Annotated in this window: 56 protein-coding genes, 1 other RNA gene and 1 pseudogene (2 of these 58 cut by a window edge); 34 read left to right on the forward strand and 24 right to left on the reverse strand. The window is 60.0% G+C overall.

Annotated features, from left to right (window positions below):
• Both KGB18_RS01870 and KGB18_RS01875 read right to left on the reverse strand, forming a co-directional pair.
• A protein-coding gene (locus KGB18_RS01870; RefSeq protein ID WP_007894898.1) for a TIGR02647 family protein crosses the window boundary here: on the reverse strand, positions 1–20 show its start. It extends 226 nt beyond the left edge of the window; the window shows 20 of its 246 coding nt (coding positions 1–20); it begins with the start codon at positions 18–20; its stop codon lies beyond the left edge, outside the window.
• Between the two features lie 293 nt (positions 21–313).
• Positions 314–598: a hypothetical protein gene (locus tag KGB18_RS01875; RefSeq protein ID WP_038980785.1), complete on the reverse strand. Its 285-nt coding sequence runs from the start codon at positions 596–598 to the stop codon at positions 314–316.
• 125 nt (positions 599–723) lie between these two features.
• Between KGB18_RS01875 and KGB18_RS01880 the strand changes: the two genes are divergently transcribed.
• The gene (locus tag KGB18_RS01880; RefSeq protein WP_123720257.1) at positions 724–1383 is read left to right on the forward strand and encodes a glutathione S-transferase family protein; all 660 of its coding nucleotides are present in this window, start codon (positions 724–726) and stop codon (positions 1381–1383) included.
• Between the two features lie 111 nt (positions 1384–1494).
• Here the strand turns inward: KGB18_RS01880 and argH are convergent, their stop codons facing one another.
• On the reverse strand, positions 1495–2889 hold the full coding sequence (argH, locus tag KGB18_RS01885; RefSeq protein WP_223569315.1) for an argininosuccinate lyase: 1395 nt from the start codon (positions 2887–2889) through the stop codon (positions 1495–1497).
• 461 nt (positions 2890–3350) lie between these two features.
• Here argH and KGB18_RS01890 point away from each other — a divergent pair, with 461 nt between their 5' ends.
• The 7 genes from KGB18_RS01890 (at position 3351) to KGB18_RS01920 (ending at position 9887) form a co-directional block, all read left to right on the forward strand.
• Positions 3351–4097, forward strand: coding sequence for a LytR/AlgR family response regulator transcription factor (locus tag KGB18_RS01890; protein ID WP_007899317.1), 747 nt, complete (start codon positions 3351–3353; stop codon positions 4095–4097).
• 136 nt (positions 4098–4233) lie between these two features.
• Positions 4234–5175: a hydroxymethylbilane synthase gene (hemC, locus tag KGB18_RS01895; RefSeq protein ID WP_201061291.1), complete on the forward strand. Its 942-nt coding sequence runs from the start codon at positions 4234–4236 to the stop codon at positions 5173–5175.
• Entirely contained in the window at positions 5172–5939 is a 768-nt protein-coding gene (locus KGB18_RS01900) for a uroporphyrinogen-III synthase (RefSeq protein WP_123720260.1), read from the forward strand. The genes hemC and KGB18_RS01900 overlap by 4 nt, the downstream gene beginning before the upstream one ends.
• Before the next feature lie 16 nt (positions 5940–5955).
• A complete protein-coding gene (locus KGB18_RS01905; RefSeq protein ID WP_123720261.1) occupies positions 5956–7110 on the forward strand; it encodes a uroporphyrinogen-III C-methyltransferase in 1155 nt (384 codons plus the stop codon).
• Positions 7107–8345 carry a heme biosynthesis protein HemY gene (locus KGB18_RS01910; RefSeq protein ID WP_223569316.1) on the forward strand — a complete coding sequence of 413 codons (1239 nt, stop codon included), beginning with the start codon at positions 7107–7109 and terminating at the stop codon, positions 8343–8345. The genes KGB18_RS01905 and KGB18_RS01910 overlap by 4 nt, the downstream gene beginning before the upstream one ends.
• 352 nt (positions 8346–8697) lie before the next feature.
• A complete protein-coding gene (locus tag KGB18_RS01915; RefSeq protein ID WP_052964532.1) occupies positions 8698–9249 on the forward strand; it encodes a disulfide bond formation protein B in 552 nt (183 codons plus the stop codon).
• 179 nt (positions 9250–9428) lie between these two features.
• Positions 9429–9887, forward strand: coding sequence for an Rsd/AlgQ family anti-sigma factor (locus KGB18_RS01920; protein ID WP_007899333.1), 459 nt, complete (start codon positions 9429–9431; stop codon positions 9885–9887).
• Positions 9888–9951: 64 nt separating this feature from the next.
• Here the strand turns inward: KGB18_RS01920 and KGB18_RS01925 are convergent, their stop codons facing one another.
• Positions 9952–10617, reverse strand: coding sequence for an FKBP-type peptidyl-prolyl cis-trans isomerase (locus KGB18_RS01925; protein WP_223569317.1), 666 nt, complete (start codon positions 10615–10617; stop codon positions 9952–9954).
• A 192-nt stretch (positions 10618–10809) separates the two neighbouring features.
• Here KGB18_RS01925 and KGB18_RS01930 point away from each other — a divergent pair, with 192 nt between their 5' ends.
• Positions 10810–11955 (forward strand): AlgP family protein, encoded by a 1146-nt coding sequence (locus tag KGB18_RS01930; RefSeq protein WP_223569318.1) that lies wholly within the window; start codon positions 10810–10812, stop codon positions 11953–11955.
• Here the strand turns inward: KGB18_RS01930 and KGB18_RS01935 are convergent.
• Positions 11952–12416 (reverse strand): TIGR02444 family protein, encoded by a 465-nt coding sequence (locus tag KGB18_RS01935; protein ID WP_123720266.1) that lies wholly within the window; start codon positions 12414–12416, stop codon positions 11952–11954. The two genes, KGB18_RS01930 and KGB18_RS01935, sit on opposite strands and share 4 nt — an antisense overlap.
• A gap of 50 nt (positions 12417–12466) precedes the next feature.
• Between KGB18_RS01935 and KGB18_RS01940 the strand changes: the two genes are divergently transcribed.
• The 3 genes from KGB18_RS01940 (at position 12467) to KGB18_RS01950 (ending at position 15817) form a co-directional block, all read left to right on the forward strand.
• The gene (locus KGB18_RS01940; RefSeq protein WP_030129098.1) at positions 12467–14377 is read left to right on the forward strand and encodes an ATP-binding cassette domain-containing protein; all 1911 of its coding nucleotides are present in this window, start codon (positions 12467–12469) and stop codon (positions 14375–14377) included.
• Positions 14377–14958: a mechanosensitive ion channel family protein gene (locus tag KGB18_RS01945; protein ID WP_123720267.1), complete on the forward strand. Its 582-nt coding sequence runs from the start codon at positions 14377–14379 to the stop codon at positions 14956–14958. Before KGB18_RS01940 ends, KGB18_RS01945 begins: the two co-directional genes overlap by 1 nt.
• A gap of 226 nt (positions 14959–15184) precedes the next feature.
• Positions 15185–15817 carry a LysE family transporter gene (locus tag KGB18_RS01950; protein ID WP_123720268.1) on the forward strand — a complete coding sequence of 211 codons (633 nt, stop codon included), beginning with the start codon at positions 15185–15187 and terminating at the stop codon, positions 15815–15817.
• 199 nt (positions 15818–16016) lie between these two features.
• On the opposite strand, the gene KGB18_RS01955 is transcribed toward KGB18_RS01950, so the two are convergent.
• The 5 genes from KGB18_RS01955 to KGB18_RS01975 form a co-directional block, all read right to left on the reverse strand.
• Positions 16017–16760: a penicillin-binding protein activator LpoB gene (locus tag KGB18_RS01955; protein WP_123720269.1), complete on the reverse strand. Its 744-nt coding sequence runs from the start codon at positions 16758–16760 to the stop codon at positions 16017–16019.
• Between the two features lie 3 nt (positions 16761–16763).
• Entirely contained in the window at positions 16764–17351 is a 588-nt protein-coding gene (lpoB, locus tag KGB18_RS01960; RefSeq protein WP_008012492.1) for a penicillin-binding protein activator LpoB, read from the reverse strand.
• A 37-nt stretch (positions 17352–17388) separates the two neighbouring features.
• Positions 17389–17760 (reverse strand): YcfL family protein, encoded by a 372-nt coding sequence (locus KGB18_RS01965; protein ID WP_007899347.1) that lies wholly within the window; start codon positions 17758–17760, stop codon positions 17389–17391.
• A gap of 15 nt (positions 17761–17775) precedes the next feature.
• Positions 17776–19170, reverse strand: coding sequence for a COG3014 family protein (locus KGB18_RS01970; protein ID WP_123720270.1), 1395 nt, complete (start codon positions 19168–19170; stop codon positions 17776–17778).
• Between the two features lie 204 nt (positions 19171–19374).
• Complete coding sequence (locus KGB18_RS01975) at positions 19375–20775, reverse strand: COG3014 family protein (RefSeq protein ID WP_123720271.1); 1401 nt, start codon at positions 20773–20775, stop codon at positions 19375–19377.
• Between the two features lie 152 nt (positions 20776–20927).
• Here KGB18_RS01975 and KGB18_RS01980 point away from each other — a divergent pair, with 152 nt between their 5' ends.
• Entirely contained in the window at positions 20928–22826 is a 1899-nt protein-coding gene (locus KGB18_RS01980; RefSeq protein ID WP_123720272.1) for an FTR1 family protein, read from the forward strand.
• Between the two features lie 107 nt (positions 22827–22933).
• Positions 22934–23389, forward strand: coding sequence for a YaiI/YqxD family protein (locus KGB18_RS01985; RefSeq protein WP_123720273.1), 456 nt, complete (start codon positions 22934–22936; stop codon positions 23387–23389).
• 115 nt (positions 23390–23504) lie between these two features.
• Here KGB18_RS01985 and elbB read toward each other — a convergent pair whose 3' ends face one another.
• On the reverse strand, positions 23505–24173 hold the full coding sequence (gene elbB, locus KGB18_RS01990; RefSeq protein WP_123720274.1) for an isoprenoid biosynthesis glyoxalase ElbB: 669 nt from the start codon (positions 24171–24173) through the stop codon (positions 23505–23507).
• 114 nt (positions 24174–24287) lie between these two features.
• Here elbB and KGB18_RS01995 point away from each other — a divergent pair, with 114 nt between their 5' ends.
• Complete coding sequence (locus KGB18_RS01995) at positions 24288–25523, forward strand: sterol desaturase family protein (protein WP_223569319.1); 1236 nt, start codon at positions 24288–24290, stop codon at positions 25521–25523.
• Here KGB18_RS01995 and KGB18_RS02000 read toward each other — a convergent pair.
• On the reverse strand, positions 25504–26136 hold the full coding sequence (locus KGB18_RS02000; protein WP_123720276.1) for a DedA family protein: 633 nt from the start codon (positions 26134–26136) through the stop codon (positions 25504–25506). The two genes, KGB18_RS01995 and KGB18_RS02000, sit on opposite strands and share 20 nt — an antisense overlap.
• Before the next feature lie 207 nt (positions 26137–26343).
• Between KGB18_RS02000 and hemB the strand changes: the two genes are divergently transcribed.
• A complete protein-coding gene (gene hemB, locus KGB18_RS02005; RefSeq protein ID WP_007899362.1) occupies positions 26344–27357 on the forward strand; it encodes a porphobilinogen synthase in 1014 nt (337 codons plus the stop codon).
• An 18-nt stretch (positions 27358–27375) separates the two neighbouring features.
• Positions 27376–29598 carry a polyphosphate kinase 1 gene (gene ppk1, locus KGB18_RS02010; protein ID WP_038980823.1) on the forward strand — a complete coding sequence of 741 codons (2223 nt, stop codon included), beginning with the start codon at positions 27376–27378 and terminating at the stop codon, positions 29596–29598.
• Between the two features lie 192 nt (positions 29599–29790).
• Here ppk1 and ppx read toward each other — a convergent pair whose 3' ends face one another.
• The 5 genes from ppx to KGB18_RS02035 all read right to left on the reverse strand — a co-directional run bounded on the left by ppx (position 29791) and on the right by KGB18_RS02035 (position 34388).
• The gene (gene ppx, locus KGB18_RS02015) at positions 29791–31293 is read right to left on the reverse strand and encodes an exopolyphosphatase (protein ID WP_123720277.1); all 1503 of its coding nucleotides are present in this window, start codon (positions 31291–31293) and stop codon (positions 29791–29793) included.
• Positions 31294–31537: 244 nt separating this feature from the next.
• Entirely contained in the window at positions 31538–32275 is a 738-nt protein-coding gene (locus tag KGB18_RS02020) for an amino acid ABC transporter ATP-binding protein (RefSeq protein ID WP_008076079.1), read from the reverse strand.
• Positions 32262–32912, reverse strand: a complete 651-nt coding sequence (locus tag KGB18_RS02025) for an amino acid ABC transporter permease (protein WP_008012514.1) — start codon at positions 32910–32912, stop codon at positions 32262–32264. The genes KGB18_RS02020 and KGB18_RS02025 overlap by 14 nt, the downstream gene beginning before the upstream one ends.
• Positions 32909–33580, reverse strand: a complete 672-nt coding sequence (locus KGB18_RS02030; RefSeq protein WP_008076077.1) for an amino acid ABC transporter permease — start codon at positions 33578–33580, stop codon at positions 32909–32911. Before KGB18_RS02030 ends, KGB18_RS02025 begins: the two co-directional genes overlap by 4 nt.
• Before the next feature lie 22 nt (positions 33581–33602).
• Positions 33603–34388, reverse strand: a complete 786-nt coding sequence (locus tag KGB18_RS02035; RefSeq protein ID WP_223569320.1) for a transporter substrate-binding domain-containing protein — start codon at positions 34386–34388, stop codon at positions 33603–33605.
• Between the two features lie 257 nt (positions 34389–34645).
• Between KGB18_RS02035 and KGB18_RS02040 the strand changes: the two genes are divergently transcribed.
• The 6 genes from KGB18_RS02040 (at position 34646) to KGB18_RS02065 (ending at position 40758) form a co-directional block, all read left to right on the forward strand.
• Positions 34646–35353 carry a FadR/GntR family transcriptional regulator gene (locus tag KGB18_RS02040; protein ID WP_201061322.1) on the forward strand — a complete coding sequence of 236 codons (708 nt, stop codon included), beginning with the start codon at positions 34646–34648 and terminating at the stop codon, positions 35351–35353.
• 122 nt (positions 35354–35475) lie between these two features.
• On the forward strand, positions 35476–35805 hold the full coding sequence (gene trxA, locus KGB18_RS02045) for a thioredoxin TrxA (RefSeq protein WP_007899382.1): 330 nt from the start codon (positions 35476–35478) through the stop codon (positions 35803–35805).
• A 247-nt stretch (positions 35806–36052) separates the two neighbouring features.
• Positions 36053–37312, forward strand: a complete 1260-nt coding sequence (gene rho, locus KGB18_RS02050) for a transcription termination factor Rho (RefSeq protein WP_007899384.1) — start codon at positions 36053–36055, stop codon at positions 37310–37312.
• A gap of 133 nt (positions 37313–37445) precedes the next feature.
• Entirely contained in the window at positions 37446–38912 is a 1467-nt protein-coding gene (ubiD, locus tag KGB18_RS02055) for a 4-hydroxy-3-polyprenylbenzoate decarboxylase (RefSeq protein WP_007899385.1), read from the forward strand.
• Positions 38912–39880, forward strand: a complete 969-nt coding sequence (locus KGB18_RS02060; RefSeq protein ID WP_223569321.1) for a CDP-6-deoxy-delta-3,4-glucoseen reductase — start codon at positions 38912–38914, stop codon at positions 39878–39880. The genes ubiD and KGB18_RS02060 overlap by 1 nt, the downstream gene beginning before the upstream one ends.
• A 209-nt stretch (positions 39881–40089) precedes the next feature.
• Positions 40090–40758 (forward strand): gamma-glutamylcyclotransferase, encoded by a 669-nt coding sequence (locus tag KGB18_RS02065; RefSeq protein WP_038980835.1) that lies wholly within the window; start codon positions 40090–40092, stop codon positions 40756–40758.
• Here KGB18_RS02065 and glpT read toward each other — a convergent pair.
• Positions 40734–42083 (reverse strand): glycerol-3-phosphate transporter, encoded by a 1350-nt coding sequence (gene glpT, locus KGB18_RS02070; protein ID WP_052964553.1) that lies wholly within the window; start codon positions 42081–42083, stop codon positions 40734–40736. The genes KGB18_RS02065 and glpT overlap by 25 nt on opposite strands.
• A 219-nt stretch (positions 42084–42302) precedes the next feature.
• Positions 42303–43280: an NADPH:quinone oxidoreductase family protein gene (locus KGB18_RS02075; RefSeq protein WP_007899393.1), complete on the reverse strand. Its 978-nt coding sequence runs from the start codon at positions 43278–43280 to the stop codon at positions 42303–42305.
• A 150-nt stretch (positions 43281–43430) separates the two neighbouring features.
• Here KGB18_RS02075 and KGB18_RS02080 point away from each other — a divergent pair, with 150 nt between their 5' ends.
• Entirely contained in the window at positions 43431–43838 is a 408-nt protein-coding gene (locus KGB18_RS02080) for a flagellar basal body-associated protein FliL (protein ID WP_123720281.1), read from the forward strand.
• A 141-nt stretch (positions 43839–43979) separates the two neighbouring features.
• Here the strand turns inward: KGB18_RS02080 and KGB18_RS02085 are convergent, their stop codons facing one another.
• Positions 43980–44432 carry an EVE domain-containing protein gene (locus KGB18_RS02085; RefSeq protein ID WP_123720282.1) on the reverse strand — a complete coding sequence of 151 codons (453 nt, stop codon included), beginning with the start codon at positions 44430–44432 and terminating at the stop codon, positions 43980–43982.
• Positions 44433–44632: 200 nt separating this feature from the next.
• On the opposite strand from KGB18_RS02085, the gene KGB18_RS02090 reads away from it, so the two are divergent.
• On the forward strand, positions 44633–44782 hold the full coding sequence (locus tag KGB18_RS02090; RefSeq protein WP_018927582.1) for a hypothetical protein: 150 nt from the start codon (positions 44633–44635) through the stop codon (positions 44780–44782).
• Positions 44783–44817: 35 nt separating this feature from the next.
• Here the strand turns inward: KGB18_RS02090 and KGB18_RS02095 are convergent, their stop codons facing one another.
• From KGB18_RS02095 to KGB18_RS02110, 4 genes are all read right to left on the reverse strand, one after another.
• Positions 44818–45423 (reverse strand): 5-formyltetrahydrofolate cyclo-ligase, encoded by a 606-nt coding sequence (locus KGB18_RS02095; RefSeq protein ID WP_123720283.1) that lies wholly within the window; start codon positions 45421–45423, stop codon positions 44818–44820.
• Between the two features lie 85 nt (positions 45424–45508).
• Positions 45509–45687: non-coding RNA, 6S RNA (ssrS, locus tag KGB18_RS02100), on the reverse strand.
• Between the two features lie 30 nt (positions 45688–45717).
• Positions 45718–46035, reverse strand: a complete 318-nt coding sequence (locus KGB18_RS02105; RefSeq protein ID WP_007942435.1) for a cell division protein ZapA — start codon at positions 46033–46035, stop codon at positions 45718–45720.
• Positions 46032–46241, reverse strand: a complete 210-nt coding sequence (locus KGB18_RS02110; RefSeq protein ID WP_007899405.1) for a TIGR02449 family protein — start codon at positions 46239–46241, stop codon at positions 46032–46034. The genes KGB18_RS02105 and KGB18_RS02110 overlap by 4 nt, the downstream gene beginning before the upstream one ends.
• A 218-nt stretch (positions 46242–46459) precedes the next feature.
• Between KGB18_RS02110 and KGB18_RS02115 the strand changes: the two genes are divergently transcribed.
• The 9 genes and pseudogenes from KGB18_RS02115 to gcvH all read left to right on the forward strand — a co-directional run.
• Positions 46460–47014 carry a YecA family protein gene (locus tag KGB18_RS02115; RefSeq protein WP_008012538.1) on the forward strand — a complete coding sequence of 185 codons (555 nt, stop codon included), beginning with the start codon at positions 46460–46462 and terminating at the stop codon, positions 47012–47014.
• A gap of 27 nt (positions 47015–47041) precedes the next feature.
• Positions 47042–48376: a Xaa-Pro aminopeptidase gene (gene pepP / locus KGB18_RS02120; RefSeq protein WP_123720284.1), complete on the forward strand. Its 1335-nt coding sequence runs from the start codon at positions 47042–47044 to the stop codon at positions 48374–48376.
• Positions 48373–49560, forward strand: a complete 1188-nt coding sequence (ubiH, locus tag KGB18_RS02125; protein WP_201061332.1) for a 2-octaprenyl-6-methoxyphenyl hydroxylase — start codon at positions 48373–48375, stop codon at positions 49558–49560. Before pepP ends, ubiH begins: the two co-directional genes overlap by 4 nt.
• A 22-nt stretch (positions 49561–49582) precedes the next feature.
• A pseudogene (locus tag KGB18_RS02130) lies at positions 49583–49678 on the forward strand (tetrameric acyl-CoA thioesterase); the annotation flags it as partial.
• Between the two features lie 9 nt (positions 49679–49687).
• Entirely contained in the window at positions 49688–50905 is a 1218-nt protein-coding gene (locus KGB18_RS02135; protein ID WP_223569331.1) for a 2-octaprenyl-3-methyl-6-methoxy-1,4-benzoquinol hydroxylase, read from the forward strand.
• A 267-nt stretch (positions 50906–51172) separates the two neighbouring features.
• Entirely contained in the window at positions 51173–52177 is a 1005-nt protein-coding gene (locus KGB18_RS02140; protein ID WP_123360961.1) for an extracellular solute-binding protein, read from the forward strand.
• Positions 52178–52356: 179 nt separating this feature from the next.
• A complete protein-coding gene (locus KGB18_RS02145) occupies positions 52357–53973 on the forward strand; it encodes an ABC transporter permease (protein WP_123720287.1) in 1617 nt (538 codons plus the stop codon).
• A 156-nt stretch (positions 53974–54129) separates the two neighbouring features.
• Positions 54130–55212 carry a glycine cleavage system aminomethyltransferase GcvT gene (gcvT, locus tag KGB18_RS02150; RefSeq protein ID WP_223569322.1) on the forward strand — a complete coding sequence of 361 codons (1083 nt, stop codon included), beginning with the start codon at positions 54130–54132 and terminating at the stop codon, positions 55210–55212.
• Positions 55213–55262: 50 nt separating this feature from the next.
• Positions 55263–55518, forward strand: the 5' portion of a protein-coding gene (gene gcvH / locus KGB18_RS02155; protein ID WP_038980852.1) for a glycine cleavage system protein GcvH. The gene runs 128 nt beyond the window's last position; only the first 256 of its 384 coding nucleotides appear in the window; it begins with the start codon at positions 55263–55265; its stop codon lies beyond the right edge, outside the window.

A 55518-nucleotide genomic window follows, 5' to 3' on the forward strand; every position in this document is an offset into this window, starting at 1 on the left:
AACTCAGGGGTAAGCGACATAAGGACTCCAGACTTTCTAGGAATTGGACGATAGCGCTCCTAAGGTGATCCCACTCGCGCAGCATGTCCAGTGCTCGTAACAGGGTTTTTTCGCCTCGGGGTGGTTTCCAGTTTAGTCAGCGTCTGGGGCAAGGCGGTACTGATTGGTGACAATCTATGTAGAGGCGGGCTTGTGTGGCGAGGGGGCTTGCCCCCGTTCGGCTGCGAAGCAGTCGCAAAGCTTTTGGGGCCGCTTCGCGACCCAACGGGGGCAAGCCCCCTCGCCACAGTCCCGCGCCCGAAACAGGGCTGGCTTATTTCTTTTCCGGCGGCAACTCTGGCAGAGCGCGCAGCGCAGTTTCGTACCATTCGGTGTTGAACGCGCGGTCTTCTTCGAGGATTGCGTCGATTTCCACCGCCAGCACGTGAGCCATCAGGTTGAGGATTTCTTCACGCTCGTAACCCACCAGGGTCAGCTTGTTGAAGGTCGCCTTGGCTGCTGGCGGGTTATCGCTTTCGATCTGGTTCTCGATCGCTTCGATCAGCGTCGTTTCAGTGAACTCTTCTTCATCGTTGTCGATATCGTTTGGCTCGCTCATGGCAGGCTCCTCAAGGAAAGGCAGCCAGTTTACCTGCATTCAGCGCTGTGATGCTGCTGGCAAGAAGTGCCCCGGCGTTCTATAACTGGCGCTGCCAACCCCCTGCACGGCCTGGAGGCTAAGTAATGCTCAAGCTTTATGGATTTTGCGTCAGCAACTACTACAACATGGTCAAGCTGGCGTTGCTGGAGAAGGGACTGCCATTTGAAGAAGTGCCGTTTTACCCAGGCACTACTCCCGAGTCGCTAGCCATCAGCCCACGTGGAAAGGTTCCGGTGCTGGGTGTCGAACAAGGTTTCATCAACGAAACCAGCGTGATTCTCGAGTACCTCGAACAGAGCCAGAAAGGCACGCCGCTGCTGCCGAGCGATCCTTACGAGCGAGCGCAGGCCCTGGCTTTGGCCAAGGAAATCGAGCTGTACATCGAACTGCCCGGACGCGCCTGTTATGCCGCGGCGTTTTTCGGCATGACGGTACCGGACGCTATCCAGGAAAAGACCAAGGCTGAGTTGCTGCTGGGGTTTGCCTCGCTGGGCAGGCACGGCAAGTTCGCCCCTTATGTGGCGGGTGACAGCCTGAGCGTGGCCGATCTGTATTTCCTCTACAGCGTGCCGTTGGCGCGTGCCGTGGCGCAGAAGCTGTTTGATATTGATCTGTTGGCCGAGATGCCGGCGGCCAGGGCGCTGCTGGAGCGTCTGGAGCAGAATCCGCATGTGCAGCAGATCGCAAAGGACAAGGACGCGGCGATGCCGGCGTTTCTGGAGATGATCGCGTCCAAAAAGTAGACGTGTAACGATCTTGAGAATGCCTTCGCGGGCAAGCCCCGCTCCTACAGGGGACTGTGTTTGTCCCTGTAGGAGCGAGCGGTGCGGCGATCCGACTTGCCCGCGAAGCTTTTAACGGCTGGCGAGCAGTGCCTGACCGAGAGCAACAGCCTTCTTCACCTGCGCCGGCGCAGTCCCGCCGATGTGGTCACGGGCATTCACCGAGCCTTCCAGGGTCAGCACGGCAAATACGTCCTGTTCGATCTGATCGCTGAACTTGCGCAGTTCTTCCAGGCTCATTTCCGCCAGGTCCTTGCCGCTTTCCACGCCGTACTTCACGGCATGGCCAACGATTTCGTGGCAGTCACGGAACGGCAGGCCACGGCGCACCAGATAGTCAGCCAGGTCGGTGGCGGTGGAGAAACCGCGCAGAGCCGCTTCGCGCATCATCGCGTGCTTGGGCTTGATCGCCGGGATCATATCGGCAAAGGCCCGCAGCGAATCGCGCAGGGTGTCGGCGGCGTCGAACAGCGGCTCCTTGTCTTCCTGGTTGTCCTTGTTGTAGGCCAGTGGCTGGCCTTTCATCAGGGTCAGCAGGCCCATCAGCGCGCCGAATACCCGGCCAGTCTTGCCGCGAACCAGCTCCGGCACGTCCGGGTTTTTCTTTTGCGGCATGATCGAGCTGCCGGTGCAGAAACGATCCGGCAGATCGATGAACTGGAACTGCGCGCTGGTCCACAACACCAGTTCTTCGGAGAAACGCGACAAGTGCATCATCGCGATGCTCGCGGCCGAGCAGAACTCGATGGCGAAGTCGCGATCGGACACGTTGTCCAGGGAGTTACCGCCGACCGCGTCGAAGCTCAGCAGTTGAGCGGTGTATTCGCGGTCGATCGGGTAAGTGGTGCCGGCCAGCGCGGCGCTGCCCAGCGGCATGCGGTTGGTGCGCTTGCGGCAGTCGACCAGACGCTCGTAGTCGCGGCTGAGCATTTCGAACCAGGCCAGCATGTGGTGCCCGAAGGTCACCGGCTGCGCGGTTTGCAGGTGAGTGAAGCCCGGCATGATGCTGGCGGCTTCGCGCTCGGCCTGCTCCAGCAAGCCTTGTTGCAGGCGGGTGATTTCGCTGAGGATCAGGTCGATCTCGTCACGCAGCCACAGGCGGATGTCGGTGGCGACCTGGTCGTTACGGCTGCGGCCGGTGTGCAGCTTTTTACCGGTGACGCCGATGCGGTCGGTCAGACGCGCCTCGATGTTCATGTGCACATCTTCAAGGTCGATGCGCCAGTCGAACTGGCCGGCCTCGATTTCACCCTGGATGGTGTTCAGGCCATCGATGATGCTGTCGCGCTCGGCATCGGTCAGCACGCCGACCTTGGCCAGCATGCTGGCGTGGGCGATCGAGCCCATGATGTCGTGGCGATACAGGCGCTGGTCGAAGGTGACGGAGGCGGTGAAGCGGGCGACGAAGGCGTCGACGGGTTCACTGAAGCGGCCGCCCCAGGACTGATTGGTCTTGTCAGTGCTCATGAATTCGCTCGTATCGGCTTGAAGAAAGATGGCGTGAAACGCTGACGCGGATAATAACAGGGTTGCCAATCCTGTCGCTGACACTGGTCGACAGGTTTTTTTCTCATCGTGCGACCCCTGCTCGAAGCAAACGATACGGAAATTGCGCAACGATATTTTTCAATTGAGCAATATCGTCCCGGCAACCGTCTACAGTTGGACAGAGGATCAGCGCACTTCTCGATGCTGCAGCTGACTATAGAGAGAAGAGGGGTGTTCATATTGTGTATCAGCAAACCCTACGGCGATGCCTCGCCAGTGCGGGCCTGGGCCGCCAGTCACGCGGCAGATAAAAATTTAGCCGCCGGTCTCGCGGCACTTTTTGGCCCTCGCGCTAGTCTTAGCGTGGATCGCGGTGACGGACGTCACTTCACCTGTCTACGCTATCCTTGTGCGAGACTCACGCAGGAATCCAGCGCAATATGAATGTCCTGATCGTTGATGACGAACCCCTGGCCCGCGAGCGCCTGAGCCGAATGGTCGGCGAACTCGAGGGATACAATGTCCTGGAGCCCAGCGCCACGAACGGCGAAGAGGCGTTGGCACTGATCGACAGTCACAAACCGGATATCGTGCTACTCGATATTCGCATGCCGGGCCTCGATGGCCTGCAAGTGGCTGCACGATTGTGCGAACGCGAAACCCCGCCCGCCGTGGTGTTTTGCACCGGGCCCGATGAATTTGCCGTGGAAGCCCTACAGGCTAGCGCCGTGGGTTATCTGGTGAAGCCAGTGCGCACAGAACAGTTACACGAAGCATTAAAGAAAGCCGAGCGACCCAATCGCGTCCAACTCGCGGCCTTGACTCGCCCGGCGGCCGAAACCGGTAGCGGCCCGCGCAGCCACATCAGCGCCCGCACCCGTAAAGGCATCGAGCTGATTCCGTTGGGTCAGGTGGTCTACTTCATTGCCGACCACAAGTACGTCACCTTGCGTCATGAAGGCGGTGAAGTGCTGCTCGACGAACCACTCAAGGCCCTCGAAGACGAATTTGGCGACCGTTTCGTGCGGATCCACCGCAACGCACTGGTGGCTCGCGAACGCATCGAACGGCTGCAACGCACGCCCCTGGGGCATTTCCAGCTGTTTCTCAAAGGCCTGAACGGCGATGCCCTGATCGTCAGTCGACGCCATGTGGCCGGCGTGCGCAAAATGATGCAACAGCTTTAATCCGTCATTCAGGGCGGATTTCTATCCTGTTACCGGACATTGAGGGCCAGGGAGGCCACGCAGTTTCTGATACAAGTCAAAGTGGATTTGGCTGAGCTGTTATTATCTGCCGTATCTATTCAGTACGGATTGATCCATGTCCTCTCGCGAAATCCGCATCGCCACCCGCAAAAGTGCTCTCGCCCTGTGGCAGGCCGAATACGTCAAGGCTCGTCTGGAACAGGCCCATCCGGGCCTGCTCGTGACGCTGGTTCCCATGGTCAGTCGAGGCGACAAGCTGCTCGATTCGCCGCTGTCGAAAATCGGCGGCAAGGGCCTGTTCGTCAAGGAACTGGAAACCGCGCTGCTGGAAAACGCAGCCGACATCGCCGTGCATTCCATGAAAGACGTGCCGATGGACTTCCCCGAAGGTCTCGGCCTGTTCTGCATCTGCGAGCGCGAAGACCCGCGTGATGCATTTGTCTCCAATACCTATGCCAGCCTGGATGAGTTGCCGCCAGGCAGCGTTGTCGGTACTTCCAGCCTGCGTCGTCAGGCGCAGTTGCTGACCCGCCGCCCGGACCTGGAAATCCGCTTCCTGCGCGGCAACGTCAACACTCGCCTGGCCAAGCTCGATGCCGGCGAATACGACGCCGTCATCCTCGCCGCAGCGGGTTTGATTCGCCTGGGCTTCGAAGACCGCATCACTTCGGCCATCAGTGTCGAAGACAGTCTGCCGGCCGGTGGCCAGGGCGCGGTCGGTATCGAATGCCGTAGCGCCGACACTGAAATCCACGCGCTGCTGGCGCCGCTGCATCATCAGGACACGGCTATTCGTGTTACTGCCGAACGTGCTCTCAACAAACATTTGAATGGCGGCTGCCAGGTGCCGATCGCTTGCTACGCCGTGCTTGAAGGCGAGCAGATCTGGTTGCGTGGGTTGGTGGGTGATCCGAGCGGCGGCCTGTTGCTCAGCGCCGAGGCCCGTGCGCCAAGGGCTGATGCCGAGGCATTGGGTGTGCAAGTGGCCGAAGACCTGCTGAGCCAGGGCGCCGCCGACATTCTGAAAGCAGTCTATGGCGAGGCAGGTCACGAGTGACTGGCTGGCGCCTGTTGCTGACGCGTCCTGCGGATGAATCGGCGGCGCTTGCCCGTGTGCTGGCTGACGCGGGGGTTTTCAGCAGCAGCTTGCCGCTTTTGGATATCGAGCCGATTCCCGCCTCTGACACAATGCGTGAAGTGATTCAGAACCTGGATAGCTATTGCGCGGTGATCGTGGTCAGCAAACCGGCCGCCAGAATCGCTGTCGATCTGCTCAACCAGTACTGGTCGCAGCCACCGTGCCTGAAGTGGTTCAGCGTGGGCGCGGCGACGGCGCAGATTCTCGAGGATAACGGGTTGGATGTGAGCTTCCCGGTCGACGGCGACGACAGCGAAGCCTTGCTTGAGCTTGCGCCGTTGCGCGAGTCTGTCGCCGGCCCCGATCCGCGAGTGTTGATCATGCGCGGGGAGGGTGGGCGCGAGCTGCTGGCTGAGCGTTTACGCGAGCTTGGTGCTAGTGTCGAGTATCTGGAGTTGTACCGACGCGGTTTGCCGCAGTACCCGTCGGCAACGCTGTCTGACCGGATCAAGGCGGAACGCTTGAACGGGCTGGTGGTCAGCAGTGGACAGGGTTTTGAGCACCTGCACCGATTGGCTGGCGATGCCTGGCCGAGCATGGTGCGGCTGCCGTTGTTTGTTCCAAGCCCCAGGGTCGCCGAGCTGGCACGCGCCGCCGGGGCCCAAACAGTTGTGGATTGTCGTGGCGCCAGTGCCGCGGCATTGCTGGCGGCGTTACGGGAACACCCCGTGCCCGTTTTCTAATGCAAAGGATGGATACGTGAGCGAAACAGCCTTGCCTAAAGATGACGTCCGGCCCGTGCTTGATGCACCGGCTGATGCACCGGTTGAAACTGCGCCACCTGCTGTTGAGCAGCGCCGAGGCAATGGGTTGGCAATCGTCGCGCTGCTGTTGGGCGCTGCCGGTGTTGCCGTGGGCGGTTGGGGAGTCTGGCAGGTGCGTCACCTGCAAGCCAATAACCAGCAACAGTTGAGTCAGGTTCAGGCGCTGAACGATCAGGCCCAGAGCTTGAAGCTCAACGAGCAACGCCTGACGGCTCGCCTTGAGCAAATGCCGGCCGCCGAGGAACTCGACGCGCGCAGTCGCTTGGTCACCCAACTTCAAGGCGATCAGCAACGCTTGAATCAACGCCTGGAAACCGTCCTCGGCGCGAGCCGCAAGGACTGGCGTCTGGCTGAAGCCGAGCACTTGCTGCGTCTGGCCAGCCTGCGTCTGTCGGCGTTGCAGGACATCAGCAGTGCCCAGGCCCTGGTGCAGGGTGCCGATGAAATTCTCCGTGAACAGAACGACCCGGGGGCTTTTGCCGCTCGCGAGCAAGTGGCCAAAACCCTGGTAGCCCTGCGCAGTACCGAACAGCCGGATCGCACCGGATTGTTCCTGCGACTGGGTGCCTTGCGCGACCAGGTGATCAGCCTCACCGAGCTGGCGCCTGAGTACAAGGACCGTGGCGAATCCCTGCTGGGCCTGACCGCCGATGGCGACGGCGCCAGTCGCTGGGCGCAATGGTGGGATCAGATCTCGCGTTATATCCGCATCGATTTCAACGCCGACAAGAATGTCCGGCCGTTGCTGGCAGGGCAGAGCCTGAGCCAGGTGCGTCTGGCCCTGAGCCTGGCGCTGGAGCAGGCGCAGTGGGCCGCGCTCAATGGCCAGGCCGCGGTTTACACCCAGGCGCTGGCCGAGGCGCGGGACGTGCTCAAGGGCAACTTCAACCCGGACAACCCTCAGAGCAAAATCATGCTCGAGCAGGTGGTCGAGTTGAGCAAGCAGCCGGTCACGGTGGTCACGCCAGATCTGACGGGCACGTTGAGTTCGGTGCAGGCCTACCTTGAGCGGCGCAACGTCAACGCCGAGGAGTCGGTGAAACCTCTGGCCAAACCTGCCGCGAGCACTATGCAGGAGGCCACGCCATGAAGCGCCTCTATGTGATCGTGTTCGTGGTTATCGCCGCTGCCGCTGCGCTGGGATTGGCGATTGCCGAGCATTCCGGCTACGTGCTGATCGCCTACAAGAGCTTCCGTTACGAATCTAGCTTGTGGGCAACCCTGGCCCTGATGGTGGTGCTGTGGCTGGTGTTCTGGGGCATCAAGGCGTTGATCGAGCTGGTGACGACTTCCGGTGGAGTGGTCAATCCATGGTCACGGCGCAATCGCAGTCGACGGGTGCAAGTAGCGATCGAGCACGGTCAGCTGGATTTGGCCGAGGGCCGTTGGGCCAGTGCGCAGCGTCATCTGTATCGCGCAGCGGAAGCCGAGCGCCAGCCGTTGCTCTACTACCTCGGTGCCGCCCGCGCCGCGAACGAACAAGGTCACTACGAGGAAAGCGACAACCTGCTGGAGCGCGCCCTCGAGCGGCAGCCCCAGGCCGAACTGGCGATTGCCTTGAACCATGCCCAATTGCAGACTGATCGCGGCGACACTGAAGGCGCGCTGGTGACCCTGCAAGCCATGCACGAGCGTCATCCTCATAACGTCCAGACCTTGCGCCAGTTGCAGCGCCTGCTTCAGCAGCGGGGCGACTGGTCGGCAGTGATTCGCTTGTTGCCGGAGTTACGCAAGGACAAGGTGTTGCCACCGGCCGAACTGGCTGAGCTGGAGCGCCGGGCCTGGGGTGAAAATCTTTCGTTGGCGGCGCACCGGGAAGAGGACGGAACGGTCGGTTTGCAATCGCTCAATCGCGCCTGGCAGCAACTCACCGCTGCTCAGCGCCAGGAACCGCAACTGGTGCTGGCCTATGCCGATCAATTGCGGCAACTGGGCGCACAGGTGGAGGCCGAGGAGGTCCTGCGTGCAGCCCTCAAGCGCAAATACGACAGCCATCTGGCACGCCTTTACGGGCTGGTTCGCGGCAGCGATCCGGCCAGGCAACTGCACACCGCCGAGGGCTGGCTCAAGGATCATCCCGCCGACCCGAGCCTGTTGCTGACGTTGGGCCGTTTGTGTCTGCAAAGCAGTCTGTGGGGCAAGGCCAGGGATTATCTGGAGAGCAGCCTGCGTGTACAGCGCAACCCTGAAGCCTGCGCCGAGCTGGCGCGGTTGCTGGCGCAACTGGGTGACACCGAACGCAGTAATCAGCTGTTCCAGGAGGGCTTGGGTCTGCTGGATGAGCGCTTGCTGGCGGCACCGCTGCCGGTGCCGGCTCACGCCTGATTTCCTGAGCCAGACCTATGTAGCAGCTGCCGAAGGCGGCGTTCGGCTGCGCAGCAGTCGTAAATCAGGCGCCACGGTTTGATCAGGTGGATCGCATAAATCTGGACGACTGCTGCGCAGCCGAACGCAGGCTGCGCCAGCTGCTACAAGGGGCAGGAATCGATTCGAATCCGCCACTGTTTCAGCGTTGTAATCCTTCGCCGGCAAAGTCCTACAGAGGACTACATCAAATCCTCTCGACCCTGTCGGGAATTCCCTACACTTCTGGTGAAGTGTCCGTGGTGGTCTGCCTTGAAAGGCTGCCGCGCTTTCCTCTACCGTAACCGCCTGTCTCTACTGTTACGGAAAAGCCATGTCTTTGGCCTGCTCACGCTCCTTGTTTTTCATGGTTTTCATTGCAGGTGCCCTGGCCTTGGGCGTTTCCTATTACCTGGAATATGCGGTCGGCCTCAAGCCTTGCGGGTTGTGCCTGTTGCAACGGGTTTGCCTGGCACTGCTCACGGGTGTCTGCCTGGTGGCTTCAGTGCAGGGGCCTGGCCGCTTCGGGTCGTTCCTGTATTGGCTGTTGGGTCTGCTCTGCAGTCTGGCGGGGACCATCACTGCATGGCGGCAGGTGGTGTTGCAGAGCGATCCGGTGCATCAGCTATCGGCATGCTCGACTGATCTGGCCGATCTGTTCGCCAGTACGCCCTGGCTGTGTGTCGTGCAGCGAATGTTCAAAGGAACCGCCGATTGCGCGGAAATTTCCTGGACACTGTTCGACCTGAGCATTCCGGAGTGGAGTCTGCTGTTCTTCGTTGCGATGATGATTCTGGGCGGGCATCAGTTGCTGCGCCTTGTCTGGATCGCGTGTCAGCGACCGCTCAGCGGCGAGTCGTCGCACCGGGTACTGGCGGGCGATTAAACACTTGTATGAACTTTATCTCCTGCGTACCTTGAAGCCATAGGCGCGCGGGCATAATCTGGCCCGCACGTGTCATTGGATTTATGTTGCTCGAATGACGCTCTGCCTGGTCGATTCTTGATCTTCAAGTGTGCGACAGGTGTAGAGCAGCATGACCCACAAGGGAAGAGAGAATCACCATGCTCGAAAGTTGTCAGAATGCTCAGGAACGCTGGGGTGGAGTGCATCTGCTGATCGATCGCTGGTTGCAGGAGCGTCACGAACTGGTTCGGGCCTATGATGCTCTCGGCGCCAAGCCCGAAGCTTTGGGCGAGAACCGAAAACCGTTGCAGGAATTCTGCGGTGTGCTGGTCGACTACGTGTCTGCCGGGCATTTCGAGATCTACGAACAGCTGACTGGCGAAGCCAAGGCGTTCGGTGATACTCGCGGTCTGGAGTTGGCCGAGACGATCTACCCGCGCATCGACGTCATTACCGAGAAGCTGCTGGCATTCAACGACCTGTGTGATGCCGGTAAGTGTGTCGCGGAGAAATTCAAGGAGCTGGGTGGCTTGTTGCACGAACGCTTCGAACTGGAAGACTGCCTGATCGAAGTGCTGCACACCGCTCACAAGGAAGAGGATTCGGTTCAGGCCTGAACCTTATCCAGCAACACCCTCAAAAAACGGTGCGCCAATGCGCGCCGTTTTTCGTTTCCGGCTTTCAGCTTGTAGCACCACGCAATTCGACCTCGAATACCAGCGGCGTGAATGGCGCGATCAGGTCGCCGGCACCGTCGGCACCGTAGGCTTGGGCCGATGGAATCACCAGGCGCCATTTCGCACCGACCGGCATGTTTTGCAGCGCACTGCGCCATCCGCTGATTACGCTATCAAGACTGAACCACTGCGGCTGGCTGTTCTGGTCGAACACCGAGCCGTCAGGCAGGCGTCCGACATACAGCACCTGGACCTTGCCATTTGGACCGGCCTTGGCACCGGTGCCCGGCGCCAACTCTGTCAGCAATATTCCATCTGTCAGTTCGCGAACGCCGGGTTTGGCTTTTTCCTCGGCGAGAAAACGTCTCTCGTTTTCCAAAGCCAATTCGCTTTGCGGCACAGGCGATTGCATGGCAACCCGGGCTTCATGCTCAGCCAGAATCTGTTCGATCCGTTCATCTTTCAGTGCCAGCGGCTTGCCCTGATAGGCTTGTTGCAAACCTTCGAGCAGGGCCTGGAGTTGCAGGTCCGGAACTTCCTGGCGCAAGCGTTCGCCAAGGCTTGCACCCAAGCTGTAAGCGAGATCGTGAGCGTCATTTGCGGCGTTTTTTTCGGCGGCCTGGGCCACGGAAAAAAACACGCACAGCGATAAAAAAAGGTAGCGCGACATGGGCACTCTCCGACCTGAGATGCGCAGGATTATGCCAGTGCGAATGCGCTCGAAGGTGAACTGGTTTTACCTAAGCGCAGAACTTTTTTGATTCGTTGCAACGGAGTGCTTTCGATACTGTCAACATGCCCTAGCGGCGGTTGCAGCAGAGGTCTAGTATGAGCCGCATTCACGTCAGCCAGGAGGTAAACCATGTCGGCCACCAAGAAGCCTGTAAATACTCCGTTGCACTTACTCCAACAACTCTCGGGCAGCTTGCTCGAGCATTTGGAAAACGCTTGTTCCCAAGCTATGGCTGATGCTGAAAAACTGCTCGCCAAGTTGGAAAAGCAGCGCGGAAAAGCGCAGGAAAAACTGCACAAATCCCGGACCAAATTGCAGGACGCTGCGGCGGCCGGCAAAGCCAAGGCGCAAGCCAAGGCTAAAGAGGCGGTGAAAGAACTTGAGGACTTGCTCGATGCCCTCAAGGATCGCCAGTCCGAAACGCGCAGCTACATCCTGCAACTCAAACGCGACGCTCAAGAAAGCCTGAAACTGGCCCAGGGTGTCGGTCGTGTCCAAGAGGCTGTCGGCAAGGCGTTGTCCCTGCGTTCGGCCAAGCCAGCTGCGGCACCTGCGAAGAAAGCCGCCGCCAAACCAGCTGCTGCAAAAGCACCGGCCAAGCCTGCTGCCAAAGCCCCGGTGAAAGCCGCAGCCAAGCCAGCCGCAAAACCGGCGGTGAAAAAACCAGTCGCTGCCAGTGCTGCAAAACCAGCGGCTAAAACGACGGCTGCCAAACCTGCCGCCAAGCCAGCTGCTGCCAAAACAGCTGCCGCTAAACCAGCTGCAAGAACCACGGCTGCCAAACCCGCCGTGGCAAAAACCGCAGCGGCAAAACCAGCGGCAAAACCAGCGGCTAAATCTGCTGCCAAGCCAGCCGCTAGAACTGCCGCCGCTAAACCGGCTGCCAAGCCAGCCGCCAAACCTGTCGCGGCTAAAACCGCCGCAGCCAAGCCAGCTGCAAAACCAGCTGCTAAACCCGCTGCAAAAGCTGCGGCCAAACCCGCCGCTAAACCGGCTGCCAGAACTGCTGCTGCGAAACCTGCTGCCGCTGCCAAGCCAGCCACTGCTGCAAAACCAGCCGCTGCAAAACCGGCTGCAAAACCAGCAGCAAAACCGGCCGTGAAAAAGCCAGTCGCCGTTGCCAAACCGGCTGCTGCGCCAGCGATCAAGCCAGCAACTCCGGCCCCGGCTTCTTCGGCTTCGCCCGCGCCTGCAGCAACCACCTCGACCACCACGTCTGCGCCAACGCCAGCCGCGTCGTCGAGCACCAGCACTACCCCAACCAGCGCTTCCTAAGTGCCGGTTACCGCGACGCGCAGCTGATGCAGCGCGTCGCGGTCCAGGTTGGCGGCGCTCGCCGCCACACCTTCCAGCCAGGCCGAGAGATCGGTCGCCTCATCCTGCGGCCAGCTCTTTGCCGACCGCTCCAGTCGCAACAACAACTGTCGCTCGGCTTGCAGTTCCAGGGTTTTGACTTGTTCGCGCAACGTATTCAGTTCGGCATCCTCGGCCGCGCCGGCTTTCCATTGCCTGCGCAGCGCCCGTAGCGGTCGCACGACCTCCGCGTCCCAGGGCGCGGCCACGTAGCGAAGTTGCTGTAATCGTTGCCCGTTGCAGGCGACACCTCGCTGTCCAAGCCACAATCCACAGAGCAGCAGGCACACGTTCACCCCTGCCGACTGTAATTGCAGGCAGGCATCTTCAACGCCGGGACGGGCGTAAGTGCCAAGGGAAAAGCTCCACAGGTCAGAGGACATAGTGCTACTCGCGCCAGTTGCGAGCGAAGCTGGTAGACTCCGCCGCCATTATGATTCGACTTCAGAACCTGACTTTACAGCGTGGCCCGCAACGTCTGCTAGAAGACGCCGAGCTGACCCTGCACGCCGGCCACAAAGCCGGCCTCATCGGTGCCAACGGCGCCGGCAAATCGAGCCTGTTCGCCTTGATTCGTGGCGAACTGCACCCGGACTCGGGTGACTGCTTCTTGCCGGCCGACTGGCGCATCGCCCACATGCGCCAGGAAATCGAGACGCTCGAACGCATTGCGGTCGACTACGTGCTCGATGGTGACCTGCGCCTGCGCGAGGTGCAACGCGACCTCGCCGCAGCCGAAGCGGCCCATGACGGTGCCGCTCAGGCCCGCCTGCACTCGGAACTCGACAGCGCCGACGGCTACACCGCCGATGCCCGGGCTCGAAAGCTGCTGGCCGGCCTTGGGTTCACCAATGAGCAGATGGATCGGCAAGTAGGAGATTTCTCCGGTGGCTGGCGGATGCGTCTGAACCTGGCGCAGGCTTTGATGTGCCCTTCGGACCTGTTGCTGCTCGACGAACCGACCAACCACTTGGACCTCGACGCCATCATCTGGCTCGAAGAGTGGCTTAAAAGCTACCCCGGCACTTTGATGCTGATTTCCCACGACCGGGACTTCCTCGATGCCGTGGTCGATCACGTAGCCCATGTCGATCAACGCAAGATCACCCTGTATCGCGGTGGTTATAGCGCCTTCGAACGCGCCCGTGCCGAACGTCTGGCCCAGCAACAACAGGCCTACGAGAAGCAACAGGCGCAACGTGCGCACATGGAAAGCTATATCGCCCGCTTCAAGGCCCAGGCCACCAAGGCCCGTCAGGCCCAGAGCCGGATCAAGGCGCTGGAGCGGATGGAAGAGCTGTCCGCCGCGCACGTCGATTCTCCGTTTGATTTCGTCTTCCGCGAATCGACGAAAATTTCCAGCCCGTTGATCGATCTGTCGGATGCTCGACTGGGTTACGGCGACAAAGCCGTGCTGGAGAAGGTCAAGCTGCAACTGACCCCAGGCGCGCGGATCGGCTTGCTCGGTCCGAACGGCGCGGGTAAATCGACCCTGATCAAAAACCTCGCCGGTGAGCTTGAGCCGTTGGCCGGTCGCCTGACGCGCGGTGAAAACACCGTCGTTGGCTACTTCGCCCAGCATCAGCTCGATTCCCTCGACTCCAAGGCCAGCCCGTTGCTGCACTTGCAGCGCCTGGCGCCGACCGAGCGTGAGCAGACCCTGCGCGACTTCCTCGGCGGGTTCGACTTCCGCGGCGCGCGTATCGATGAGCCGGTACTGAATTTTTCCGGCGGTGAGAAGGCGCGTCTGGCCTTGGCATTGATCGCTTGGGATCGACCGAACTTGTTGCTGCTCGACGAACCGACCAACCACCTGGATCTGGAAATGCGCCTGGCGCTGACCATGGCCCTGCAGGAATTCAGTGGCGCGGTACTGGTGGTCTCACACGATCGCCATCTGCTCAAAAGCACCACTGACAATTTCTATCTGGTGGCAGACGGCAAGGTCGAGGAATTCGACGGCGACCTGGAAGACTACGCCCGTTGGCTGGTCGAATACCGTCAACGCAATGCCCCGGTCAGCAATACCCCGGTCAATCCGGACAAGACCGACAAGAAGGCCCAGCGCCAGGCCGCTGCTGCATTGCGTCAGCAGTTGGCACCGCACAAGCGCGAGGCCGACAAGCTTGAAGCCGAGCTGGGCAAGCTGCACGAGAAGCTGGCGAAGATCGATACCAGCCTTGGCGACAGCGACATTTACGAGCCGATGCGCAAGAACGATTTGCGTGATCTGCTGGCTGAACAAGCCAAGCTGAAGGTGCGTGAAGCCGAACTGGAAGAAGCCTGGATGGAAGCGCTGGAACTGCTGGAAAGCATGCAGGCGGAGCTGGAGGCACTGTCCTGATGGAAGCCTTCAAGCTGCCTTTGCCGGCTGGGTGGGGTGAGCCGCTCTGGCTGGTCGTGCAAATCCTGCTAATCCTGCTGGCCGGCTATATCGCCCAGCGTGTCGTCGCTAAATGCCTGACTCGATTGGGTGAGCGCTACCCGTTTCCGCCGCAGTTTTTCATGCCGCTGCGCGGCGGTTTGCGCTGGCTGATCATGGGCAGCGCGCTGATCTTCGTGTTGGAACGCCTTGGCGTGTCGGCCACGGTGCTCTGGACGGCGTTGTCCGGTTTCGTCGCGGTAGCCGCCGTGGCGTTTTTCGCCATGTGGAGCGTGCTGTCCAACCTGCTGTGCGCGATCCTGATCTTCACCGTCGGCCCATTCCGTATCGGCGATGTGGTCGAGTTGGTGGATACCACCGACAAGCCCGGCGTCAAAGGCCGGGTGGTGGCGATCAATCTGCTCTACACCACGCTGATCGAAGCCGAAGAACTCGGCACCGACAGCGCCATGGTGCAAGTGCCCAATAGCCTGTTCTTCCAGCGTTCGGTTCGACGCTGGCGTGGCACTGATGTGTTCTCTTCGAACGGGTTTGAAAAATAGACGCTCTGTAGCCCGACACACCGCAATCGCGAGCAGGCTCGCTCCCACATTGATCCTCAGCGAACCTGTTTTCTGTGATCAACCGAGCACCACAGCCTGCTGGCGATGAGGCTTTACAGCCGTAAACGCTGGTCGGCAGTGGCTCTGTCCTACAAAAAAACGGTAGTCATTGGCCCAAAGGCGCATTAGCTTAGACGTCTGTCACGAGTCTGAGTCGAGGTGTGCGATGGTGCTTCAAACATGGCTGGCGTTTTTTGCCGCTTGCTGGGTGATCAGTCTTTCTCCCGGAGCCGGCGCCATTGCGTCGATGTCCAGCGGTTTGCGTTATGGTTTCTGGCGCGGTTACTGGAACGCCCTGGGGCTGCAACTGGGCCTGGCGTTGCAGATTGCGATTGTTGCTGCCGGTGTCGGTGCGATCCTCGCGGCCTCCGCTACGGCTTTCTATGCGATCAAATGGTTTGGCGTGGCCTACCTGGTCTACCTCGCGGTCAAGCAATGGCGCGCGCTGCCCAATGATATGAACGACGACGCGGCCATTCGGCAGATCGGCAAGCCGATGGCGCTGATGTTCCGTGGTTTTCTGGTGAACGTCAGCAATCCCAAGGCCTTGGTGTTCATGCTCGCGGTGCTGCCGCAATTCATCGACCCCCACGCGCCGCTGGTAGCCCAGTACCTGATCCTCGGCGTGACCATGATCTGTGTCGACCTGATCGTCATGGCCGGTTACACCGGGCTGGCGGCCAAAGTGCTGCGATTGTTGCGCACACCCAAGCAGCAGATACGCATGAACCGCACCTTTGCCGGGCTGTTCATCGGCGCGGCGGCGTTCATGGCGACCCTGCGCAAAGCCGCGGTGTAAAACCTTCAGGCACAAAAAAGGCGACCTCTTCAGGTCGCCTTTTTCATCTGTGGCGAGGGGGCTTGCCCCCGTTGGGTCGCGAAGCGGCCCCAAAACCAGTCACCTCAATTTCCCGGATATACCGCGTACACAGGACTTACGACTGCTTCGCAGCCGAACGGGGGCAAGCCCCCTCGCCACAAGGTGGCCGACCTGAATCTCAGTGCAGAATGACCGGCGCGGTGTCTGCTGGCAGGTTATTGCGCAGCGGCGCCTGCCCCGGCTGCTCATAGCCACCGCCACCGAGCTGTTGGCTCAGTTGCGCAGCCACATCCTCACCCAGCGCCTTGGACACATCACGTACCACCCGTGGGCGGTTCAGCGAAATCTTGATATCCCGGCCATTCACCAGTTTGGTGTCCTGACCTTCGCCCATCGCGGTGAAGGCCGAGGTGATCTCATAGGTCTTGGTGTTGATCAGACTGAAATCCGCCACCAGCGTCAGCCCCAGCACTGCCGAATAGCTGTCGGTGTTGGCCAGCTCGTTCATGTCGCGGGTGAAGTCGATGTCTGACACGGTGCCGAACAGCACGTAGTCGGCACCCTTGAAGCTACCGGCCTTGATGCGCTTGATCACGTCATACACGTCACCTTTGGACGATGCTGTGTACGGCGTGCCTTGCACCAGTTGGAACATGCCGGTGCGCAGAATCTCGCCCTTGATGTCGCCGGTGAATTTACGCAGCTCGCCTTGCTCGATGTAGCTGCTGGTTGCTTCGTACTCTTCATAACTGGACGAACCACTGGCGCCGTAATAGCTCTGGCTGTGGTTGCTCTGGGCCGAAACAGTGTGGACGTATTGTTCCACCCGTTCCTGATACGCCAGGTCCGCTACTGCGACTTTCGGGGCCGCTTGCACGCTGAACGCGCAAGCCAGGGCCATCATGCCAATCCATGTGCGCATCGATTAACGCTCCGTGGTTTTGCGAATCTCTTTTTCGTCCATCCACTCGGCCAGACCGCTTTCAACGTCGATCAACTGCAGGCTGAATTTGTAGAAGACGTCCTTGTAATCGCTGCTGCGCTTGACGATCGAGCTGATCGAGCCTTCGATGCGATACTTGGCTGCGATCATGTTGCCAGTCTTGGCGACGGTGCTCTTCTTGTACAGGCCGCTCTGGTTTTGCAGCTTGAGCTGGTCAACCTGGCTTTGCATGGCAGTGTTGTCGCTGGCGAAGCGGGCGACGCCGGTCTTCATCAGCTGGGTCTTGATGCTGGTGGTGATTTCGCGGGTATCGATGTACTCGCTGGTCTTGTTCTTCACGTCGTAAACCTGAACCACCGGACGGCCTTGCAGGATGCCGGACTGGGCCAGGGAGCGGGTCATGGATTCGGCGATCATCTGCAGGTCGGTGGAGCCGAACTCGTTGGTCACGGTTTCCACGGCCTTGGTGTCACCGTAGCTGATGTTTTTACTGCCCAGGGTCGGCGAAGTGTTGGCGCAACCGCTGGCCAGGAGGGCGATGACGGCGATGAACGAAAAGCGTGCAAACATGGGAATGCTCTCTAGAACTGAACGAATGGTGTAGGGCTTAAGGCGTTTTGATTTCGAGACGGAAATCCACGGCTTTGGCGGTTGGCGCAATGGCCTGAATGAAACTGGTCTGCTCGCCATACATCATCTGGCTTTTCCAGGTTTCTTCTTCGGCAACCGGGAAACCTTCAGGGCCGAGCCAGGCAAAACGGTAGTAGAAGGTCTTGTTGTTGTAGCTGGTGTTGCTCAGCTGCGCATTGACCGTCATGAAGCCGTTTTCCCGGGCCACGCGCATGGCGCCGACAACGATGTTCTTGAGCTTGCCCATGGCCACGACCTTGCTGGCAGCGCTGCCTGGCTCCGGCGGTGGCGGGGTGGCGCAGCCGGCCAATAAGGCGAGGGCGACGACAGCGATGAATTTGAAGCGCATGCAAAGACTCCGTTCTTAAGGTTGTTTGAGGCTGGCCACGGCGGTCGGGTTGGCGCTCGGGATCACGTGCGCAGCCACGCCGCTGGCGAATACTTGATTGCCCACGGCGCGCAGGGTGATGACCTGAAAGCGTTGTTCGACAGTGATCTTGACCACCGAGCCGCCCACGGCGCTCGGCAGCGTGACGCTATGCTCGCCTTTCTTCAGACGCAGACGCACCACCTGAGTGTTGTCCGGCAGCGTGCGCCACGTACGGGTATCGGCACCTTCGAGTACGGCTGAAGTGATGCCGACTGCAAGCCCCGCCAGTGGGTTGGTTTCGTTGATCTGTTTCTGTGCCACACCACGAGTGATCGCCCGCACGGTGGTGCGCAGGATGATGCCCGGCATGTCATCACGCAGCGCGCGACGGGACATGGCAGTGGTGCTGTTGAGTTGGGTCAGGTCCAGCTGCTGACCGTCCACGCCGATCTGGGCGAAGGCGGCAGTGGAGGTGTCCGGTTTGATGATCGGGAACGACAGCGGTGTGATCACCACGTTGTTGCTGATCGGCAATGGCAGCGGAATGCGGATGGAATCACGGGACGGCGCCAGACCGCTTTGCACAACGATCAGGATGTCGCTGTCATCGTTCTTGGCGGGTTTGTCGAGATTCACCAGTGCCTGTTCCAGCAGCGGCGTGTTCGGACGCAGTTCGGCGGCCTTGCGATAACCCGGCGCCGCCAGATCTTTCTCGCCCAGGGCTTCATAAACGAAGCCGGCCAGGTAATGGCTGAACGCACTCTGGTAGCTGTTTTTCAGGCTGACCACTTCCGGTGCGTCGAGGCTGGCCACCGGGTAACCCTGAAGATCCTTGTACTGGGTTTTGACGCCTTCTTTCTCGGCTTGCTCTTCGCTCTTGAGGTATTCCTTGTCGCGCAGGTCGGCGATCACCGCTTCACGCTCGTGAGTCTTCTTGATCGCGGTGCGCGCGCCGTCGAAGTCATTCACCGCCAGCAGATTGAGAGCCATCTGCGTGGTCAGCATGACTTTTTCGTAGTCGTAGCCTTCGTAGCGACGAACCTTGTCGTTGACCAGGAAGCTGCCGAACTGAGCCAGGTATTTGTCGGTGTCGAGCTTGACCGCGTCTTCCCACTTGCCCACCACCTGATCGGCGCTGGTCCAGGCGTTCTGGCTGCCGGACAAGTCGCCCTTGGCGCGCAGCAGTTCACCTTTCTCGAAGTAATAAAGCAGGTCTTTGTCTTTGCTGGTGTTGTTCTTTTCCAGCAGGGTCAATGCGGCGTCGACGTTGCCGGAAGCCAATTGCTGGTTGGTTTGTGCAAGTTCCGAATCGTAGTTACGAAAGGCCGAGCAGCCGGAAAGCAACGTGACAGCGCTGAGCGCGATCAAGGTGGGGGCACGGAATGCCATAGGGGTACGTCTTCCCTGAATATAAGCAGCCGCGTGCTGGTCGGGCTGTTGGGACCCATCGGCAGGGTTGTTGGCCTCCTGCCAATTCCTCATAAAAAAAGGAGCTTAAATGCCATATCGCAATAACGACGGCGCGGCATTATAAACAGGGATGCTGGCTATGTAATGGCTTTTTAATTACATAATTTCACAACGTGCCACTACTTATTTCAGACCGGATACCGCACTGCTCTCAGGCGCAATGGCAGGTTCGAAAGCCACTCCGTTGCTGTAAATCCGCTCGCCCAGCGCTCGCAGGCCTATGACCTGATGGTTCTGCTCGATGCGGACTTTCAGGGGCGCGGCGCCCGGCGCGTTGGGCAGACTGATCAGGTGCTCGCCTTTTTTCAGGCGCAGGCGCGCCACCAGGGTGATGTTGGGCAACGTGCGCCACGTTCGGGTGTCTGCGTGCTCAAAGCCATCGTGCTGCGTCACGTAAGAGGCTTTGCTCGGGTCGCGTCGGTTGTCTGTAGCCTGAACGGAAGCAGCCAGGTAGGCGCGATGCGCGGTGCGCTGAATGATGCCCGGCATATCGTCGCGCAACGTGCGCAAAGACATGTCGGTGATGCTGTTAACAAGGATCAGTTGCTGTTTGCGACCGTCGATCGTCATCTGCGTGAACGCCGGGGTCGACGTGTCGGGAACCATCACCGGAAACGATACGTTGGCGACGATCACCTGATTGTCTTCCAGGCGCACCGGGTAGGGGACACGAACCGAACTGCGCGCCGGCGCCAGGCCGCTTTGCACGATGATCAGCACATCACTTTCATTTGCCTTGGCTGCGGGCTTGTCGAGTTCGCGCAATGCCTGCTCGAAGAAGGGCAGGTCGGGTCGCAACTCGATGGCCTGGCGATAACCCGGCGCGGCAAGATCACGCTCACCCAGCGCTTCATACGTAAACCCGGCCAGGTAGTGACTGAATGCACTCTGATAGCCGTTTTTCAGCGCGATCACGGCGGGCGCATCGAGGGTCATCACGGGATAGCCCTGGAGATCCTTGTAGTGCACGCGAACGCCCTGGGCCTTGGCTTCTTCTTCAAGTCGCTCGTATTCCTTTTCCCGCTGACGGGCAATCAGTGCTTCACGTTCGTGGGTTTTCTTGATGTCGGCGCGAGCACCGTCGAAGTCATTCACGGCCAACTGGTTCAGGGCCATTTGCGTGGTCAGCATGACTTTTTCGTAGTCGTAGCCATCGTAGCGCCGCAGTTTGTCGTTGATGATGCTGCCCCAATGATCGCCCATCGCGGACAAGAGCTGTGTGCCGGCAGACTCGACGGTGTCCTGGCGCTGGATCACCATTTGCTCTGCACTACGCCAGGCAACCTGGCTTTGCGGCAGCGCACCACCGGCACTCAGGACTGCGCCTTTTTCGAAGTAGTAGAGCAGATCCCGTTCTTCTGACGGATTGTGCAGCTCCAGCAGTTGGAGAGCGCCCTGCGGATTTCCCGCTTTCAACTGGGCGGTCGTTTGCTCCAGTTCCAGGTCGTAGTCGCGGTAGGCGGCGCAACCGGTCAGTTGCAGGGCAAGGCTTAACAGCAGTGAGAAAAACAGGTGTGAACGCATGGACGTTGATTCTTCCCTGAACGAAACCGACGGAGGGTGGCAATTGGCCGCTGAATTTATACGCAGCTACGCAGGAAATACCAACAAAGCTTGAGTGAAACTCATTGGGAGTGAACAATGTGTTACTTCGTATTTCCATTTGAGATTTATTCATGATTGCCTCCTCTCGTTTTCTGGCGTGGCTCCTGCTGCCGGTGATCGCGTTTTGCAGCTTCAATGCGCTGGCCGAAACCGCGGAAGGTGCGCCAAAGGCCCTGCATTTGCTCGATTACATTGGCGCTGATTACCCGGCGACGGTCGAGGCGGGCAAAGTCATCGATGAGTCTGAATACCGCGAACAGCAGGAATTCCTCAAGGTGCTGCAAGGTTTGATCGCCGATTTGCCGGCCAAACCCGAACGCGCAGAGCTGGAGCAGGGCGTCGGTAGTCTTGGCGCTGCAATCGCCGCTCGCAAAGATGGCGCAGACGTCGCCCGTCAGGCGCGGCAGCTTGGGGCAAAACTGGCGGTGACCTATGAGGTCAGCCAGGCTCCGGTCATCACTCCAGACCCGACTCGCGGCGCGCCGCTGTATACCCAGCAATGCTCGGTGTGCCATGGCGATGCGGGCGCCGGTGACGGCCCGGCGGGTGTCGGCATGACGCCACCGCCGGCCAATCTGCGCGATGCCGTGCGACTGGACCGTCTGAGCCTCTATGCGATCTACAACACGCTGGGTATGGGCGTCGAAGGCACCGACATGCCGGCCTTCGCCGATCAACTGGATGATCGTCAGCGTTGGGACCTGGCGACCTATATCGCTAGCTTCAGCGCCGATCCGGCCGCGGCAAAATCCGAGAAAACCTACAACATCGCCGACCTGGCACGTCAGACGCCAGCCGAAGTGCAGGCCGCTGAAGGTCCGCAAGCGGCCGCGACCTTCCGCGCGCAACGGGCGCAACCGCCACAGGTCAAGCGTGGCCCGGGGCAGTTGCTGGATTACACGGCGGCCACCTTGGACAAGAGCATCGCCGCCTACCGCGCCGGCGATCACGATCAGGCCTACGACCTGTCGGTGGCCGCGTACCTGGAAGGCTTCGAGCTGGTCGAAAGCTCTCTGGACAACGTCAACGCCAACGTGCGCAAAGACACCGAGAAGTCTCTGATGGCTTACCGTCAATCGTTGCAGGACGGTTTGCCGGTGGCCCAGGCCGAGCAGCGTCTGGAGGCGGCCAAGGCTAAATTGAAAGAGTCCGCTGGCCTGCTCGGCAGCGATGGCTTGAGCTGGTCGCTGAGCTACATTTCCGGCCTGTTGATTCTGTTGCGAGAAGGTCTGGAGGCGATTCTGGTGCTCGCGGCGATCCTCGCGTTCCTGCGCAACACCGGTCAGCAATCGGCGGTGCGCAGCGTCAACATCGGTTGGGGCCTGGCGCTACTGGCCGGGCTGGCGACTTGGGCGGTGGCGGCGTATGTGATCGACGTCAGCGGTGCCCAGCGTGAGTTGCTGGAAGGCGCTACGGCGTTGTTTGCCAGTGTCATGGTGCTCTGGCTCGGGGTGTGGATGCACGACCGTCGCCACGCAGCGGCCTGGCAGGATTACATCAAGAGCAGCCTGGTGAGTGGCGGCGGGCGTTTCGGGTTTGCGATCCTGGCGTTCTTCTCGGTGTATCGCGAGCTGTTCGAAGTGATCCTGTTTTATGAAACCCTGTGGTTGCAGGCCGGGCCGGCAGGGCACAACGCCGTAATGGCGGGCGGGACAACGGCGCTGGTATTGCTGATCGGTCTGGCCTGGGTGATTCTGCGCGGCTCGGCGAAACTGCCGCTGGCGTTGTTCTTCGGCATCAATGCCGGGCTGCTGTGCGCATTGTCGGTGGTGTTTGCCGGCCATGGCGTGAAGGCGTTGCAGGAAGCCGGGATCTTCGGCACGCGGCCGGTGCCGTTCTTTGACTTCGACTGGCTGGGGATCCACGCTGATGCGTATTCGCTGAGTGCTCAGGCCGTGGCGATCATTGCGATCATTGTGTTGTACAGCCGTAGCCGGATGGCCGAGAAGCGGCGTCTGCCGGTTTCTTAAAAGCATTCGCTGCGCTCACAATCGCGGGCAAGCCCGCTCCCACAGGTTCAGCGCTAACCTTGTGGGAGCGGGCTTGCCCGCGATGCTTTTCAACAGAGGAAAACACTATGCGCGTGTGGATCGATGCCGACGCTTGCCCTCGGGCAGCCAAGGATCTGGTGGTGAAATTCGCCCTCAAGCGCCAGTTCGAAGTGGTGCTGGTGGCCGGTCAGCCGCAGATCAAACCGGGCCTCGCCCTGGTGAAGCTGATTGTGGTGCCCAGCGGCCCGGATGCCGCCGACGATTACCTGGTGGAACACGCGCTGCCAGGTGAACTGGTGATTTGCAGCGATGTGCCCCTGGCGGACCGGCTAGTGAAGAAGGGCGTTGCGGCGCTGGATCCACGGGGCAAGGAGTTTGATGCGCAGAACATGGGCGATCGGCTGGCGGTGCGTAACCTGTTCACCGATCTGCGCGAGCAGGGTCAGATGAGCGGCGGACCGGCACCGTTTGGCGACCGTGAGAAGCAGGCGTTCGCCAATGCGCTGGACCGGATACTTACGCGGTTGTCGCGCAAATCTTAAGCCATGCATTGAACCCTGTGGAGCGGGCTTGCTCGCGAAAGCGGTGTATCAGCCAACATCAATGTTGAATGTCAGTCAGTCTTCGCGAGCAAGCCCGCTCCCACATTGAACAGTGTTACTCGTCGTTTTCGTGGGTCAGTTCCAGTACTCGGTCGACCAGTTTGTTGATGCCGGAAGCAGCCTCGCTGATCGATTGCGCCAGCATGTACGCCGGAGTGCTCACCAGCTTGCGCGCCTTGTCTTCGACGATGTCGGTCACTGCGCACTCGGTGTGGGTGGCGCCCATTTTGTTCATCGCGGCGGCGGTATCGGCATCGTTGCCGATGGTGCAGGTCACACCCGGACCGTAGATCTTGGCCGCCAGGGCCGGCGAGATGCAGATCAGCCCCACCGGTTTACCGGCCTCGGCGAACGCTTCGGTCAACGCCAGGACGTCAGGCTGAACGCTGCATCCGGCGCCTTCGACGGCAAAGTTCGACAGGTTCTTGGCCGAGCCGAATCCGCCAGGAACAATCAGCGCATCGAAGTCTTCGACGCTGGCGTCACGTATATCCTTGATGTTGCCCCGGGCGATCCGTGCCGATTCCACCAGCACGTTGCGCGCCTCGGGCATTTCTTCGCCGGTCAGGTGGTTGATCACATGCAATTGCGCGATATTGGGTGCGAAACACTGCACCTGGGCGCCGCGCTGGTCCAGCCGCAGCAGGGTGATCACGCTTTCGTGGATCTCGGCGCCGTCGTACACGCCGCAGCCGGAAAGGATCACTGCAATTTTTTTGCTCATGGGCTTTTCTCCAGATTCATGGCGTTAAATGTCCACTAATTTGTCACTCGTTGCCATAGGGTTAATGCGCGGCTACACCTAATCTCTGCTGAACGATTCTGATCAGGGCGCGTCATGGACTTCATTCTGTATGCGGTGCCGTTTTTCTTTGTGCTGATTGCGGTCGAGTTGCTGGCCGACCGTTGGCGCGGGGTGAGCAATTACCGCGTGGCAGACGCGATCAACAGCGTCAGCACCGGCGTGCTGTCGACTACCACGGGCCTGTTGACCAAAGGCGTCGGCCTAGTGACTTATGCCTTCGCCCTGAAGCATCTGGCCGTGATTGAGCTGTCGGCCGACAGCGTCTGGGTCTGGGTGTTTGCCTTCGTCTTCTACGACTTCTGCTACTACTGGCTGCACCGCATGGGCCACGAACGCAACATCCTCTGGGCCGCCCACTCGGTGCATCATCAGAGCGAGGATTACAACCTCTCCACGGCCTTGCGCCAGACCAGCACCGGGTTTCTGCTGAGCTGGATTTTCTACCTGCCCATGGCCGTGCTCGGCGTGCCGCTGCTGGTGTTTGTCAGCGTTGCGGCGCTGAATCTGCTGTACCAATTCTGGGTGCATACCCGGCACATTCCCAAGCTTGGCTGGTTCGAGTGGTTCTTCGTCACGCCGTCCAATCATCGGGCTCACCATGCACAGAACGCTCTTTACATGGATCGCAACTACGGCGGGGTGTTCATTATTTGGGACCGTCTATTCGGCTCGTTCCAGGAAGAGGACGACAACGAACCGGTGATTTTCGGCGTGACCACACCGCTGGCGAGCTGGAATCCGTTGTGGGCGAACGTGCAGTTCTATGTGCAGCTGTGGGATGACGCCCGGCGCGCCGAAAGCGGGTGGGACAAGCTGCGGATCTGGTTCATGCGCACCGGTTGGCGGCCGGCGGATGTGGTGGCCAAATACCCGATGAACAAACCGGACCTGAGCCAGTTCCGCAAATTCGAGGTGCCGCTGGATGGGCGCCAACAGTGGTATGTGGCGCTGCAGTTCTGCGCCTACATCGCCTTGGGCAGTTACTTGATGAACCTGGAACAGAGCCTGCCGACGTCGGCCCTGGTGTTGGGCTGGGGGGCTGTGGGATGGGGGCTGTTTGTGTTGGGCGTGGCCCTGGAAAATCGCCCGCAGGCATTGAAGCTGGAGCTGTCGCGGCTGGCGTCGAACCTGCCGCTGGTGTGGCTGGCGCCAATGGTCGGGCTATGGCCGGGCAGCGCGGTGGGCTGGGTGGGGCTGCTCAGTTACAGCCTGCTCAGCGGAATCGGTCTCTACTGTTGTAGAAACCGCTTCACTCGATGGGCGTCGTAGGTTCGCTGGACTTGGCTTGTTCTGCTTTCAACGCTTGCTCGTCGGCATAGATCTTCTTCGCCAGACGGGCATTCTTGAAGCGCCGCCGCAGCCACAGGCCAACGCCCAGTACCAGCAGAGCGCCCAGCACCCATAGCTCGTACTTCTTGATACTGCCAAGCATGCCTTCGAGTACCGCGCCGAAGTGATAAGAGGCTGCGGCAAGCGCAGTGGCCCAGATCGCTGCGCCAATCCCGTTGAGCAGCAGGTAACGTCCCGGCGGATAGCCCGACAGACCGATCGCCACCGGCATTACGGTGCGCAACCCGTAGACAAAACGGAAGCTCAGCACCCAGATGTCCGGGTGCTTGCGAATATGTTCCAGCGCCCGATCGCCCATCAGTTGCCAGCGCGGTTTGCGGGCCAGCAATTTGCGCCCGTGCTTGCGCCCCAGGAAGTACCACAGCTGATCGCCGGCATAACTGCCGAAGAACGCCACGACCACCACCAGGTTGATGTCCATGTATCCGCGGAACGCAAGGAAGCCCGCGAGCACGAGAATGGTTTCGCCTTCGAAAAACGTGCCGAGAAAAAGGGCAAAGTAGCCGAAGTCATGCAGAAATTGTTGGAGCATTGTCTGGGTGCTGGCGAAATGAACGCGCAGCCTAACCCTTCGTGCACATTCATGAAAGTGTCCAAATGTGTCTCGACGTGAACATTTCCTACAAGGACAATGGAATGCGGCTACGTGTCACAGGGTGCACACAACTGTCATGTGTTCGTCATAATGGCCGCTTATAACTGTCACGCTCGCCCGTCTGCGCGGGCTCAGGAGTCTGCCGTGAGCTTTACCCCCGCCAACCGTTTGTTTCCTGCAACCCGCCTGCGTCGCAACCGTCGTGATGATTTCTCGCGTCGACTGGTCCGTGAAAACGTGTTGACCGTCGACGATCTGATCTTGCCGGTGTTCGTGCTGGACGGTGAAAACCGTCGCGAAGCGGTGGCCTCGATGCCAGGCGTCGAACGCCTGACCATCGATTTGTTGCTTGAAGAAGCGGCCAAGTGGGTCGAGCTGGGGATTCCGGCGCTGGCATTGTTTCCGGTGACGCCACCGGAGCTCAAATCCCTGGACGCCGCCGAAGCCTGGAACCCCAACGGCATCGCCCAGCGTGCCACTCGAGCCCTGCGTGACCGGTTCCCGGAGTTGGGTGTGATCACCGACGTCGCTCTGGACCCGTTCACCACCCACGGTCAAGACGGCATTCTCGACGAAGAAGGCTACGTGCAGAACGACATTACCGTCGACGCACTGGTGAAACAGGCCCTGTCCCACGCCGAAGCCGGCGCTCAGGTAGTGGCCCCGTCAGACATGATGGACGGTCGCATCCAGGCAATCCGCGAAGCGCTGGAGCTGGCCGATCACGTCAACGTGCGGATCATGGCTTACTCGGCCAAATACGCCAGCGCCTATTACGGCCCGTTCCGCGATGCGGTGGGGTCGGCGCTGAACCTGGGCAAGGCCAACAAGGCCTCCTATCAGATGGACCCGGCCAACAGCAACGAAGCCCTGCACGAAGTGGCGGCGGACTTGTCAGAAGGCGCGGACATGGTCATGGTCAAGCCAGGCATGCCGTATCTGGATATCCTTTACCGGGTCAAAGAAGAATTCAAAGTGCCGACCTTCGTCTATCAGGTCAGCGGCGAATACGCCATGCACATGGCGGCGATCCAGAATGGCTGGTTGAGCGAAGGGGTTATCCTCGAATCCCTGACCGCTTTTAAACGTGCAGGCGCTGATGGCATCCTGACTTACTTTGCCGTCCGTGCTGCTCAATTGTTACGAGAGCAAAAATAGCCCTCCCAGGAACATTCGATGAATACCGAAGGACTCACTGAAGTTGCCGTAAAAGACGCTCAACCTGTGGTGGAGCAAATCGCCGAAACCCCGCCGGAGCTGGAGCCTGCTCCACCCGCGGTGGTGGCCGAGCCCGTTGTTGCGGCGCCAGCGATTGCCATTCCCGGCCTGGATGACAGCAGCCTGTACATCCATCGTGAGCTCTCGCAACTGCAGTTCAACATCCGCGTGCTGGAACAGGCGCTGGATGAGTCCTACCCATTGCTGGAGCGGCTGAAGTTTCTGCTGATTTTCTCCAGCAACCTGGACGAGTTCTTCGAGATTCGTGTGGCCGGCCTGAAGAAGCAGATCACCTTCGCCCGTGAACAGGCTGGCGCCGATGGCTTGCAGCCGCATCAAGCTTTGGCCCGCATCAGCGAGCTGGTGCACGGCCACGTCGATCGCCAATACGCGATCCTCAACGACATTCTGTTGCCGGAACTGGAAAAACATCAGGTCCGCTTCATCCGTCGTCGCTACTGGACCACCAAGCTCAAGACCTGGGTTCGTCGTTATTTCCGCGACGAGATCGCACCGATCATCACCCCGATCGGCCTCGACCCGACGCACCCGTTTCCGTTGCTGGTGAACAAAAGCCTGAACTTCATCGTCGAGCTCGAGGGCATTGACGCCTTCGGTCGCGACTCCGGTCTGGCGATTATCCCGGCACCGCGTCTGCTGCCGCGGATCATCAAAGTGCCGGAAGAAGTCGGTGGCCCCGGCGACAACTACGTGTTCTTGTCGTCGATGATCCACGCCCACGCCGATGACCTGTTCCAGGGCATGAAGGTCAAGGGCTGCTACCAGTTCCGTTTGACCCGTAACGCCGACCTCTCGGTCGACACCGAAGATGTAGAAGACCTGGCCCGCGCCCTGCGCGGCGAGTTGTTCTCCCGTCGCTACGGTGACGCGGTGCGGCTGGAAGTGGCCGACACCTGCCCGAAACACTTGTCCGATTACCTGCTCAAGCAGTTCAACCTGCACGAGACCGAGCTGTATCAGGTCAACGGCCCGGTCAACCTGACCCGGCTGTTCAGCATCACCGGTCTGGACAGTCATCCGGAGCTGCAATATACGCCGTTCACCCCGCAGATCCCGAAACTGCTGCAAAACAGCGAGAACATTTTCAGCGTGATCAGCAAGCAGGACATCCTGCTGCTGCACCCGTTCGAATCATTCACCCCGGTGGTCGACTTGCTGCGCCAGGCGGCCAAGGACCCGCACGTGTTGGCGGTTCGTCAGACGTTGTATCGCAGCGGTGCCAACTCCGAGATTGTCGATGCGCTGGTGGACGCTGCGCGTAACGGCAAGGAAGTGACTGCGGTAATCGAATTGCGCGCGCGGTTCGACGAAGAATCCAACCTGCAGCTGGCCAGCCGTCTGCAAGCGGCCGGTGCGGTAGTGATTTACGGCGTGGTCGGCTTCAAGACCCACGCCAAGATGATGCTGATTTTGCGCCGCGAGGCTGGCGAAATTGTCCGCTACGCCCACTTGGGTACCGGCAACTACCACGCAGCCAACGCCCGTCTGTACACCGACTACAGCCTGCTGACCTCCGACGACGCCTTGTGCGAAGACGTCGGCAAACTGTTCAGCCAGTTGATCGGCATGGGTAAAACCCTGCGCATGAAGAAACTGCTGCATGCGCCGTTCACGTTGAAGAAGGGCATGCTCGACATGATTGCCCGGGAGACGCAGTTCGCCCTCGACGGCAAACCGGCGCACATCATCGCCAAGTTCAACTCGCTGACCGATCCGAAGGTCATCCGCGCGTTGTACAAGGCCAGTCAGTCCGGAGTGCGTATCGATCTGGTGGTGCGCGGCATGTGCTGCCTGCGCCCGGGCATTGCCGGCGTTTCCCACAACATCCACGTGCGCTCGATCATCGGTCGCTTCCTGGAACACACCCGGGTCTTCTACTTCCTCAACGGCGGCGAAGAGCAGATGTTCCTGTCCAGTGCCGACTGGATGGAGCGCAACCTCGACAAGCGCGTCGAGACTTGCTTCCCGGTCGAGGGCAAGAAGCTGATTTTGCGGGTCAAGAAAGAGCTGGAGCTTTATCTGACCGATAACACTCACAGCTGGAGCCTGCAGGCGGACGGTCGCTACATCCGCAACACGCCGACCGGCAACCAGAACCCGCGCAGTGCCCAGGCAACCTTGCTTGAGCGTTTGGGGAGCCCGATTCTGGCCGTACGTTAACCTCGACGTAGCGTAAAAAAATGGCGATCCCTGCGGATCGCCATTTTTGTTTTCACCTGACGTTTATGCCGAACCTGTTCCGTGTAGGAGCTGCCAAAGGCTGCGATCTTTTGATCTTGATCTTTTCTGGGCTACTGAAAAGCAAGATCAAAAGATCGCAGCCTGCGGCAGCTCCTACAGGGTATTGCGTGATTAACGGACGTTCAGCACGAAGCTGACGCGGGTCAGCCACTCCGCTTCCAGGGCGAAGTCGGCCTGGGTCAACTGGTTGTCGTCCAGCCAGTGCTCCGGGAATAACACATCCAGGCTGTCGCCATTGGCGTGCAGCACCACTTGTGGCATCTCCTGGGTACCGCGGATGTGATGGAACAGAATCGCAAAGCGCAGCAGCACGCACAGACGAATCAGCTTGATGCCGTCGTCACCGAAGTCGGCGAACTTGTCTTTGGGAATGTTGCGTCGGTGGCCACGCACCAGCAGCGCGAGCATTTGCTGGTCTTCGCGGGAGAATCCGGCGAGGTCCGAGTGCTCGATCAGGTAGGCGCCGTGCTTGTGGTACTGATAGTGGGCGATGTCCAGGCCCACTTCATGGACCTTGGCCGCCCAGCCCAGCAATTCGCGCCAGACGCCGTCGTTCAGATCCCAGTCTTCAGCCACTTGATCGAAGGCGTGCAGTGCCTTGCGTTCGACTCGTACGGCTTGTTCCAGGTCGACGTGGTAACGCTCCATCAGCGAGCTGAGCGTGCGCTCACGGACGTCTTCATGATGATGACGGCCCAGCAGGTCATAGAGCACGCCTTCGCGCAGGGCACCTTCACAGTGATCCATGCGTTGCAGTTCGAGGGAGTCGAAGATCGCTTCGAGAATCGCCAACCCGGCGGGGAAGATCGCCCGGCGGTCGGGCTTGATACCTTCGAAATCGATTTTCTCGATATCGCCGAGTTTGAACAACTTGCGCTTGAGCCAGGCCAAGCCTTCGGCATTCACTTCACCAGTGCCATGCCCGCCAGCCTTCAGCGCCAGGCCAATGGCGCGAATGGTGCCCGAGGAGCCGATGGCTTCATCCCAGGTCAGGCGGTGCAGGGCGTGTTCGATGCTCATGATCTCCAGCCGCGCCGCAGTGTACGCTTGGGCGTAGCGGGCCGGGGTGATCTTGCCATCCTTGAAATAGCGCTGGGTGAAGCTGACGCAGCCCATTTGCAGGCTTTCGCGCAGCAGCGGTTCGAAGCGCTGGCCGATGATGAATTCAGTACTGCCGCCGCCGATGTCGGCCACCAGGCGCTTGCCCGGCGTGTCGGCGAGGGTGTGGGAGACGCCGAGGTAAATCAGGCGAGCTTCTTCACGGCCGGAGATCACTTCTACCGGATGGCCAAGAATTTCTTCGGCGCGACGGATGAATTCGGCGCGGTTACGGGCTTCGCGCAGGGCGTTGGTGCCGACGATCCGCACGGTGCCGGGCGGCATACCGCTGATCAGTTGGGCGAAACGCTTCAGGCAATCGAGCCCGCGCTGCATGGATTCTTCGCTGAGTTGACGTTCTTCGTCGATGCCGGCGGCCAGCTGAACCTTCTCCCCGAGACGTTCGAGAATCCGGATTTCGCCGTTCTGGGCCTTGGCCACGACCATGTGAAAGCTGTTGGAGCCCAGGTCGATTGCGGCGATCAGGGACAGATTCTTGGCTTGGGATTGCGGCATGGTCAGGGGGTCTCGGTCGATAACCTCGACATCCTGCCACGATCAAACGCTGCCGCCAACGCGTAGGAGCTGTCGAAGGCTGCGATCTTTTACCACGGGGGCATTCGTGGCGTTGCAGATGGCCTCTTCGCGGGCAAGCCCGCTCCCACAAGTTTTTGCGTCGAACACATGATCGCGTTCCAACAGAGAACCCTGTGGGAGCGGGCTTGCCCGCGAAGGCGGCCTCAAAGGCACTAAATATCCTTCAGCCTGCCGCTTCCACCGTCCCAATGAAATTCGCCAGCTCCGCCGTCTGCGGGTTGGCAAACAACACCTTCGGATCCCCCACCTCATGCACCTTGCCGTGGTGCATGAACACCAATTTGTCCCCAACCTCGCGGGCAAAGCGCATTTCATGGGTGACCATGATCAGCGTCATGCCCTCCTTGGCCAATTGCCGGACCACGCTCAGCACTTCGTTCACCAGTTCCGGATCCAGCGCCGAGGTGATCTCGTCGCATAGCAAGACTTTCGGCGACATCGCCAAGGCACGAGCAATCGCCACCCGCTGTTGCTGGCCGCCAGACAGTCGATCCGGGAACGCATCAAACTTCTCTCCCAGCCCGACCCGTTCCAGCATCTGCCGCGCCAGTTCGGCGGCTTTGGCTTTCGGCACTTTCTGCACCACTTGCGGCGCAAGCATGACGTTTTCGCCCACAGTCAGGTGCGGGAACAGATTGAACTGCTGGAACACCATCCCGACTTTCTGCCGCAGGCTGCGCAGGTCGGCGCGGGCGGCGTCGAGGTATTCGCCGTCGACTTCGATCACGCCGTCATTGATCGATTCCAGACCATTGAGGGTGCGCAACAAGGTGGATTTGCCCGAGCCGCTGCGGCCGATGATCGCCACCACCTGGCCTTCGTCGACACTCAGGTCGATGCCTTTGAGCACATGGTGATCGCCGTAATATTTATGCAGGGCGGAAATTCTAAGCAGAGGCATGCAGTCTCCTTTCCAGGTAGCGCGCACTGAGGGACAAGGGGTAGCAGAGCAGGAAGTAACCGAGCGCCACCAGGCCGTAGACCATGAAGGGCTCGAAGGTCGCGTTGGCGAGCATGCCGCCGGTCTTGGTCAGTTCGGTAAAGCCGATGATTGAGGTGACTGCGGTGCCTTTGACCACTTGCACCGAGAAGCCCACGGTCGGCGCCACGGCGATGCGCAGGGCTTGCGGCAGGATCACGTAACGCAATTGCTCCAGCGGATTGAGCGCCAGACTCGACGAGGCTTCCCACTGGCCGTTGGGGATCGAGTCGACACAACCGCGCCAGATCTCCGCCAGATAGGCGCTGGTGAACAGCGTCAAGGCAATCGCCGCGGCCATCCACGGTGAAATTTCTACCCCGGCCAACGCCACACCGAAGAACACCAGAAACAGCTGCATCAATAGCGGCGTGCCCTGGAACAGTTCGATGTAGGTGCGGGCGAAGTTGCTGGGCAGGGATTTTTTTGAAATCCGCATCACCATGATCAGCAAACCGATCAGCCCACCGCCGATAAACGCCACCAGCGACAATGCCAGGGTCCATTGCAGGCCCGTGAGCAGGTTGCGCAGGATGTCCCAGAAGGTGAAATCGCTCATTGGCTGCTGCTCCTTGCTATGTAGCGCCGGCCGATCCAGTTCAGCAATTGGCGGATCAGCAGCGCCATGCACAGGTAGATCAGTGTGGTCAGGGCATAGGTTTCAAAGGCGCGGAAGTTGCGCGATTGAATGAAGTTGGCGGCGAAGCTCAGCTCTTCGGTGGCGATCTGCGAGCAGACCGCCGAGCCGAGCATCACGATGATGATCTGGCTGCTCAGGGCCGGCCAGACCTTGCCCAGCGCCGGCAACAGAACCACGTGACGGAAGGCTTCGAAGCGCGTCATCGCCAGGGCGGCTGCGGCTTCCAGCTGCCCGCGAGGGATCGCTTGAATGCCGGCGCGGATGATCTCGGTCGAATAGGCGCCGAGGTTGATCACCATCGCCAGTACCGCCGCCTGCCATTCGGAAATCTGCAGGCCCAGCGACGGCAAGCCGAAGAAGATGAAAAACAACTGCACCAGGAATGGCGTGTTGCGGATCAACTCGACGTAAACCCCGAAAATGCCGGCGAACGGGCGGATGTTCCACGCCCGCACCAGTGCCCCGACGATGCCCAGGCCGACCCCGAGCACCGCGCCAATGGCCGTCAACTCAAGGGTGAACAGCGCACCGCGCAGCAGCAGGTCGGTGTTTTCCACCACCGGCAAGAAATCGAACTGATAAGCCATAAATCGTCTCCCGCGCGAACGATCAGAGATCGGCCGGCAGCGGCTCTTTCAGCCAGGTTTGCAAATTCTTTTCCAGCGCCCCGTCAGCTTTGGCCGTGGTGAGGATGTCGTTGACCTTGCCCAGCAGCGCCGGCTCGTTCTTGTTCACGCCAACGTAAACCGGCGAATCCTTGAGCTTCACTTTCAGGGCCGGCACGCGTTTCGGGTTTTTCTCGCTGATCGCTACCATCACCACGTTGCCACTGGCGATCAGGTCGACCTGGCCGGCGAGGTAGGCGGCGATGGTCGAGTTGTTGTCTTCGAAGCGTTTGATGGTCGCGCCTTCGGGAGCGACTTTGGTCAACTCGATGTCTTCAATGGCGCCACGGGTGACGCTGATGGTTTTGCCCTTGAGATCGTCCAGGCCCTTGATGGCGGCGTCTGGAGGGCCGAACACGGCGAGGTAGAACGGTGCGTAGGCACGGGAGAAGTCGATGACTTTTTCGCGCTCAGGGTTCTTGCCGAGGCTGGAAATCACCAAATCGACTTTGCCGGTGGTCAGGAACGGAATGCGGTTGGTGCTGTTGACCGGGGTCAGCTCGAGTTTGACCTTGAGTTGGTCGGCCAGCAGTTTGGCGGTGTCGATGTCCAAGCCGCGAGGTTTCATGTCCGGGCCGACCGAGCCGAATGGCGGGAAGTCCTGGGGCACGGCAACTTTGAGGGTTCCGCGTTTGACCACGTCCTCCAGACCGTCGGCGTGGGCGGGTGCCTGGCTCAGCATCAGGCTGGCAAACAGGGCTGCGAGGAGGACGCTGTAACGCTGGGTCATGGCAAATCTCCGGATCGGCGGGAAGTGATTTCTGCGGATCGACAGAGCACGGGCCATGCCAAGATTAGGTTTTGGGGGGCGCAGGCCACGGTTTTGCTGGTGTCGTTCGGTCTTACTGGTCTGAACAGTTGGGTGGCATTTCGCACCCTGATGGCGCACCCGTGAAAATTCCCGAACCCCCATGGGGCACGACTTGCCGGACGTCGCGAATAGCTTTACAACTAGCCGCTCATTGGCCTGGCTCGTCTGAAAAAACCATGAACTCGATCTCCCGCGCCGTACCTGAAGTGGCGCTGCAAGCCATCCGCAAACTGATCACCGAGCAAGGTTTCGGGGCGGGGGATGCCTTGCCCTCGCAACGGGACCTGGCGGTGCAATTGGGGGTCAGTCGGGCATCATTGCGTGAGGCGTTATCGTCCCTGAGTGCGCTGGGCGTGATCAGTATCCAGCCAGGCAAGGGCGTGTTCGTGCAGTCACCGGTCGATCTGCCCCGGGGCGATGCGGCGCCGGGCTGGCCGTTCGCGGCTCAGGCATCGCCGCTGGACATCTTCCAGTTGCGCTACGCGCTGGAAGGTTTTGCCGCCGGGCTGGCGGCTGTGACCCTGAGCACCGATGAGCTCGATGCCCTGGAAGACAATGTCGCCGCCATGCGCAACGAACTGCGTGCCGCTGATTTCGATGCAGCGGCACGACTGGATTTCGAGTTTCACCGGCGCATCCTCCTGGCCAGCGGCAATCAGGCGATGTTGAGCATCCTTACCGCCAGCGCCGACATCTTCCTGGAGAGCCAGAAGCTACCGTTCATCCGGGCCGAACGCGCCATGGAAACCTGGCAGGAACACCGTAAAATCCTCCGCGCGCTGGCTCGTCGGGCCTCTGGCGCCGCGCAGAAGGCGATGCAAGAGCATGTGCGCAACGCCGCCCTGCGCACCGGAATTGCTTTCGTCGCTCCCGCCACCTCATGACTTGAGCTATACCCAAACTCATGGACCACCATAGCGAGACTCAATCATCTGCGGCTTCCTGAACACGGGAAGGGCGGCTATGATGGGCCACGTTTTTTATTGCTTACAACCCGGAGACATCCATGAGCAGCGATCTTATCAAGCACGTCACCGACGCTAACTTCGAAGAAGAAGTACTGAAGGCTGCTGGCCCTGTGCTTGTTGACTACTGGGCTGAGTGGTGCGGCCCTTGCAAAATGATCGCCCCGGTTTTGGACGAGATCGCTGGCACCTACGCTGGCAAGCTGACCGTCGCCAAGCTGAACATCGACGAAAACCAGGAAACCCCGGCCAAGCACGGCGTACGTGGTATCCCGACGCTGATGCTGTTCAAGAACGGCAACGTCGAAGCCACCAAGGTCGGCGCGCTGTCGAAGTCGCAACTGGCTGCTTTTCTCGACGCCAACATCTAAGCGTTGTTATAAAGCGTCATGAAAAGGCCCCGCATAATGCGGGGCCTTTTCGTTATTGAGGGCTAGACGCTCCGAAACTCAGGTGGTACATTCGGCCCCGCACTGGTTTCTCCACTGCCCCCTGCTAGCCGTCGCCGACGCACTCCTTTTCGAATAAGTACGCGATCCTGTCGCCTTCTCTGCGGCGCGGCCTCATTAAGCCAAAAGCTTAATTTCCCCCCTCCATAAATGATTACGTCATTCCTATATGAATCTGACTGAACTCAAGCAAAAGCCGATTACCGAACTGCTCGAATTGGCCGAACAGATGGGCATAGAAAATATGGCCCGTTCGCGCAAGCAGGACGTGATTTTCTCCCTGCTCAAAAAGCACGCTAAAAGCGGCGAGGAAATCTCCGGTGATGGCGTGCTGGAGATTCTCCAGGACGGCTTCGGCTTCCTGCGCTCCGCTGACGCTTCCTATCTCGCCGGCCCAGACGATATCTACGTCTCGCCGAGCCAGATCCGCCGCTTCAACTTGCGCACCGGTGACACCATCGTTGGCAAGATCCGCCCTCCAAAGGAAGGCGAGCGGTATTTCGCGCTGCTCAAGGTCGACACGATCAACTACGATCGTCCCGAGAACGCGAAAAACAAGATTCTCTTCGAGAACCTGACCCCGCTGTTCCCGACCGTGCGCATGAAGATGGAGGCCGGCAACGGTTCCACCGAAGACTTGACTGGTCGTGTCATCGACCTGTGCGCCCCGATCGGTAAAGGCCAGCGCGGCCTGATCGTTGCACCGCCGAAAGCCGGTAAAACGATCATGCTGCAGAACATCGCGGCGAACATCGCACGTAACAATCCTGAAGTTCATCTGATCGTATTGCTGATCGACGAACGTCCGGAAGAAGTGACTGAAATGCAGCGCACCGTTCGCGGCGAAGTGGTTGCCTCGACGTTCGACGAACCGCCAACCCGCCACGTGCAGGTTGCCGAAATGGTGATCGAGAAGGCCAAGCGCCTGGTCGAACACAAAAAGGACGTGGTGATCCTGCTCGACTCCATCACCCGTCTGGCGCGTGCTTACAACACCGTGATCCCGAGCTCCGGCAAGGTACTGACCGGTGGTGTCGATGCCCACGCCCTGGAGAAACCGAAACGTTTCTTCGGCGCTGCACGGAACATCGAAGAAGGCGGCTCGCTGACCATCATCGCTACCGCGCTGGTTGAAACCGGCTCGAAGATGGACGAAGTGATCTACGAAGAATTCAAAGGCACCGGCAACATGGAACTGCCTCTGGATCGCAAGATCGCTGAAAAACGTGTGTTCCCGGCCATCAACATCAACCGCTCCGGTACTCGCCGCGAAGAGTTGCTGACAGCCGACGACGAACTGCAGCGTATGTGGATCCTGCGCAAGCTGCTGCACCCGATGGACGAAGTCTCTGCCATCGAGTTCCTGGTCGACAAGCTGAAACAGACCAAGACCAACGACGAGTTCTTCCTGTCGATGAAACGTAAGTAAATCGCAGAAAGTCAGCAAAAGCCGGGGAAACCCGGCTTTTTGCTATCTGATTTTTGATGTTCGTGGTTCTGAATAGAGGGGTTCGGCGCTAAACTGCCTGCCCCGAACGCCACGGCCAACACGAGGCTCACGCATGCAGTATCGCGACTTGCGCGACTTTATCAGCGGCCTGGAAAAGCGCGGCGAACTCAAGCGCATCCAGGTTCCAGTGTCCCCAGTGCTCGAAATGACCGAGGTCTGCGATCGCACGTTGCGCGCCAAGGGCCCGGCGCTGCTTTTCGAAAACCCTACCGGTTATGACATTCCAGTACTCGGCAACCTGTTCGGCACCCCCGAGCGCGTGGCGCTGGGCATGGGCGCAGAAGCGGTCAGCGAGTTGCGCGAAATCGGCAAGCTGTTGGCGTTCCTCAAGGAGCCCGAGCCGCCGAAGGGCCTGAAGGACGCCTGGTCCAAGCTGCCGATCTTCCGCAAGATCATTGCCATGGCGCCGAAAGTCGTCAAAGACGCGGTGTGCCAGGAAGTGGTTATCGAAGGCGACGATGTCGATCTGGCGATGTTGCCGGTACAGACCTGCTGGCCGGGCGACGTCGGCCCGCTGATCACCTGGGGCCTGACCGTCACCAAAGGTCCGAACAAGGATCGCCAGAACCTCGGCATCTACCGTCAGCAAGTGATCGGCCGCAACAAGGTGATCATGCGCTGGCTGAGCCATCGTGGTGGCGCGCTGGACTACCGTGAGTGGTGCGAGAAACACCCTGGCCAGCCGTTCCCGGTATCTGTGGCCTTGGGCGCTGACCCGGCAACCATTCTTGGCGCCGTGACGCCGGTGCCGGACAGCCTCTCCGAATACGCTTTCGCCGGTCTGTTGCGCGGTAACCGCACCGAGCTGGTGAAGTGCCGCGGCAATGACCTGCAAGTGCCGGCCACCGCCGAGATCATCCTCGAAGGCGTGATCCATCCGGGCGAAATGGCCGATGAAGGTCCATACGGCGACCACACCGGCTACTACAACGAAGTCGACAGCTTCCCGGTGTTCACCGTCGAGCGCATCACCCACCGGATCAAGCCGATCTACCACAGCACCTACACAGGCCGTCCACCGGATGAGCCGGCGATTCTCGGAGTGGCGCTGAACGAAGTGTTCGTGCCGATCCTGCAAAAGCAGTTTCCGGAGATCACCGACTTTTACCTGCCGCCCGAAGGCTGTTCGTACCGCATGGCCATCGTGACCATGAAGAAGTCGTATCCCGGCCATGCCAAGCGGGTAATGCTCGGTGTCTGGTCGTTTTTGCGACAGTTCATGTACACCAAGTTCGTTATCGTCACCGACGACGATATCAACGCACGGGACTGGAACGACGTGATCTGGGCCATCACCACGCGCATGGACCCCAAGCGTGACACGGTGATGATCGACAACACGCCGATCGACTACCTGGACTTCGCCTCGCCGGTCTCCGGCCTGGGTTCGAAGATGGGACTCGATGCCACGCATAAATGGCCGGGCGAAACCACTCGCGAGTGGGGCCGGGTCATCGTCAAGGATGAAGCCGTTACCCAACGGATCGATGCCATCTGGAATCAGTTAGGAATAGATTGATGCGTGTAACCTTGCAGCCCTCCGGAGCAGTGCTAGAGATTCTGCCCGGCGAGCGGATTCTCGATGGCGCGCGGCGCCTGGGCTATGAATGCCCGCAGAGCTGTCGCAACGGCAATTGCCATGTGTGCGGCGCGTTGCTGGTGGAAGGGCGGGTCGAACAGGCCGGCGATGTGCGTGACCATGGCGAGTTCTACACTTGCATTGCAGAGCCGCTGGAAGACTGCATCGTGCTGTGGGATGGCGTGCTCGCGCTGGGAGAATTGCCGGTGCGCAGCGTGTCGTGTCAGGTCATTGAGTGTAGAGACGTCGGTGGCGATACCTGGCGCGTGCGTCTGCGTGCGCCTGCGGGCAAGCCGCCGCGCTATCACGCTGGCCAGTATCTGATGATCGAGCGCGAGAACGGCGAGAAATCCGCCTTCTCCCTGGCCTCTGCACCGCATTCCGGCCGCGATCTGGAAATTCATGTGCTGGCGCGCGAAAGCAGTGCGCTGAGCCTGATCGAACAGCTTCAGCGCAACTCGATGGTGCGCATCGAGATGCCTTTCGGCGACACCCATCTGGCGGAATTGCCGGACGGTCCACTGGTACTGATTGCTGCCGGTACCGGCATGGGCCAGATTCACAGCCTGATCGAACATTGCCGGGCCACGGGCTTCAAGCACCCAGTGCATCTGTATTGGGGTGTGCGTCGTCCCGAAGACTTTTATGACATTGAGCACTGGGACGAATGGTTGAAATTGCCCAATCTGTTCCTGCATAAAGTCGTCAGCGATCAATGCGGCTGGGGAGGGCGCTGCGGCATGTTGCATGAGGCGGTGTGTGAAGATTTCCCTGATCTGAAAGCCCTGCACGTCTACGCCAGCGGCTCTCCGGCGATGGTCTATGGCACGCTGGATGCGCTGGTCGAAGCAGGGATGGATGCCCATCAAATGCGCGCGGATGTTTTCGCTTACGCGCCCCGATCTTGATCAGCGATTTAAATCGTTATAACTCCCCATATAGCCTATCGGTATTTATAGATTTATATAAATGCCGGTAGGTTATATCTCATTCAGGCAATAAGTCTTAGAGCGCCACCATGGCACTTAAATTGCCTTAAGACATATGTGCCTTATTGTTACAGCGGTGCGTTCTATTAAGTAATTCTTTACCCGCGGGGAGCTGAACGCTATTCGCCATGAGCGCCATTGAATCTGCTTTTTTGAATCTGGCTTACCCTCCGCGGCTCGATCTGGGGCCGCAGCTCACGCACGAACAATTACTCGGCTCAATGCAGGCGACCATGGCACGCCACAAGGGTGGGCCGGTCTGGTTGTTCGCTTATGGTTCGCTGATCTGGCGTCCTGAATGTGCGGCGGTTGAGAGAGTGCGCGGTCGCGTGCATGGCTACCATCGCGGTTTATACCTATGGTCCCACGAACATCGCGGTACACCGGAAGTGCCCGGGCTGGTGTTTGGCCTGGATCGCGGCGGCTCATGCAGCGGGTTTGCCTATCGCTTGCCCGAAGAACAACTCGAAGCTTCGCTTTATGCGCTCTGGCAGCGTGAAATGCCATTTCCGTCCTATCGCCCACACTGGCTCAACTGCCGTCTCGAAGACGGAAGCCAGGTTCAGGCATTGGGATTTGTATTGGAACGGCACCTGCCCAGCTATGCCGGCAACTTGCCGGATCATGTGCTGAGCCAGGTGTTCGAAAGCGCTTGCGGGCGTTACGGCACCACTCGCGAGTATGTCGAGCAGACCGCTCACGCCCTGCGTAGCCACGCCATGCCAGACCGTAATCTGGAGGCGCGGCTCAAGCGCTGCAAATCAAAGGCCGATCAGGCGATCGCTTCGCGGCTCTGACTGGCGACGTTCTTGTGGCCCAGGGTGGGTGCCAGGAACGCCATCGCCAGCAGGCAGGCAACGACCAGCAGGATGAAGCCGCCATCCCAGCCGAAATAGTCCACCGTGTAGCCCATCAGGGCACTGGCCGCGACTGAACCACCCAGATAACCAAACAGACCGGTAAAGCCCGCAGCCGTACCCGCCGCTTTCTTGGGCACCAGCTCCAGCGCTTGCAGGCCCACCAGCATCACCGGGCCATAGATCAGGAAGCCGATCGCGAACAGCGAGATCATGTCGACCATCGGGTTGCCCGGTGGATTCAGCCAGTACACGATCGTTGCAACGGTCACCAGTGCCATGAACACCATGCCCGTCAGGCCACGGTTGCCCCGGAAGATCTTGTCCGACATCCAGCCGCACAGCAGCGTGCCGGGAATGCCTGCCCACTCGTACAGGAAGTAAGCCCAGGACGTCTTGTCGAAGTCGAAGTGCTTGACCTCTTTAAGGTAGGTCGGCGCCCAATCCAGAATGCCGTAGCGCAACAAATAGACGAAGACGTTAGCCAGGGCGATGAACCAAAGCATTTTGTTGCGCAGCACGTATTTGACGAAGATGTCCTTGGCGCTGAATTCTTCTTCGTGGCTGGCGTCGTAGCCTTCCGGGTAATCGTTCTTGTACTTCTCGATGGGCGGCAAGCCCGTCGATTGCGGGGTATCGCGCATGACAATGAAGGCAAATACAGCGACCAGCAACGCCACTGCTGCCGGCACATAGAACTTGCTGTGCCAATCGTTGAACCAGCCCATGCCGAGTATCGCCAGCGGGCCAATCAAGCCGCCGCCGACGTTATGCGCGGTGTTCCATACCGAAACCACACCGCCGCGTTCTTTTTGCGACCACCAGTGCACCATGGTGCGCCCGCTCGGTGGCCAACCCATGCCTTGCGCCCAGCCGTTGATGAACAACAGGATGAACATCATGGTCACGCTGGACGTCGCCCAGGGTGCGAAACCGAAAACGAACATCACCCCGGCGGACACTATCAGGCCAAAGGGCAGGAAGTAACGAGGGTTGGAGCGGTCGGACACGATGCCCATCAAAAACTTGGAAAGACCGTAGGCGATCGCAATCGCCGACATCGCCACCCCGAGTTGGCCTTTTGTATAGCCTTGGGCGATCAGATCCGGGAATGCCAGGGTGAAGTTCTTGCGCAGCAAGTAGTAACCCGCATACCCAATGAAAATCCCGGCGAAGATCTGCCAGCGAAGTCGTTTGTAGGTGTCGTCTATTTTTTCTTCAGGCAATGGAGCCTGATGTGCGGCAGGACGAAAGAAAGCAAACATTCAAGAGCTCCAGATTTCTTGTTTTGACTGCGGATGCGAATGTTACAGTTTCGTTACCGAAAATAGCACCGCTTCACATCGGCCAAACAGGGGAAATGTTGGAGATCGCATGTTCTTTTATGAACATGTCGCTCATATATAAATGCAGGACGGTATGAGGATGGCGGAACCGGGTCGCAGGGCTAGGACCCGGTTTAGATCAAGTAGGTGAGTAAACGATCAGCGAACCTGAACCACCACTTTCCCGACCGCCTTGCGCTGGCCAAGATCATTGATGGCCTGCGCCGCATTGCTCAGGGGATAAACCTGGGACACCAGCGGCTTCAACTTGCCTTCGGCAAACCAGCCAAACAGTTGCTGGAAGTTCGCCGCGTTGTCCTGTGGTTGGCGCTGGGCGAAGGAGCCCCAGAACACGCCGACCACCGCTGCGCCTTTGAGCAGTGCCAGGTTCACGGGCAGCTCAGGGATTCGTCCGCTGGCGAAGCCGACTACCAAAAGGCGGCCGTTCCAGGCGATGGCGCGGATGGCCTGGTCGAACAGGTCGCCGCCCACCGGATCGTAGATCACGTCGGCGCCCTGGCCGTCGGTCAGGCGTTTGATCTCGTCCTTGAGGCTGGTTTCGCTGTAGTTGATCAACTCATCGGCACCGGCGGCCTTGGCCACGGCGAGTTTTTCCGCGCTGCTGGCGGCGGCGATCACCCGGGCGCCCATGGCTTTGCCGATTTCCACCGCGGCGAGGCCGACGCCACCGGAAGCGCCGAGCACCAGCAAGGTTTCGCCGGGTTGCAGGTTGCCTCGTTGCTTGAGGGCGTGCATCGAAGTGCCGTAGGTCATGCTGAATGCGGCGGCGGTGTTGAAGTCCATCGATGGCGGGATCGGCAACACGTTGTAGCCCGGAACCGCGACCTGCTCAGCAAAGCTGCCCCAGCCAGTCAGGGCCATGACCCGGTCACCGACCTTGAGGTGACTGACCTTCTCGCCCACCGCGCTGACCACCCCGGCCGCTTCGCCACCCGGTGAAAACGGGAAGGGTGGTTTGAACTGGTATTTACCCTCGATGATCAACGTGTCCGGGAAATTCACCCCAGCCGCGTGCACGTCCAGCAGGATTTCATTCTTCTTCGCGACAGGGCTGGCGACGTCTTCCAGCACCAGCGATTCGGCAGGGCCGAAGGCTTTGCACAGCACGGCTTTCATCAGGGCTATTCCTTTGGGATTGATGGCCGATAAGTGTAGGTGTGTGAGTCATTGGGTCAACGAGCATGCCCGACCCTGATAGTCAGCCATAAGCTTGTGCTTGAGCGGCGGGTCGTTATGCTTGGCCGCAAACCGGATAAGGAGCGAATTGTGAAAGCGTGGATCATGTTGTTGCTGGCCCTGTCTCTGCCTGTGGCAGCGATGGCCGAAGAAGCCAAAGAAGGTGAGGCCCCGAAGGTCAACTACATCACCCTGAGCCCGCCATTCGTGGGCAACTATGGGCTGGACGGCACGCCGAAGCTCAAGGTCTACAAGGCCGATGTGGCGTTGCGGGTGACCGGTGAAGAAGCGACCAAAGCGGTGAAGGCCAATGAGCCATTGATCCGCAATCAGCTGGTGGCGTTGTTTGCGCAGCAGACCACTGAAACCATGAATAACGTCGAAGCCAAGGAAAAGCTGCGTCAGGAAGCCTTGAAGCAGACCCAGCAGGTGATGAACGACGAGACCGGCAAGCCGGTGGTTGAGGATTTGTTGTTCAACAACCTGATCATTCAATAAGTCTTTTGCTGTCCGGGCAGGCCTCATCGCGGGCAAGCCCGCTCCCACAATGATCTCCAGTGAATGCAGCCTTTGCATCCACCCCAGATCCCTGTGGGAGCGGGCTTGCCCGCGATGACATTCGAAATAGCGCTGGAGATTTTACGGCTTGAGTGCAATCACCGCCGCCCACTGCTCGGCCGTCACTGGCATCACCGACAGCCGCGAACCCTTCTGCACCAGTGGCATCTCGGCCAGCGCCGTTTGCTGCTTCAGATAATCGAGCTTCAGCACCTTGGGAAACGTTTCGGTATGCGCAACATCAATCGCGCTCCAGGCGTTTTTCTCGGCAGTGGCCTTCGGGTCGAAGTAATGACTCTCAGGCTCCAGCGCCGTCGGGTCCGGGTACGCGGCTTCGACAATCTTGCCGATCCCGGCAATTCCCGGCTCCGGGCAGCTGGAGTGATAGAAGAAAAACTCGTCACCCACCGCCATGGCCCGCAGGAAGTTACGCGCCTGGTAGTTGCGAACCCCGTCCCAGCGCGCTCGGCCAAGCTTCTCCAGGTCTTTGATCGAGAGTTCGTCGGGCTCGGATTTCATCAGCCAATAGGCCATGGTTTTGCTCCTTGCGAGGTGAGTGGGCAAGTGGTCGGGCAATTTTATGACAAACCGACAGTCGGTTGACGCCAGCGTTTGCGTGTCGGTTCACGTTGTCGCAAAATGCCGGCCTTCTAAGCTTGACGCTGCTGCACGGCCTACACCTACAACGGAAACCGCTGCTGTCATCGTGTTGATGTGCCTTTGGGGGGCAATCGATGAAACGCAAACCGGATTTACTATGGATTTTGGTAATTTTATTCGGCCTTGGTGTCGTGACCACCGGCTATGCCCAAAGCCTGTGGAACAACAAACCCGATGCTCCCGTCGAGATCGCACAGCAACAGCCGTCGGCCTTCAAGCGCTGAACGTGTCTTTTGGGCGCCGCTGAAATCAGTGGCGTCTAGTCCGCGAAATACCACGCCTTGTCCGTGACCGTTCCCTGCAGCGGCACATCCCAGCTCGCCTGAGCCAATCGTTGAACCTTCTGACATTCATGGGCCAGGCCCAGCAGCGTCGGCTTGCGCCAGTTTTTGCGGCGCGCCAGGTACGCCAGGCTCCTGTCGTAGAAACCACCGCCCATTCCCAGGCGTCCGCCGACATCGTCAAACCCCACCAACGGCAACAACACCAGATCCAGCGCCCAGACTTTGCGTTGTCGAGCGATGTTGTGCCGAGGTTCGGGGATGCGAAAACGGTTGGGTTTGAGCTTTTCGCCGGGATGAATCCGCTGGAACACCATTTTGGTTCGCGGCCAGGCACTGAGCACCGGCAGATAAATCGCCTTGCCCCGACGTTGTGCGGCACGCATCAGCAGGCGCGGATCGATTTCACCGTCGGTGGGCAGGTACAGGGAGATGTGTTTTGCGCGGCGGAACAGCGGGTGCTGGGCCAATTGCTTATACAGCCCGCGAGCGGCGTCGCGCTGCTGACTGGGAGTCAGTGCGCGGCGGGCCTTGCGCAGCATGCGTCGAAGTTGCGGGCGGGGCAGCAGCGCAGGTTCGGTCATGGATTCAGGCTTCGGAAGTGCGAGTACTAAAGCGTACCCGTAAAAAAGCCGATGCCGGTATTTAAACCGGCATCGGACTGGAATCAGGCTCCCCGGATGAACCGCTGTCGACTTAGCCCTTGAACCCGAAAGTTCAAGGTGGAAGATGCAGTAGGCTTTAAGGCTTTCCGTCTAGCGGACATGCACACCAGCCCAACGTGCAACCTCCAGGGTAGTGCGAATCGGCTCAGGGACGTCGTCAACTGGCAAGCACCCCAGGGAGTGATGCGAGTATACCCCAAGCGGTCACGCGAATCAGCCCTTGGTGACATCCGGATCGGTTGCCAGTACCAGATCGACGCGGTCCAGCAGGTCGCGAACCTGCTCACGGGTCGAGCCGCTGGCCTGTACGTCCGGGCGTTCTTCCTTATGCAGAAGATCGTGCGTGATGTTCAGCGCGGCCATCACGGCGATGCGGTCGGCGCCGATGACTTTGCCGCTGCTGCGGATTTCGCGCATCTTGCCGTCCAGGTAACGGGCAGCGCTCACCAGGTTGCTGCGCTCTTCCTGGGGGCAGATGATCGAATATTCTTTGTCGAGGATCTGCACGGTAACGCTATTGCTTGAACTCATGAGTCTTGCTCCAGGGCCTTGAGGCGCGAAATCATCGATTCGACCTTACGCCGGGCGATTTCATTTTTTTCAATGAGGTGCGCGCGTTCCTCGCGCCAGCTCTTTTCCTGAGCTAATAGGAGTCCATTCTGACTCTTTAGTTGCTCGACTCGAGTAATTAGCAGTTCGAGTCTGGCCATCAGCGCTTGCAGGTCGGTGTCTTCCATTGTGTCCACTGAGTTTGTGTCTGATGGATGGCAGGCCCTGTACGAAACTGCCTGCGCGTCGATCATGCTGCGTTAAAAACAGGCTCGCCTGATCGGCGCTCGGCGAGTTTCGTACAGACCCTGGCTGGCGGACAGCCTTTAATAGTCTTGGCGAGTCTGTCGATGTAGGATACAAGGCCTTCATTCTAGACATAGCGCCGTCTGGCGCCTAGCTGCCCATGCCCATTCAGAATTCTCCGTACCAAGCCTTTGCCACCCTGCTGAGCACCAGCGGCCATCCCGTCTCGCCTGCCGAACTGCACGGCCTGTTGCTCGGTCGCAGTTGTGCCGGTGCCGGCTTCGAAGCCGACAGCTGGTTGGCCGACGCCGCCGAACTGCTCGAAGGCGAGCCACAAGACAACGTTCGCAACGCCTTGATCGGCCTGCAAGAGATGGTCAAGGGCGAGCTTACCAGCGACGACATGACCGTTGTTCTGCTGCTGCCGACCGACGACGCGCCGCTCACCGAGCGCGCGGCTGCACTGGGCCAGTGGTGCCAGGGCTTCCTTACCGGCTTCGGTCTGACCCGTCGCGAATATGCCTTGAGCACTGAAGCCACTGAAGTGCTGCAGGATCTGGCCGCTATTGCCCAGGTACAGGACGCGCTGGAAGAGTCCGACGACGGCGAAAGCGACTACATGGAAGTGATGGAGTACCTGCGCGTCGCTCCGTTGCTGCTGTTCACCGAAACCAAGAAAACCGACGAAGCGGCTGCCAAACCGTCGTTGCATTAATCGCGTGCCAGGGAAAGCCATCTGCCCATGATTCATATCCCGAAATCGGAATACAGCCGTCGCCGCAAGGCGCTGATGGCGCAGATGGAACCCAACAGCATCGCCATCCTGCCCGCCGCCGCGGTGGCCATCCGCAACCGCGATGTCGAGCACGTCTACCGTCAGGACAGCGACTTCCAGTACCTCAGCGGTTTCCCCGAGCCTCAAGCCGTCATCGTCTTGATGCCCGGCCGTGAGCACGGCGAATACGTGCTGTTTTGCCGGGAACGTAATGCCGAACGGGAATTGTGGGACGGCCTGCGCGCCGGCCAGGAAGGCGCGATCCGCGACTTCGGCGCCGACGACGCATTCCCGATCACCGACATCGACGACATCCTGCCGGGCCTGATCGAAGGCCGTGACCGGGTGTACTCGGCCATGGGCAGCAACCCGGAATTCGATCGGCACCTGATGGACTGGATCAACGTGATCCGCTCTAAAGCGCACCTCGGCGCCCAGCCGCCGAACGAATTTGTTGCCCTGGATCATCTGCTTCACGACATGCGCCTGTATAAATCGGCGGCAGAAGTGAAGGTGATGCGCGAAGCCGCACGGATTTCCGCCCAGGCACATATTCGTGCGATGCAAGCCAGCCGTGCCGGTTTGCATGAGTTCAGCCTTGAAGCCGAGCTCGATTACGAATTCCGCAAGGGCGGGGCGAAGATGCCGGCTTATGGGTCGATCGTCGCCGCCGGGCGCAACAGCTGCATCCTGCATTACCAGCAGAATGACGCGGTGCTCAAGGACGGCGATCTGGTGCTGATCGACGCCGGTTGCGAGATCGACTGCTACGCCAGCGACATCACCCGCACCTGGCCGGTCAACGGCAAGTATTCACCGGAGCAGAAGGCGATTTACGAGTTGGTGCTGGCTTCCCAGGAAGCAGCGTTTGCCGAAATTGCGCCGAACAAGCACTGGAATCAGGCGCACGAAGCCACGGTCCGGGTAATTACCGCCGGTCTGGTGAAGTTGGGCCTGTTGCAGGGCGACGTCGACGAGTTGATCGCCAGCGAAGCCTACAAAGCGTTTTACATGCACCGCGCCGGCCACTGGCTGGGCATGGATGTGCACGACGTCGGCGAATACAAGGTCGGCGGCGAATGGCGCGTGCTGGAAGTCGGCATGGCGCTGACGGTCGAGCCGGGCATTTACATTGCTCCGGACAACCAGAACGTAGCGAAGAAATGGCGCGGCATTGGCGTACGCATCGAGGACGACGTGGTGGTCACCAAGACCGGTTGTGAAATCCTGACTAACGGCGTGCCGAAAACGGTCGCCGAAATCGAGGCCTTGATGGCCGCTGCACGGACACAAGCGGCATGAGTCGAGTCAATCTGGCAATCATCGGTGGTGGCCTGGTCGGCGCCAGTCTGGCGTTGGCGTTGCAGGCCGGGGCCAAGGCCCGTGGCTGGAAGATCGTGCTGATCGAACCGTTTGCCCCCGGCGACACGTATCAACCGAGTTATGACGCCCGTTCTTCGGCGCTGTCCTTCGGTGCCCGGCAGATTTATCAACGGTTGGGCGTGTGGCAGGAAATCTCCCGCCGCGCCGAGCCGATCAAGCAGATTCATGTCTCCGACCGTGGGCGTTTTTCCACCGCGCGACTGTCGGCGATGGAAGAGGGCGTTCCGGCGCTGGGTTATGTGGTGGAAAACGCCTGGCTTGGCCAATGCCTCTGGCAAGGGCTGGACAAGGACGTGATCAGTTGGCGTTGCCCGGCGGAAGTCACCCGTATGGAACCGCTGACCGACGGCTATCGCCTGACGCTCAACGATGAAACCATCCTGGAATGCGACCTTGCGGTGCTCGCCGATGGCGGCCGTTCCGGTTTGCGTGAGCAACTGGGGATCGGCATCAAGAAACGTCCGTACAACCAGAGCGCGCTGATCGCCAACATTACCCCAAGTGAAGCGCACAACGGCATGGCCTTCGAGCGTTTCACCGACGATGGTCCGATGGCTTTGCTGCCCTTGCCGGATAATCGCTGCGCCTTGGTCTGGACCCGTTTGGGTATGGACGCGCAGCGGCTGGCAGCCCTTGATGACCGCAGCTTTCTCGGCGAGTTGCAGGGCATCTTCGGCTATCGCCTCGGCACGCTGAAACAGGTCGGCGCACGGCATTTGTATCCGCTGTCGCTGATCGAAGCCGAGGAACAAGTCCGCCCGCATCTGGCGATTCTCGGCAACGCTGCTCATAGCCTGCATCCGATTGCCGGGCAAGGGTTCAACCTGTCGTTGCGTGACGCCCAGGCGCTGGCCGACAGTTTGTTGGGCAGCGAGACATCGCCCGGCGATTTCGCCACCTTGCAGGCCTATCGCGAGCGTCAGCGTCTGGACCAGAGCCTGACCGTGGGTTTTTCCGATCAGGTCACCCGCTTGTTCGGCAGCACCCAGCCACTGGTTTCCCTGGGCCGCAACATCGGGCTGCTCGGCCTCGATCTGTTGCCGCCGGCCAAGCGCTGGTTCGCCCGGCAGGCCATGGGGTTGGGTACGCGTCCCGATGATTAAGCGAAAACCGGGCAGGGTGCACCTGCAAGTCGATATTCATGGCGACGCGGGCACTTGGGTGACGCGGGTCGAGACAAACCTTTACGTGCGGCTCAAGCCGCAAGCGAGACAGGCTTAAAGCATGGAAATGCGCGCAGATCTGCTGATTGTCGGGGCCGGAATGGTCGGCAGTGCCCTGGCGCTGGCGTTACAAAACAGTGGGCTCGAAGTCCTGCTGCTGGACGGTAGTCCCCTGAGCGTCAAACCCTTCAATGGGCAGGCTCCGTTCGAACCGCGGGTGAGCGCCTTGTCGGCGGCCAGCCAGCGAATACTCGAACGCCTGGGTGTTTGGGATGGCATTGCTAGTCGACGCTGCAGTCCTTACACCGACATGCATGTCTGGGACGGCAGCGGCACCGGGCAGATCCATTTCTCGGCGACCAGCGTGCATGCCGAAGTGCTCGGGCATATCGTCGAGAACCGCGTGGTTCAGGACGCTCTGCTCGATCGACTGCACGACTGCGATCTCGGGATGCTGGCGAATGCGCGTCTGGAGCAGATGCGCCGCTCCGGTGACGACTGGCTGCTGACTCTGGCCGATGGCCGCACCTTGCGCGCGCCTTTGGTGATCGCGGCGGATGGTGCCAACTCGGCTGTTCGGCGCCTGACCGGCGTTGCGACTCGCGAGTGGGATTACATGCACCACGCGATCGTTACCAGTGTGCACAGCTCAAAACCTCATCAAATGACCGCGTGGCAGCGATTCACCGACAGTGGCCCGCTGGCGTTTCTGCCGCTGGAGCGGGATGGTCAACAGGATTGGTGCTCGATCGTCTGGTCGACCACGCCGAGCGAAGCCGAACGCCTGATGGCGCTGGACGATGAAGGCTTCTGCAAGGAGCTGGAGCGGGCCTTCGAAGGCTGCCTCGGCACAGTGCTCAGCGCTGACCCGCGTTTGTGCGTGCCGCTGCGTCAGCGTCATGCCAAGCGGTATGTGGCTGAAGGCCTGGCGCTGATCGGCGACGCGGCCCACACCATTCATCCGCTGGCCGGGCAGGGCGTGAACCTCGGTTTCCTCGATGCCGCGGTGCTGGCCGAAGTGCTGTTGCAAGCGGCTGCACGCGGCGAGCGGTTGGCGGATGTAAAAGTGCTCAGTCGCTATGAGCGTCGGCGCATGCCCCACAACCTGGCGTTGATGGCGGCGATGGAAGGGTTCGAGCGACTGTTCCAGGCCGATCCGTTGCCGGTGCGCTGGTTGCGTAATACCGGGTTGAAGATGGTCGATCAGATGCCCGAGGCCAAGGCGTTGTTCGTGCGTGAGGCGCTTGGGTTGATTGGGGATCTGCCGGCGTTGGCCAAGGCCTGAAGCGGGCATGGCCCTGTGGCGAGGGGGCTTGCCCCCGTTGGGCTGCGAAGCAGTCCCGGCATTTACCCCAGACAAAATCTGCAATCCGGTCTGCGACCGCTGCGCGGTCGAACGGGGCGGTGCGGCGATCCGACAAGCCCCCTCGCCACATTTGTCTTTCATTCGGCTGTGCAACATCCGGTAACGCCTCCACTCACTGTTCGATTGAGAAGCGAAATGTGAGTCCTTATCATTTGCCCTCACTTCCCCATTCGAGAGACCGCTTCCATGTTGGCACCCAAGCGTCTACTGACCGCACTGGCCCTGACCCTGATTGGCAGCACCGCCGCCCAGGCCGCCGACGAGGTGGTGGTTTACTCCTCGCGTATCGATGAGCTGATCAAGCCAGTCTTCGATGCCTACACCCAGAAAACCGGCGTGCAGGTGAAGTTCATCACCGATAAGGAAGCGCCGCTGATGCAGCGGATCAAGGCCGAGGGCGAAAACGCCACTGCCGACCTGCTGCTGACCGTCGATGCCGGCAACCTCTGGCAGGCCGAGCAGATGGGCATCCTCCAGCCGTTCACTTCCAAGGTGATCGACGCCAACATCCCGCTGCAATACCGTGCGTCCTCCCATGCCTGGACCGGCTTGAGCCTGCGGGCTCGGACCATCGCCTACTCCACCGATCGAGTGAAACCCGGTGAGCTGACCACCTACGAAGCGCTGGCCGACAAGCAATGGGAAGGCCGCCTGTGCCTGCGCACGGCGAAGAAGGTCTACAACCAGTCCCTGACCGCCACCATGATCGAAGTCCATGGCGCCGAGAAAACCGAGAAAATCCTCAAAGGCTGGGTCAACAACCTGTCCACCGACGTGTTCTCCGACGACATTGCCGTGCTGGAAGCGATCAACGCCGGTCAGTGCGACGTCGGCATCGTCAACACTTACTACTACGGTCGTCTGCACAAACAGAAGCCGGACCTGCCGGTGAAGCTGTTCTGGCCGAATCAGGGCGACCGTGGCGTGCACGTCAACCTGTCGGGCATCGGCCTGACCAAACACGCTCCACACCCGGAAGCCGCCAAGGCGCTGGTGGAGTGGATGACCACGCCTGAAGCACAGAAGATTTTCGCTGACGTGAACCAGGAATTCCCGGCCAACCCTGCCGTTCAGCCTTCAGCTGAAGTCGCGAGCTGGGGCAAGTTTGTGGCCGACACCTTGCCGGTGGAAATCGCCGGCAAGCGTCAGGCCGAAGCGATCCGGATGATGGATCGGGCTGGCTGGAACTGAGTCTGTCGATATACTGCGCCACAGAATGAAGTCGGCGGCGTCCCTGCCGGCCTCTGATCATTCCCACGCTCTGCGTGGGAATGCATCCACCGACGCTCCGCGTCGAGGCGTGACGCAGAGCGTCACAAGATGTGTGCCCACGCAGAGCGTGGGCACAATCATTTAAACGAGAGCTTTCCTTGGCCCACCCCGCCCAACGCCGCTGGTATCCCCTGGTCTTCGCCATTGCTGCGCTGGTCCTGCTGCCCCTGAGTGTCCTGCTTCTCTCCTGGCAAACCATCGATCAACAGATCTGGTCCCACCTGTGGGACACCCAGATGCCGCGACTGCTGGGCAATACCCTCACGCTGGTCCTCGGCGTCGGTTTCGGCGTAACGTTGCTGGGCGTCAGCCTGGCCTGGCTCACCAGCCTCTGCGAATTCCCCGGGCGACGCTGGCTGGATTGGGCGTTGATGCTGCCCTTTGCGATTCCTGCTTACGTGCTGGCATTTGTCTTCGTCGGTCTGCTGGATTTCGCCGGACCCGTGCAAACCTTGCTGCGCGAATGGTTCGGCAGCGGTTTGAGGCTGCCGCGAGTGCGCTCCACCGGCGGTGTGATTCTGGTGCTGGTACTGGTTTTCTATCCCTACGTTTACCTGTTGGCGCGTAGCGCATTCCTGGCCCAGGGCAAAGGCTTGATGGAAGCGGCGCGAGTCCTCGGGCAATCCCCGTGGCAGGCGTTCTGGCGAGTGGCGTTGCCCATGGCACGTCCGGCCATCGGCGCGGGAGTGGCGTTGGCGCTGATGGAAACCCTGGCGGATTTTGGTGCGGTGTCGGTGTTCAACTTCGATACGTTCACCACCGCTATCTACAAGACCTGGTACGGCTTTTTCAGTCTTTCCACCGCCGCGCAACTGGCCAGCCTGTTGCTGTTGGTGGTGATGGTCGTGCTGTATGGCGAGCGCCGTGCCCGCGGGGCGAACCGGGCGAGCAACGAACGGCCACGGGTCAAGGCGTTGTATCACCTGCGCGGGGTAAAGGCGCTGGCGGCCATGAGCTGGTGCGGCCTGGTCTTCGCCTGCGCCTTCGTCATTCCCGTGTTGCAACTGGTGGTGTGGTTCTGGCAACGCGGACGCTTCGATCTGGATGAGCGCTATACCGGATTGATCATCCATACCTTGTACCTGGGCGGCATGGCGGCGTTGATCACCGTCAGTGTCGCTCTGGTGCTGGCCTTTGCCCGTCGATTGGCGCCGACCCGGGCGATCCGCTCCGGCATCAGTCTGGCCAACCTTGGCTACGCCTTGCCGGGCTCGGTGCTGGCAGTGTCGATCATGCTGGCGTTCAGTTACCTGGATCGCGAGCTGGTGATCCCGCTGTCGGGCTGGCTTGGCGGCGCGGGCAAACCGTTGCTGTTGGGCAGTCTGTCGGCGTTGTTGCTGGCCTATCTGGTGCGTTTCATTGCGGTGGCCTATGGACCGCTTGAAAGCAGCCTGGCGCGAATACGGCCATCTTTGCCCGAAGCAGCACGTAGCCTTGGCGTCAGTGGGCCACGACTGTTTTTCAAAGTGTATCTGCCGCTGCTGCTGCCAGGCACGTTGAGCGCGGCGTTGCTGGTGTTCGTCGATGTGCTCAAGGAAATGCCCGCGACCCTGCTGATGCGCCCGTTTGGCTGGGACACGCTGGCAGTACGGATCTTTGAAATGACCAGCGAGGGCGAGTGGGCGAGGGCCTCGTTGCCGGCATTGACCCTGGTGTTGGTCGGGCTGTTACCGGTCATCGGATTGATCCGACGTTCGGCGCATCGAAACACGTAGGTGTCAGTCCTACACCTTGCGGCTACAATGCGCGGCATTCGGTGCGGTCCGTCTTTCAGACCGGGTAGCTGAAACGGCTGAAAGCCTTTTATTTCAAGGCATTTCACCCCGTACAGCGCCTGTCCGCACCTTCGCCACGCCCGGAAGGAGAAACCCATGGGACAGCGTACGCCTCTGTATGACCTTCATCTCGCCCTCGGCGCGAAGATGGTCGATTTTGGCGGTTGGGATATGCCTCTGCATTACGGCTCGCAGGTCGAGGAACACCATCAGGTGCGCCGCGATTGCGGGGTTTTCGATGTATCCCACATGACCGTGATCGATGTTGACGGCCCCCAGGCCAAGGCCTGGCTTCAGTATTTACTGGCCAATGACGTCGAACGTCTGCACAGCCCCGGCCGTGCCTTGTACAGCGCCATGCTCAACGAGCACGGCGGCATCGTCGACGACATGATCGTCTACCGTCTCGAGGACGGTTATCGCCTGGTGGTCAACGCCTCCACCCGCAATCAGGATCTGGCCTGGATGCAGGCGCATCTCGGTGACTTCGATGTGCAGCTCAACGAGCGCTCCGAACTGGCGATGCTGGCCATTCAAGGGCCTCATGCCCGGCACAAGATTGCCGAACTGGTGACTCAGTCCCGTGGCACGCTGATTCAGCAGCTCAAATATTTCGAAGGTCAGACCGACGGTGACTGGTTCATCGCGCGCACTGGTTACACCGGTGAGGATGGTCTGGAAATCGTGCTGCCGGCCGATCAGGCCCCAGGCTTCTTCAACGATCTGGTGGGCGCGGGTATTTCCCCGATCGGCCTTGGCGCGCGCGATACCTTGCGCGTCGAAGCCGGCATGAACCTCTACGGGCAGGACATTCATCAAGACGTTTCGCCATTGGCCTCCAACATGGCCTGGAGCATTGCCTGGGAACCGGCCACGCGCCAGTTCATCGGCCGCACAGCCCTGGAAGCGGAAAAGGCCAGCGGCGTGCAGCACAAACTGGTGGGTCTGGTCCTTGAAGAACGTGGAGTTTTACGGGCGCATCAAGTGGTTCGCATCGCCGATGTTGGCGAAGGGGAGATCACCAGTGGTAGTTTCTCTCCTACGCTTAGCAAGTCGATAGCACTGGCGCGCGTGCCGGTGGCCACCGCCGACCGCGCTGAAGTGGAAATCCGTGGCAAGTGGTACCCGGTTCGAGTGGTCAAACCGACCTTCGTACGCCACGGCAAAACCTTGATCTAACTTTTTTTGGCGGGCAATGACCGCTGACATTTTTCTTGAGGACACAGAACATGAGCGAAATCCCTGTCGACCTGCGTTTTGCCGAAAGTCACGAATGGGCCCGTCTAGACCATGATGGCGGCGTGAAAGTGGGTATTTCAGACCATGCTCAGGAAGCCTTGGGTGACGTAGTGTTCGTTGAGTTGCCGGAAATCGGCAAAGTGTTCGCTGCCGGTGAGGCTGCAGGTGTAGTCGAATCGGTCAAGGCTGCGTCGGATATCTACTCGCCAGTCTCCGGTACAGTCATAGCCGTTAACGAAGAGTTGG

The organism is Pseudomonas sp. BF-R-26 (assembly GCF_019947395.1).
GTDB lineage: Bacteria > Pseudomonadota > Gammaproteobacteria > Pseudomonadales > Pseudomonadaceae > Aquipseudomonas > Aquipseudomonas farris.

What these genes read in the sequence shown, in the direction of transcription:
- KGB18_RS01875 (WP_038980785.1), bottom strand. Translation starts at nt 598, where the DNA reads ATGAGCGAGCCAAACGATATCGACAACGATGAAGAAGAGTTCACTGAA.
- KGB18_RS01880 (WP_123720257.1), top strand. Translation starts at nt 724, where the DNA reads ATGCTCAAGCTTTATGGATTTTGCGTCAGCAACTACTACAACATGGTC.
- argH (WP_223569315.1), bottom strand. Translation starts at nt 2,889, where the DNA reads ATGAGCACTGACAAGACCAATCAGTCCTGGGGCGGCCGCTTCAGTGAA.
- KGB18_RS01890 (WP_007899317.1), top strand. Translation starts at nt 3,351, where the DNA reads ATGAATGTCCTGATCGTTGATGACGAACCCCTGGCCCGCGAGCGCCTG.
- hemC (WP_201061291.1), top strand. Translation starts at nt 4,234, where the DNA reads ATGTCCTCTCGCGAAATCCGCATCGCCACCCGCAAAAGTGCTCTCGCC.
- KGB18_RS01910 (WP_223569316.1), top strand. Translation starts at nt 7,107, where the DNA reads ATGAAGCGCCTCTATGTGATCGTGTTCGTGGTTATCGCCGCTGCCGCT.
- KGB18_RS01915 (WP_052964532.1), top strand. Translation starts at nt 8,698, where the DNA reads ATGTCTTTGGCCTGCTCACGCTCCTTGTTTTTCATGGTTTTCATTGCA.
- KGB18_RS01920 (WP_007899333.1), top strand. Translation starts at nt 9,429, where the DNA reads ATGCTCGAAAGTTGTCAGAATGCTCAGGAACGCTGGGGTGGAGTGCAT.
- KGB18_RS01925 (WP_223569317.1), bottom strand. Translation starts at nt 10,617, where the DNA reads ATGTCGCGCTACCTTTTTTTATCGCTGTGCGTGTTTTTTTCCGTGGCC.
- KGB18_RS01930 (WP_223569318.1), top strand. Translation starts at nt 10,810, where the DNA reads ATGTCGGCCACCAAGAAGCCTGTAAATACTCCGTTGCACTTACTCCAA.
- KGB18_RS01935 (WP_123720266.1), bottom strand. Translation starts at nt 12,416, where the DNA reads ATGTCCTCTGACCTGTGGAGCTTTTCCCTTGGCACTTACGCCCGTCCC.
- KGB18_RS01940 (WP_030129098.1), top strand. Translation starts at nt 12,467, where the DNA reads ATGATTCGACTTCAGAACCTGACTTTACAGCGTGGCCCGCAACGTCTG.
- KGB18_RS01945 (WP_123720267.1), top strand. Translation starts at nt 14,377, where the DNA reads ATGGAAGCCTTCAAGCTGCCTTTGCCGGCTGGGTGGGGTGAGCCGCTC.
- KGB18_RS01950 (WP_123720268.1), top strand. Translation starts at nt 15,185, where the DNA reads ATGGTGCTTCAAACATGGCTGGCGTTTTTTGCCGCTTGCTGGGTGATC.
- KGB18_RS01955 (WP_123720269.1), bottom strand. Translation starts at nt 16,760, where the DNA reads ATGCGCACATGGATTGGCATGATGGCCCTGGCTTGCGCGTTCAGCGTG.
- lpoB (WP_008012492.1), bottom strand. Translation starts at nt 17,351, where the DNA reads ATGTTTGCACGCTTTTCGTTCATCGCCGTCATCGCCCTCCTGGCCAGC.
- KGB18_RS01965 (WP_007899347.1), bottom strand. Translation starts at nt 17,760, where the DNA reads ATGCGCTTCAAATTCATCGCTGTCGTCGCCCTCGCCTTATTGGCCGGC.
- KGB18_RS01970 (WP_123720270.1), bottom strand. Translation starts at nt 19,170, where the DNA reads ATGGCATTCCGTGCCCCCACCTTGATCGCGCTCAGCGCTGTCACGTTG.
- KGB18_RS01975 (WP_123720271.1), bottom strand. Translation starts at nt 20,775, where the DNA reads ATGCGTTCACACCTGTTTTTCTCACTGCTGTTAAGCCTTGCCCTGCAA.
- KGB18_RS01980 (WP_123720272.1), top strand. Translation starts at nt 20,928, where the DNA reads ATGATTGCCTCCTCTCGTTTTCTGGCGTGGCTCCTGCTGCCGGTGATC.
- KGB18_RS01985 (WP_123720273.1), top strand. Translation starts at nt 22,934, where the DNA reads ATGCGCGTGTGGATCGATGCCGACGCTTGCCCTCGGGCAGCCAAGGAT.
- elbB (WP_123720274.1), bottom strand. Translation starts at nt 24,173, where the DNA reads ATGAGCAAAAAAATTGCAGTGATCCTTTCCGGCTGCGGCGTGTACGAC.
- KGB18_RS01995 (WP_223569319.1), top strand. Translation starts at nt 24,288, where the DNA reads ATGGACTTCATTCTGTATGCGGTGCCGTTTTTCTTTGTGCTGATTGCG.
- KGB18_RS02000 (WP_123720276.1), bottom strand. Translation starts at nt 26,136, where the DNA reads ATGCTCCAACAATTTCTGCATGACTTCGGCTACTTTGCCCTTTTTCTC.
- ppk1 (WP_038980823.1), top strand. Translation starts at nt 27,376, where the DNA reads ATGAATACCGAAGGACTCACTGAAGTTGCCGTAAAAGACGCTCAACCT.
- ppx (WP_123720277.1), bottom strand. Translation starts at nt 31,293, where the DNA reads ATGCCGCAATCCCAAGCCAAGAATCTGTCCCTGATCGCCGCAATCGAC.
- KGB18_RS02020 (WP_008076079.1), bottom strand. Translation starts at nt 32,275, where the DNA reads ATGCCTCTGCTTAGAATTTCCGCCCTGCATAAATATTACGGCGATCAC.
- KGB18_RS02025 (WP_008012514.1), bottom strand. Translation starts at nt 32,912, where the DNA reads ATGAGCGATTTCACCTTCTGGGACATCCTGCGCAACCTGCTCACGGGC.
- KGB18_RS02030 (WP_008076077.1), bottom strand. Translation starts at nt 33,580, where the DNA reads ATGGCTTATCAGTTCGATTTCTTGCCGGTGGTGGAAAACACCGACCTG.
- KGB18_RS02035 (WP_223569320.1), bottom strand. Translation starts at nt 34,388, where the DNA reads ATGACCCAGCGTTACAGCGTCCTCCTCGCAGCCCTGTTTGCCAGCCTG.
- KGB18_RS02040 (WP_201061322.1), top strand. Translation starts at nt 34,646, where the DNA reads ATGAACTCGATCTCCCGCGCCGTACCTGAAGTGGCGCTGCAAGCCATC.
- trxA (WP_007899382.1), top strand. Translation starts at nt 35,476, where the DNA reads ATGAGCAGCGATCTTATCAAGCACGTCACCGACGCTAACTTCGAAGAA.
- rho (WP_007899384.1), top strand. Translation starts at nt 36,053, where the DNA reads ATGAATCTGACTGAACTCAAGCAAAAGCCGATTACCGAACTGCTCGAA.
- ubiD (WP_007899385.1), top strand. Translation starts at nt 37,446, where the DNA reads ATGCAGTATCGCGACTTGCGCGACTTTATCAGCGGCCTGGAAAAGCGC.
- KGB18_RS02060 (WP_223569321.1), top strand. Translation starts at nt 38,912, where the DNA reads ATGCGTGTAACCTTGCAGCCCTCCGGAGCAGTGCTAGAGATTCTGCCC.
- KGB18_RS02065 (WP_038980835.1), top strand. Translation starts at nt 40,090, where the DNA reads ATGAGCGCCATTGAATCTGCTTTTTTGAATCTGGCTTACCCTCCGCGG.
- glpT (WP_052964553.1), bottom strand. Translation starts at nt 42,083, where the DNA reads ATGTTTGCTTTCTTTCGTCCTGCCGCACATCAGGCTCCATTGCCTGAA.
- KGB18_RS02075 (WP_007899393.1), bottom strand. Translation starts at nt 43,280, where the DNA reads ATGAAAGCCGTGCTGTGCAAAGCCTTCGGCCCTGCCGAATCGCTGGTG.
- KGB18_RS02085 (WP_123720282.1), bottom strand. Translation starts at nt 44,432, where the DNA reads ATGGCCTATTGGCTGATGAAATCCGAGCCCGACGAACTCTCGATCAAA.
- KGB18_RS02090 (WP_018927582.1), top strand. Translation starts at nt 44,633, where the DNA reads ATGAAACGCAAACCGGATTTACTATGGATTTTGGTAATTTTATTCGGC.
- KGB18_RS02095 (WP_123720283.1), bottom strand. Translation starts at nt 45,423, where the DNA reads ATGACCGAACCTGCGCTGCTGCCCCGCCCGCAACTTCGACGCATGCTG.
- KGB18_RS02105 (WP_007942435.1), bottom strand. Translation starts at nt 46,035, where the DNA reads ATGAGTTCAAGCAATAGCGTTACCGTGCAGATCCTCGACAAAGAATAT.
- KGB18_RS02110 (WP_007899405.1), bottom strand. Translation starts at nt 46,241, where the DNA reads ATGGAAGACACCGACCTGCAAGCGCTGATGGCCAGACTCGAACTGCTA.
- KGB18_RS02115 (WP_008012538.1), top strand. Translation starts at nt 46,460, where the DNA reads ATGCCCATTCAGAATTCTCCGTACCAAGCCTTTGCCACCCTGCTGAGC.
- pepP (WP_123720284.1), top strand. Translation starts at nt 47,042, where the DNA reads ATGATTCATATCCCGAAATCGGAATACAGCCGTCGCCGCAAGGCGCTG.
- ubiH (WP_201061332.1), top strand. Translation starts at nt 48,373, where the DNA reads ATGAGTCGAGTCAATCTGGCAATCATCGGTGGTGGCCTGGTCGGCGCC.
- KGB18_RS02135 (WP_223569331.1), top strand. Translation starts at nt 49,688, where the DNA reads ATGCGCGCAGATCTGCTGATTGTCGGGGCCGGAATGGTCGGCAGTGCC.
- KGB18_RS02140 (WP_123360961.1), top strand. Translation starts at nt 51,173, where the DNA reads ATGTTGGCACCCAAGCGTCTACTGACCGCACTGGCCCTGACCCTGATT.
- gcvT (WP_223569322.1), top strand. Translation starts at nt 54,130, where the DNA reads ATGGGACAGCGTACGCCTCTGTATGACCTTCATCTCGCCCTCGGCGCG.